Source organism: Hydrogenophaga sp. FW305-3-2-15-A-LB1 (genome assembly GCF_058787875.1).
Genome location: NZ_JBYTAE010000027.1, coordinates 1 through 54337, shown reverse-complemented (window position 1 = coordinate 54337; position 54337 = coordinate 1). Strand labels below are relative to the sequence as shown.

Sequence of the window (54337 nt, the reverse complement as noted above, 5' to 3'; positions counted from 1 at the left end):
GCCGATGCCGAAGGCCATGCACAGGGCATAGGCCCAGAACGGTGGCGACCGGCCCAGCTCGCCATAGCCCTTGAGCTGCAGGGCGAAGGAGGCGGTGCGGTGGTGGTTGGTCTCCTTCAGGTGGAAGGCCACCAGCCACAGGCCCGCGAGCCCGAGCACGGCGAAGGCGACGAAGTTGGCGCGCCAGCCGAAGGCGCTGTCGAGCAGGCCGCCCACGGTGGGCCCGATCATGGGCGCCACGGCCCAGGCCGAGGAGACATAACCGATGCGGCTGGCGGCGCCCCCTTCGTCCGAGGTGTCGCGAATGGCCGCGAGGGACACGGCGTAACCGGCGATGACGGTGGCCTGGAACATGCGGCACACCAGGAAGGTGGTGATGTCGGTCGCCAGGCTGCAGCCGATGGAGGCGAGGGTATAGATCGCCAGCGCGGCCAGCGCCACGGGCTTGCGGCCGAAGCGGTCGGACATCGCGCCCGCGATCAGGTGCGCGACGGCGGTGGCGATCGCATAGCCGGCGACGGCGAGGTTGACGAGCGCGAAGTCGGCGCCGAGGTCGCGCGCGATGTTCGGCAGCGAGGGCACGAACATGTTGAGCGGCAGGATCGCCAGCGCCGAGAGGGCGATAAGGACGGAGAGGCGCGGGGAGGCCGTGGTCTGCATGGGGGTTGAACGCCTGGGCTGAGGGGACACATCGCCGGGGGCCGTGCGGTTGCGCGACCGTGATCTGCTCGTGCCGGGTTCAACAGGAGTCATGCGCCATCGGGCTGGGTGGGGCCCGTGGCGGGAATCGGGCCGGCTGTGCGCGGCCCATGGCGGCATTCTGCCCCAGCACGGCGTGGCGCGAATCTTCAAGACGCGCGGCGCGCCGGCTGAGACAGTGGCGCGCCATCACCCCTCAACGGAGCAGCGCCATGAACATCCTCGTGAACCGACAGCGGTTTCACATCCACCCCGACTGGCAGGACGAGACCCTGCTCGCCGTGCTGCGCGAACACCTGGGCCTGGTGGGCACCAAGTTCGGCTGCGGCATGGGCCAGTGCGGCGCCTGCACGGTGCTGCTCGATGGCCAGGCGCAGCGCAGCTGCCTGCTGCCGGTGAGCGCGGTGCAGAACCAGGCCGTGGAAACCATCGAGGGGCTGGCGGGCCGGGACGGTGGTCTGCACCCGGTGCAGCAGGCCTGGCTGGACGAGCGCGTGCCGCAGTGCGGTTATTGCCAGGCGGGCCAGATCATGGCCACCGTGGCCCTGCTGCGGCAGGACCCGGCCCCCAGCCCGGCGCGCGTGGACGAAGCGCTGGCGGGCAACCTGTGCCGCTGCGGCACGCAGCAGCGCATCCGCGCCGGTGTGCAGCGCGCTGTGGTGCTGCAGCGGGGCCGCCCGTGAAGCGGCGCGCCTTGCTCCAGGCCGGTGGCGCGTTGAGCGTGGCCTTTCTCGCCGGCTGCGCCTTGCCGGTGATTCCCAAGCGGCCCGTGGCGGGCTACGAAGACGCGCTGGGCTGGGTGCGCCACCGCGAGGGCCGCTACGAGCTGCTGCTGCCGCGCGTGGAGATGGGCCAGAACATCGGCACCGCGCTCAAGCAGGTGGCGTGCGAGGAGCTGGGCATCGGCTGGGACCAGCTCACGCTGCGCCTGCCGCACACCGGCGAGATGGCGCGCGTGCGCGCCACGGTGGGCAGCGAATCGGTGAAGGACTTCGCCCTGCCGCTGGCCCAGGCCTGTGCCACGCTGCGCGAGGCGCTGGCGGCGGGCCACACCCAGGGCGAGCGCATGGCCGAGCCCCGGCCCATGGACCAGCTGCGCGCGTTCCAGCCCGGGGGCCGCCACGTGGGCCGCGCCGCGCCGATCGAACAGGGCCCGGCCATCGTGAGCGGCGCCGCGGTCTACGTGGCGGACGTGCGCCTGCCGGGCCTGCTGTTCGGCCGCGTGCTGCGCGCGCCGGTGTCGGCCGAGCGCGTCTCCACACTGGGCGCGATGAACGAGGCCGCCGCGCGCGCGGTGAAGGGCTTCGTGGCCCTGGTGCGCGACGAGCGCCTGCGGCAGGCGTCGAGCGAGGGTGTCGGCATCGTCGCGCGCACGCCGGGGGCGCTGGACCGCATCGAGGCGGCGCTGGAGGCGCGCTGGCTTTCGCAGGGCAGCTTCGGGCAGGCCGAGATCGACCACTTGGTGGACGTGGACCGCCACCTCGCCGACGGGGGATTCAAGTACCGGGTGCACGAGGACGCCATCGATGCGCAGGGACCGTGGGATGTGGACCTGCGCATCGACATCCCGCTGGCGGCGCACGCGCCGATCCAGCCGCGCGCGGCGGTGGCCGCCTTCGATGCCGAGGGCGGGCTGGACCTCTGGGTGGGCTCGCAGGACGTGTACTACCAGCGCGACGTGGTCTGCAAAAGCCTGGGGCTGGACGAAGACCGCGTGCGCGTGCATGGCAGCCGGGTGGGTGGGGCCTTCGGTGGCAAGACGATCTGCACGGTGGAGCTGGAGGCCGCGGTGCTCGCGCAGGCGGTGCGGCAGCCGGTGAAGCTGCAGTGGACGCGCGCGCAGGAGTTCCGCCAGGGCTTCCACCGCCCGCCCTCGAGCCACCGCATCCGCGTGCGCCTGCGCGACGGCCAGCTGGACCAGTGGTGGCACGCGTTCGGCAGCAGCCACATCCTGTTCACCAACGCGGGCCTGCCGGCCTGGATGCAGCGCCTGACCGACTTTGTGACCGACGCGGGTGTGGCGCGCGGGGCGCAGCTGCCCTACCGCTGCGCGCGCAAGCGCGCCGAGTTCGCGCTGAACCGCCTGCCGGTGTTCACCGGGCCCTGGCGCGGCCTGGGCGCGGGGCCCAATGGGCTGGCCATGGAATCGGCCATCGACGAATGCGCGCGGCGCGCGGGCGTGGACCCGTTGGCGTTTCGCCTGCGGCACGCCGAAGACCCCCGGCTGGCGCGTGTGCTGCGCGCGGCGGATGCACGGGCCGGTGCAGGCGCGTCGGCGGTGTCGGGCGTGCAGCGCGGGCGCGGGGTGGCCTGCGGCATCTACAAGCAGGTGAGCTACGTGGCCGTGGTCGCCGAGGTGGAGGTGGACGCGCGCGGCCAGCTGCGCGTGGCGAGGCTGGTCTGCGCGCACGACTGCGGCACGGTGATCAACCCCGACCAGGTGCGCGCGCAGTGCGAGGGGAACCTCGTGTGGGGCCTGGGCATGGCGCTGAGCGACCGGCTGGCGGCGGTCGACTCGCGCATCGGCCCCGGCAGTTTTGCCGAAGCACCGATACCATCGCTGGACCAGATTCCGCCGCTGGAGGTGGTGCTGGTGGAGGCGGGGGGCGCGCCCGGCGGGGCGGGCGAGACCGCCATCGTGGCCACGGCGGCGGCGATCGCCAACGCGGTGCGCGAGGCCACCGGCGTGCGCATCCAGCGGTTCCCGATCGACACCGGCCTGTTGGCCCAGACGACGACCACATGAACGACTTTGCGTCCGAAGCCATGTTGCGCCTGGTGCGTGCCGGCCTGCAGCGGCAGGGCCTGGCGGCCGACGGCCCGCCGGCCGTGCGCAGCGCGCACGTGCCGCTGGCGGACAAGCGCGCCTGGCTCGACCGGCTGTGGCAGGCCCATGGGCCGGACGTGATCGTGCGGCTGGGCGAGGCGGTGCACGGCATGGACGACGAGCCGCTGCTGCTGGCGCTCTCGCTCGCGCGCGATCCGCCCGACCTGCTGCAGCGCTGGCAGCGCCTGGAGCGCTTCGTGCATTCGCGCCACCGCGTGCGGGTGAGCCAGCCCGAGCCCGGTCTGCTGCGCCTGCGGCACGTGTCGCTGGACCCGCTGCGCCCGCCCACGCCGGCCGAAGACCTGCTGGTGTTCGGCTTTCTGGTGGCGCTGTGCGAATACCTGCGCACGCCGGGTGTGCAGGCCCGGCCGGTCGGGCAACCGGTGTGGAGCCGCAGCCAGCGCGCGTGGCGCTCGCCCGTTTGGCCGGACGATGTGTCGAGCTGGGAGTTGCGCTGGCAAGCCCGGCCCGAGAGCCCGCTGACCGAACCCGGACCCGCGACCCCCGAGGGCTGGGTCGCCCACCTCCAGGCCCGGCTCGCCGCCGACCCGGGGCGGGGCTGGACGGTGGACGCGCTGGCGCGGGAAGCGGCCTCGTCGCCGCGCACGCTGCAGCGCCGCCTGGCGGACCAGGGCCTGAGCTTCACGCAGTTGCTGGCCAAGGCCCGGCTCGCCGGGGCGGCCCGGCTGCTGGCCGCGGACAGCATGCCCACGGCCCAGGTGGGTTATGTGTGCGGCTTCGCCGACCAGGCGCATTTCACCCGGCAGTTCAAGCGGCACACGGCGATGACGCCGGGGCTCTACCGCAGCGAGTTCACGCCTAGGCTGGGGTGAACCAGATCGCGGCCGTGCGCATGCCCACCCAGGTCAGCAGCAGCGAGCCCATCAGGTGCAGGCCGGCCGTGCCGACGGCGAGCGCGAGGCGGCCGTGCTGCAGCATGGCGATGACTTCGGCGGAGAAGGTGGAGAAGGTGGTCAGCGCGCCGAGAAAACCGGTGATGACCGCGAGCCGCCAGACCGGGTCGATCTGCGTCTGGCTCTGGAAGAACACCACGGCCACGCCCACGATGTAGGCGCCGATCCAGTTGGCCGCCAGCGTGCCCCAGGGCAGGATGGCGGCGCCCTGGTTGAGCCACAGGCTCAGGCGCCATCGGGCCAGCGCGCCGAGCACGGCACCCAGGGAGATGGCGATGACGCTGTGCATGGACGGCGCGTTTCAGTGAAGGCGGATCAGAACGGCGGGCCGTCGTCGTCCGCGTCGGCGGTGACGGCCTCGCGCGCGGCGGGTGCCGACGCCGAAGGCTCGCTGTCGGCGGCGGCGCCGAAGGCCATCTCGCCGCCCAGGGCCTCGATCAGCTCGGGGATGAGTTTCTGCAGCTCGCCGGTGGACAGGGCCACGTCGGCGTCGAAGCCGTTTTCGCCTTCATCGGGCCGGCCGTCGAACACGCCTTCCAGGAAGTTGATCTTCTTGACCTGCAGCGATTCGGTGAGCGTGAAGCCGATGCGGCCTTCCCAGCTCATGGCCAGGCGGGTGGGCAGCTTGCCTTCGGTGATGTGCTTGCGCACCTCGTCGGTGGCGAGGTTGTGGCGCGTGAATTTCACGGCCGACTTTTCCTCGTCGCCGGACTTGAGCTCGCACTCGCGCTCCACCGCGAAGCCGCCGGGCCATTCGTCGGGCGTGGTGGCCGAGAGCCACTGCGTCATGGCGGTCTGCGGCGTCACGGCGGTCTGCAGCAGGGTGACGGCCAGGCCGTCGAAGGCGCGCACGAGGGCGGTGACGACCTCGTCGAGCTTGCCCTGGCTGCTGGCGTCGGTGACCAGCCAGCCGTTCTTCAGGTCGATCCAGACCCACACCGTCATCTGACGCGCGAAGGCCTGGGGCAGCAGGGCCAGCAGCGCGTCTTCGCGCAGCGCCTTGGTTTCCTTCTTGCCGGGTTTGCGGCCGGTGGTGGCCTCGATGTGGTCGGCTTCTTCCTGGGCCTTTTTCTTGACGACCGAGCCGGGCACGCCCTTGGTCTCGATCTGCAGTTTCAGGATGCGCTGGCCGGCCACCGATTCCACCAGCGGGCCATGGGCCTCGCCGCGCGGCTCGATCCAGCCGACGGCCTTGTCCTGCGTGGCACCGCAAGGCACGAAACGGGCCGCGTCCAGCGCGGCTTCCATGTCTTCCAGCGTCGCTTCCCAGCCGGGCGCGATGCGGTAGATCGTCACATTCTTGAACACGGGAACATCCTCGGGAAAAAAGCAAACCGCCGCACGGTGGCGGCGGGGATGCGTCAGTGTAGAGGATGCGGGTTCCGGCCTCTGTTACAACTCTTTGCCCATGAACAGGTCGGGCAGCACGGTGACGATGGAGGGGAAGACCGTGATGAGCGCGATGGCCAGGATCATGCAGGCGAAGAAGGGCAGGGTGACCCGGGCGATGCGGTTGCTGTCGATGCCGGTCATGTTCTGCAGCACGAAGAGGTTGAAGCCCACCGGCGGTGTGATCTCGGCGATCTCGATCAGCATGATGATGAAGATGCCGAACCACACGAGGTCGAAGCCGGCCTGCTGGACCATGGGCAGCACCACGGCGGCGGTGAGCACGATCATGCTGATGCCGTCGAGCGCCGCGCCGAGCACGAGGTAGACGATCACCAGCACGAAGATGAGGCCGTAGGGCGAGAGCTGCAGCCGCTCGACCAGCTCGGCGAGTTCGCGCGGGATGCCGGTGAAGGCCATGGTCTTGGTGAGGAAGGCCGCGCCCGCGAGGATGAACATGATCATGCAGCTCACCCGCGTGGCGCCGGTGAGGCCCTGCCAGAAGTTGCGCCAGGTCAGTGCCCGGCTGGCGGCGGCGATGGCGAGCGAGCCCACCACGCCGTAGGCCGCGCATTCGGTGGCGGTGGCGATGCCCGAGACCAGCACCCAGACGATGAAGACGATGAGCAGGCCGCAGGGGATGAGGCTGCCCGAGCGCCGCAGCTTCTCGGCGAAGGTGGTGGGGGCTTCGGCCGGCGGCACCTTGTCGGGGTTGCGCAGGCTCCACCAGATGATGTAGCCGGAGAACAGGGCCATCAGCAGAAAGCCTGGCAGGAAACCGGCGAGGAAGAGGCGGATCACGCTGGCGTCGGCCGCCACGGCGTAGACCACCATGGTGATGGACGGTGGGATCAGGATGCCCAGGCCGCCGGCGGCGGCCAGCGAGCCGAGCGCGAGGTTGCGGTCGTAGCCGCGCTTGTCGAGTTCGGGCAGGGCCACCTTGGCGATGGTGGCGCAGGTGGCGGCGGACGACCCGGAGACCGAGCCGAAGATGCCGCAGCCGAGCACGGTGGTGTGCATCAGCCGGCCGGGCACGCGCGAGAGCCATGGTGAGAGGCCGTCGAACATCTGTTCGGACAGGCGGGTGCGGTAGAGGATCTCGCCCATCCAGATGAACAGCGGCAGGGCCGCGAGCTCCCAGCTGGCGGTGGTTTCCCAGAACGCGGTGAAGAGGTTCTTGCCGGGCAGGGTGGTGGTGAAGAAGGCCTGGCCGACCCAGCCCACGATGGCCAGCGTCATGGCGATCCAGACGCCGCCGCTGAGCATCAGCAGCAGGATGAAGAGCAGCAGGGCCCCGATTTCAAGCAGGCCCATTCACAGCTCCTCGGAAAAATCGCCGCGCGCGTGCCGCTCTTCGACACGCACCACATAACTCGGGCGGCCACCGCGCAGCACGGTGACGCATTCGTCCAGTGCGGCGATGATCAGGATGGCCGTGCCCACCACCACGCTCATCTGCGGGATCCAGATCGGGATGGCGACCATGTTGTTCGCGATGTCGTTGAAGACATAGCTTTCGTAGGTGAACAGCGCGGCCCAATACCCGAGGTAGCTCACCATGGCCGTGGCCACCGCGAGGGCGAACACCTCCAGCCAGGGGCGCACGCGCGGGCTGGCCACCTCCAGCAGCAGCGTGACGCGCACGAAGTCGCCGTTGCGAAAGCTGTAGGCCATGCCCAGGAACGCGGCGGCGGCGCAGAGCCAGGAGACCACGTCGTTGACCCAGGACACGCGCCACTCGAGCAGGCGCCCGAGGGACGCCCAGACCATCAGCACGAGGATGCCCAGCACGCAAAGGGCGGCCAGGCCGCCCCCCAGTGCGTACAGGCCGTCCAGCGCGCGCCTCACGGGGCCGCGCGCGGCGGCCGGTGCATCCAGGGTCATGGTGGGATCAGCGCTTGTAGGTGTCGATCAGGGTCTTGCCTTCAGGGCCGGCCTTTTCCTGCCATTCCTTGAGCATGGTCTCGCCCACCTTCTGCAGGTCGGCTTTGAGCTGTGCCGACGGCGGCGCCACGGTCATGCCGCGCGCCTTGAGCGTGGCGAGGGTGTCGGTGTTGACCTTCTGCGATTCGGCCCAGCCGCGCGTTTCGGCGTCGGCGGCGGCCTTGAGCAGCGCGTCCTGCGAGGGCTTGTCGAGCGCGTCGAAGGCCTTCTTGTTGGCGAACACGGCGTTCTTGGGCAGCCAGGCTTGCACGTCGTAGTAGAACTTCAGGTGCTCGTAGAGCTTGCTGTCCACGCCGGTGGCGCCGGAGGTCATGTTGGTCTCGACCACGCCGGTGGCCAGGGCCTGAGAGAGTTCGGCGGCCTGCACGGTGACGGGCTGTGCGCCCACCAGCTCGGCGATGCGCGCGGTGGCCGGGCTGTACGCGCGCCACTTGCTGCCCTTGAGGTCGGCGGCGCTGTTGATCGGCGCCTTGCTGTAGAGGCCCTGCGGTGGCCAGGCCACGGCGTAGAGCAGCACCATGCCCTGCTCGGCGAATTTCTTCTCCAGCAACGGCTTCTGCGCCTTGTAGAGCTTCATGGAGGCGTCGTAGCTGTCGGCCAGGAAGGGCAGGCCATCGGCGCCGAACAGCTGCCATTCGTTCTGGAAGTTGGCCATCAGGATCTCGCCGATCTGTGCCTGGCCGCCCTGCACCGCGCGCTTGATCTCGGGCGCCTTGAACAGCGAGGCGCCCGCGTGCACCGTGATCTTGAGTTTGCCGCCGGTGGCCTTGTCCACGTCGTTGGCGAAGGCCGTGAGGTTGACGGTGTGGAAGTTGGTGGCGGGGTAGGCCGCCGGCAGGTCCCATTTGGTCTGGGCCAGGGCGGGGAGGCTCATGGCCACGGTGGCAGCGGCCACGGAAAGGCTGAACAGGCGACGTTTCATCTTAGGGCTCCAGGTGGGGGTGGGACACGGATCGAGCAGCGGTTGCGGCTCGGAGGACTCTATCGGCGAGTGGATGAAGTGTGATCGGTACTTTCCCTGAATGTCAATAAATCGTTGGCAAATCGTCAACATAAAGCCTAAACTCCGCCGCACCGAAACGACGCAGACTTTCCGCCATGGCCCGTTCCAAAGCAAGTGCCAAGCCAACGCCGCCGGCTTCGCCCATCGTGTCTTCCGCGCACCTGGTGTCGCCGCGCAGCGCGGAGATGAGCGAGTTCGAGTTCGGTCTGATCGTGGCCGGCAATGCCTTCCACCGCTGGGTGGTGCACTGCATGAGCGCCGCCGGCCTGAAGGACCTCACCGCGCTGGACGTGCTGGTGCTGCACCACGTTTCGCACCGCGCGCGCGACAAGCGCCTGGCCGACATCGCCTTCATCATGAACGTGGAGGACACGCACCTCGTCAACTACTCGCTCAAGAAGCTGCAGAGCCTGGGCATGGTGGAGTCGAGCAAGAACGGCAAGGACGTGACCTACGCGCCCACCGAGGCGGGCAAGGGCTACGTGACGCGCTACCGCGAGATCCGCGAAACCTGCCTGATCGATGCGCTCAAGGCGGATGACGCGCTCAACCACGACATCGGCCAGCTCGCGCGCCTGCTGCGCGTGCTCTCCGGCATCTATGACCAGGCCGCACGTTCGGCCGCTTCGCTCTGACATTCCCTATGACACCGACGCACGCACTTCGCTGGCAGTTCTGGATCGACCGGGGCGGCACCTTCACCGACATCGTGGCCAAGCGGCCGGATGGCACCCTGGTCACGCACAAGCTGCTCTCGGAAAACCCCGAGCAGTACCGCGACGCGGCGGTGGCCGGCATCCGCCACCTGCTGGGGCTGAAAGCCGGCGAGCCGGTGACGCCCGAGCAGGTCGAGTGCGTGAAGATGGGCACCACGGTGGCGACGAACGCGCTGCTGGAACGCAAGGGCGAGCCCACGCTGCTGGTGACCACACGCGGTTTCCGCGATGCGCTGCGCATCGCGTACCAGAACCGGCCGCGCCTGTTCGACCGCCGCATCGTGCTGCCCGAGCTGCTGTACACCGAGGTGATCGAGGCGCAGGAGCGCATGGCCGCGCACGGCGAGGTGCTGCAGCCGCTGGACGAGGCGGCGTTGCGCGCCGACCTGCAGGCGGCCTTCGCGCGCGGCCTGCGCAGCGTGGCCATCGTGTTCATGCACGGCTACCGCTTCACCGCGCACGAGGCGGCGGCCGAGCGGCTGGCGCGCGAGGCGGGCTTCACGCAGGTGAGCAGCTCGCACGGCACCAGCCCGATGATGAAGTTCGTGAGCCGGGGCGACACCACGGTGGTCGATGCCTACCTCTCGCCCATCCTGCGCCGCTACGTGGAGCAGGTGGCCGCCGAGATGCCGGGCGTGAAGCTGTTCTTCATGCAGTCCTCGGGTGGCCTGACGGATGCCCACGCCTTCCAGGGCAAGGACGCCATCCTTTCGGGCCCGGCCGGTGGCATCGTGGGCATGGCGCGCACGGCGGGCCTGGCGGGCCACGGCAAGGTGATCGGCTTCGACATGGGCGGCACGTCCACCGACGTGTCGCACTACGCGGGCGAGTTCGAGCGCGAGTTCGAGACCCAGGTGGCGGGCGTGCGCATGCGCGCGCCCATGATGAGCATCCACACGGTGGCGGCGGGGGGGGGCTCCATCCTGGCGTTCGACGGTTCGCGCTTTCGCGTCGGCCCGCAGAGCGCGGGCGCCAACCCCGGCCCGGCGAGCTACCGGCGCGGCGGCCCGCTGGCGGTGACGGACGCCAACGTGATGACGGGCAAGATCCAGCCGGCGCACTTTCCCAAGGTGTTCGGCCCCCGCGCCGACGAGGCCTTGAGCCTGGACGCGGTGCAAACGAAGTTCGCCGAGCTGGCGGCGCGGACCGGGCGGCCCGCCGAGGAGGTGGCCGAGGGCTTCATCCACATCGCGGTGCAGCAGATGGCCAACGCGATCAAGAAGATTTCGGTGGCGCGCGGCTACGACGTGACGCGCTACACCCTGCAGTGCTTCGGTGGCGCGGGCGGGCAGCACGCTTGCCTGGTGGCGGATGCGCTGGGCATGACGCGCGTCTTCGTGCACCCGCTGGCGGGTGTGCTCAGCGCGTACGGCATGGGGCTGGCCGACCAGAACGTGATCCGCGAGCAGGCGGTGGAGCTGCCGCTGGCGGCGGCGTCGCTGCCCACGATCGCGGACACGCTCGAGGCCCTGGCGGCGGCCGCTCGCGCCGAGCTGCAGCGCCAGCAGGTGAACGCGGGCGAATCCACCGTGCACCGCCGCGTGCATGTGCGCTACGAGGGCAGCGACTCGGCCCTGGTCGTTCCCTACGGCGACATGGCCGAGATCGAGGCGGGTTTCGAAGCCGCCTACCGGCAGCGTTTTGCCTTTCTCATGCAGGGCAAGCGCCTCGTGGTGGAGGCGGTGTCGGTGGAGGCCGTGGTCGCGGGCGACGCGCCGCACGAGCCGCGCGTGGAAACGCACGAACCGCGCGAAGTGCCGCGGCGCGAGACGGTGCGCATGTACTCGGGGGGCCAGTGGCTGGACACCGCGCTGGTGGTGCGGGAGGACCTGCGCCCGGGCGACGTGATTCCCGGGCCTGCGATCATCGCGGAGAAGAACGCGACCACGGTGGTCGAACCGGGCTGGGAGGCGGTGCTCACGGCGCTGGACCACCTGGTGCTGGACCGCCGTGTGCCACGCACGGTGAGCTACGCCGTGGGCACCACGGTGGACCCGGTGCTGCTGGAGGTGTTCAACAACCTGTTCATGAACATCGCCGAGCAGATGGGGCTGCAGCTGCAGAACACCGCGTACTCGGTGAACATCAAGGAGCGGCTGGATTTCTCGTGCGCGCTGTTCGACGCGCAGGGCAACCTCATCGCCAACGCGCCGCACATGCCGGTGCACCTGGGTTCCATGGGCGAGAGCATCAAGACGGTGATCCGCGAGAACACCGGCAAGATGCAGCCGGGCGACGTGTACGTGCTCAACGACCCTTACCACGGTGGCACGCACCTGCCCGACGTGACGGTGATCACACCGGTCTACCTCGGCAGCCAGCCCACGTTCTACGTGGGGTCGCGCGGCCACCACGCCGACATCGGTGGCACCACGCCGGGCTCCATGCCGCCGTTCTCCACGCGCATCGAGGAAGAGGGCGTGCAGATCAACAACGTGAAGCTGGTGGACCGGGGGGTGCTGCGCGAGGCCGAGATGGTGGCCCTGCTGCAGAGTGGTGAATACCCTTCGCGCAACCCGCAGCAGAACATGGCCGACCTCAAGGCGCAGATCGCCGCCAACGAAAAAGGCGTGCAGGAGCTGCGCAAGATGGTCGAGCAGTTCGGCCTGGACGTGGTGCAGGCCTACATGCGCCATGTGCAGGACAACGCGGAGGAGTCGGTGCGCCGTGTGATCACGCGCCTGAAGGACGGCCAGTACACCCTGCCGCTGGACAACGGCGCGCAGATCCAGGTGAGCGTGCGGGTGAACGCGGCCGAGCGCAGCGCCGAGATCGACTTCACCGGCACCTCGCCGCAGCAGCTCAACAACTTCAACGCGCCCACGGCGGTGTGCATGGCGGCGGTGCTGTACGTGTTCCGCTCGCTGGTGGACGACGACATCCCGCTCAACGCGGGCTGCCTCAAGCCGCTCAAGGTCGTCATCCCGCCCGGCTCCATGCTCAACCCCAACCCGCCGGCCTCGGTGGTGGCGGGCAATGTGGAGACCTCCAGTTGCATCACCAACGCGCTGTACGGCGCGCTGGGCGTGATGGCGGCCAGCCAGTGCACGATGAACAACTTCACCTTCGGCAACGCGGCGCACCAGTACTACGAGACGATTTCGGGTGGCAGCGGCGCGGGCGACGGCTTTGATGGCACGAGCGTGGTGCAGACCCACATGACCAACTCGCGCCTGACCGACCCCGAGGTGCTGGAGTTCCGTTTCCCGGTGCGGCTGGAGAGTTACGAGATCCGGGCCGGCTCAGGTGGGGCCGGGCGCTGGCACGGCGGCGACGGGGGCGTGCGGCGCGTGCGTTTCCTGGAGCCCATGACGGCGAGCATCCTCTCCAACGGCCGCGTGCACCCGGCCTTCGGCATGGACGGCGGCGAGCCCGGACAACTCGGCATCAACCGCGTGGTCCGGGCTGATGGCCGCACCGAGGACCTGGCCCACATCGGGCAGGCCGAGATGCAGGCGGGCGATGTCTTCGAGATCCACACGCCCGGTGGCGGTGGGTACGGGAAGGCGTAACGAGCGCCAGCCCGCGATCCAGGGACACCGCGGGTCCGGCTTTGCCGGCCCCAGGTGTCGCCCCCTGGGGGGTGACGCGCCGCAGGCGCGGCGCGGGGGAGCGCCGTCTACAACTCTTCGACTCGGCGGGCCGGGTAGCTATCCCAGGCCTGGCAGCCCGGGCACTGCCAGAAATGCTGGCGCGCCTCGAAGCCGCAGGCCGCGCAGCGGTAACGGCGCAGCGGCGCGCTGGCGTGTTCCAGCGCCTTCTGCACGCTGGCCTTCGCGGTGGGGCTGGAGAGCGTCTCGCCCGCCATCCACTGGGTGGTGATGACCAGCGAGGGTTCGCGCTCCAGGTGGCTGAGGTAGTGGCCGCGCACCGCCTCGGTGCCGCTGCTCAGGCTGGCCAGGGCTTCCGTGACGTCGATCGCCGGTGCGCGCTCGTGGCTGGCCTGCAGCAACTTCATGGCCTCGGCCTCGCGGCCGGTTTGCCGGGCCAGATCGGCCAGGGCACGGGCCGCCAGCGGCAGGCTTTGTGGTGCGTGCTGGTTCATGCGCACCAGGGCGTCGAACGCGCCCGAGGCGTCGCCGGTGTGCGCCTTCAGGGCCGACAGCGCCATCCAGCCGCGCGCCAGCTGCGGGGCGCGTTGCACGGCCTCGTTCAGCAGTTGCTGGGCCTTGGCGCCGTCGCCCCCGCGCTGGGCGAGGTCGGCCTCTTCGCACAGGTAGTGCGCCAGCCGCGTGGCGAAACTGCCTTGTTCGGCGTCTTCGAGGCGCTGGGCGATCCGCTTGGCCTGGGGCCAGTCGCGCGAGCGTTCGTAGATGCCCAGCAGCGCCAGCAAGGCCTCGCCTTCGAAGGCCGAGCCTTCGAGCTTGTGCAGGGCCGCTTCGGCGCGGTCCAGCAGGCCGGCCTTGAGGAAGTCGAGCGCCAGCGCGTGCTGGGCGCGGTCGCGGTCCTTGCGGTCGATGTCGGCGCGCGAGAGCAGGTGCTCATGCACGCGCACGGCGCGGTCGTAGTCGCCGCGGCGGCGGAAGAGGTTGCCCAGGGCGAAGTGCAGTTCGGCGGTGTCGGGGTCGCCCTGCACCGCTTCGATGAAGGCGTCGATGGCCTGGTCCTGCTGTTCGTTGAGCAGGTGGTTGAGGCCGCGAAAGTAGGCCTTGGGCGCCTGGCGGCCTTCCATGCGCCACTGGCGCAGGTCGAAGCGCGACGCGGCCCAGCCCAGCGCGAACGCCAGCGGCAGGCCCCAGAGCAGCCAGGTGAAATCAAAGTCCATGCCGGCGGTCGATCGGGTCGGGAGGGAGCAGGGTGGTGTCGCCGTCAAAGGCGGTGCTGTGCAGCGCCGAGGCCGACGCGTGCTGGCGGCGGGTGCGCCGGGCGCGCAGCCACAGCGGCAGCATCACGGCCACGCCGAGGAACACCCCGATCACCAGCGCCACCAGGATCACCAGCACCAGGGGGGCTTGCCAGCTCGCACCGAAGAACAGGTGCAGCGTCACGCTGTCCTGGTTGTTGAGTGCGAAGGCGAACAGCACAAAAAAAATGGCTGCATTGAGCAGCCACATCAGGTATTTCACGTCGTCCCCTTTGTGGTGGGGCGATTGTAGCGAGCAGCCCTGTCTCAGGCCCGCTTCTGGGTTTCGCGGCCCAGAATCTCGGCGGTCTTCTTGTCCACCTCTTCGCGCAGGGCCTTGCCCGGCTTGAAGTGCGGCACCCGTTTCTCGGGAATCATCACGCTCTCACCGGAGCGCGGGTTGCGCCCGATGCGAGGTGAACGCCGGTTGACGGAGAAGCTGCCAAAACCCCGGATCTCGATGCGATGGCCCTTCACCAAGGCTTCGCCCATGGCGTCCAGGATCGCCTTGACGGCGAACTCGGCATCGCGGTGGGTGAGCTGGCCGAAACGGCTGGCCAGAGCTTCAACGAGGTCGCTTCGGGTCATGTCGAATGGAGTGGGGGCGTTGAGGGGACAGCGCCGGGCAAGTGGCCGCCCTTGCGGGCGGGTGGCTCACCCGGCGCCGAACCGGTTTCGCTTCAGTTCTGGTTGTTGTCCAGCTTGGCGCGCAGCAGGGCGCCCAGGCTGGTCGTGCCGGCGTTTTCGCGGGAAGACTGCTGGCTCAGGTTGGCCATGGCTTCCTGCTGGTCGGCGGCGTCCTTGGCCTTGATCGACAGCTGGATGTTGCGGGTCTTGCGATCCACGTTCACCACCACGGCGTTGACTTCGTCGCCTTCCTTGAGCACGTTGCGCGCATCTTCCACGCGGTCACGGCTGATTTCGCTGGCGCGCAGGTAACCCAGCACGTCTTCGCCCAGATCGATCTCGGCACCCTTGGCATCCACGGTCTTGACCTTGCCGGTCACGATGGAGCCCTTGTCGTTCACCGACACGAAGGTGGTGAATGGGTCGCCGTCGAGCTGCTTGATGCCCAGGGAGATGCGCTCGCGCTCCACGTCGATGGCCAGCACGATCGCTTCGACTTCCTGGCCCTTCTTGTAGTTGCGCACGGCGGCTTCGCCGGGCTCGTTCCAGGACAGGTCGGACAGGTGCACCAGGCCGTCGATGCCGGCGGCCAGGCCGACGAACACGCCGAAGTCGGTGATCGACTTGATCGGGCCCTTGACGCGGTCACCGCGCTTGGTCTGCTCGGCGAATTCGTGCCAGGGGTTGGCGCGGCACTGCTTCATGCCCAGCGAGATGCGGCGCTTGTCTTCGTCGATGTCGAGCACCATGACTTCGACTTCGTCGCCCAGCGACACCAGCTTGGACGGGGCCACGTTCTTGTTGGTCCAATCCATTTCGGAGACGTGCACCAGGCCTTCGATGCCAGGCTCGAGTTCCACGAACGCGCCGTAGTCGGCGATGTTGGTGATCTTGCCGAACATGCGGGTGCCTTGCGGGTAGCGGCGCGAAACGCCCATCCACGGGTCGTCGCCCATCTGCTTGAGGCCCAGCGAGACGCGGTGCTTCTCGGTGTCGAACTTGAGGATCTTGGCGGTGATTTCCTGACCGGCCGTGACCACTTCGCTCGGGTGGCGCACGCGGCGCCATGCCATGTCGGTGATGTGCAGCAGGCCGTCGATGCCGCCGAGGTCCACGAACGCACCGTATTCGGTGATGTTCTTGACCACGCCGTGCACGATGGCGCCTTCCTTCAGGGTGTCCATCAGCTTGGCGCGCTCTTCGCCCATGGAGGCTTCCACCACGGCGCGGCGGCTCAGCACCACGTTGTTGCGCTTGCGGTCGAGCTTGATGACCTTGAATTCCAGGGTCTTGTTTTCGTACGGGGTCAGGTCCTTGGTCGGACGGCTGTCGACCAGCGAGCCCGGCAGGAAGGCGCTGATGCCGTTGACCATGACCTTGAGGCCGCCCTTGACCTTGCTGGAGGTCGTGCCGGTGACGAATTCGCCGGATTCGAGCGCTTTTTCCAGCGACATCCAGGAAGCCAGGCGCTTGGCCTTGTCGCGCGAGAGCAGGGTGTCGCCGAAGCCGTTTTCCACGGAGTCGATGGCGACGGAGACGAAGTCACCGACCTGCACTTCGAGTTCGCCCTGGTCGTTCTTGAATTCGGCCAGAGGCACGTAGGCTTCCGACTTCAGGCCAGCGTTGACCACCACGTGGTTGTGCTCGATGCGCACGACCTCGGCGGTGATGACTTCGCCCGAGCGCATTTCAGCGCGTTTCAGGGACTCTTCAAACAGGGCGGCAAAAGATTCAGACATTGAATTTCCTAAACCACTCAGCGTCGGTGCAACAACCACGGGGAATGCGGCTGGAACGGATGCGACGTGTGGGCGGCGTTGACGTTGCGGTGCGTGACACCGCGGGGTTAAGTGAAAAGAACCTTCGGGCCTGCGGGCAGGGAACGCCCGGCTGTGCCGTCAGGGCCATCAAGAAGCGCGCTCAGTTGCCCGAGAACGCCGTTTTGCCTTGCCACCAGTTCAACACCTGCTGCACCGATTGCTCAATGTCCATGCCGGAGTTGTCCAGTTCCAAGGCGTCTTCGGCGGGCTTGAGAGGGGCGTGTGTGCGGGAGGTGTCCCTCAGGTCACGCGCTTTCAGGTCTGCCAAAAGACTGTCGATGTTAGCAGCAATTCCCTTTGAAATCAACTGCTTATGGCGCCGTGCGGCGCGCTGCTCGGCGCTGGCGGTGAGGAACACCTTCAGCGGGGCGTCCGGGAAGATCACCGTGCCCATGTCGCGGCCGTCGGCCACCAGGCCGGGCAGCTGGCGAAAGGCGTGCTGCAGGCCCAGCAGGGCCTCCCGCACGGCGGGCACGGACGAGACCCGGGAAGCCGCCATGCCGGCGGTTTCGCTGCGCAGGTCGTCGGTCACGTCCTGGCCCTCGAACAGGGTGCGCAGGCCTTCGAAGCGCACCTGCAGGCCGGCGGCGAGCTCGCCCAGGCGGCGCGCGTGCCCGGGGTCCTTCAGGTCGGGTTCGGCGGTGGACAGGCCGGCTCTTTCAGCCGCCAGCCCGACCAGGCGGTACAACACCCCCGAATCCAGCAGGTGGTACCCGAGCTGTTCGGCCACCTCGGCCGAGAGGGTGCCTTTGCCGGAGGCGGTGGGGCCATCCACGCAGATCACGGGGATGTGCTCCCTGGGCGTGGTGCAGACCTGGAACAGGGTCTCGAAGTAGTCCGGGAAGGTCTTGGCGACGCACTTGGGGTCTTCGATGCGCACCGGCAGCTTCGCCGGGTTGAACGCGGCGAGCGAAAAACACATGGCGACGCGGTGGTCGTCGTAGGTGTGGATCGACGCCGCACGCCAGTCTTGCGGGCGGGCGGGCGGCGTGATGCGGATGAAATCCTCGCCTTCCTCCACCGTCGCGCCGAGCTTGCGGCATTCCTTGGCCATGGCGGCGATGCGATCGGTTTCCTTGACGCGCCAGCTGGCGATGTTGCGCAGCGTGGTGGTGCCGTCGGCGTACAGGGCCATGGCCGCCAGCGTCATGGCGGCATCGGGGATGTGGTTGCAGTCCAGGTCGACGGCCTTGAGCGGCCAGGCCCCGCGCTGGATGTGCAGGCGGTTGGCTTCGCCCGAGACCTTGGCGCCCATGAGGCGGGCGGCTTCGACGAAGCGGATGTCGCCCTGGATGGACGACAGGCCGACGCCTTCGATGGTGATGCCGTCGGTGCCCGGCGTGGCGGGCGCGAGGGCGCCCAGGGCGATGAAATAGCTGGCGGACGAGGCATCGCCTTCAACCGCGATGCGGCCGGGCGACTGGTAGCGGCTGCCGGCGGGGATGGTGAAGCGCTGCCAGCCGTCGCGCCGCACGGCCACGCCGAAGCGCTCCAGCAGGTTGAGCGTGATCTCGATGTAAGGCCGCGAGATGAGTTCACCCACCACGTCGATGACGATGTCGCGCTCCTGCGCCACCAGGGGCAGGGCGAGCAGCAGGGCGGTGAGGAATTGGCTGGACACGTCGCCACGCACGCGGATGGGCTGGTCCAGCCGCAGGGCGTGGGTCTGACCATCGCCGAGTTTCAATGGGGGATAGCCTTCGTTGGCGAGGCAGGCCACGGGGCAGCCGAGCTGGCGCAGCGCATCGACCAGGTCGCCGATGGGGCGCTCGTGCATGCGCGGGACGCCGCTGAGTTCGAAGGTGCCGCCATGGCGGGTGGCCAGCAGGGCCAGCGAGGCGGTGAGGGGCCGCATCGCGGTGCCGGCGTTGCCCAGGAACAATTTGGCCTGGGGCACCGGCAGGGCGCCGCCCAGGCCATGCACGCGCAGGGCGCCGTCGGGTTGCGGTTCGATGCGGCAGCCCAGTTCGGCCAAGGCCTTGAGCATCACCTGCGTGTCGTCGGAGTCGAGCAGGTCGGCGATGTCGGTGTGGCCCACGCTGAGCGCGGCGAGCAGCAGCACGCGGTTGGAAATGCTCTTGGAGCCGGGCAGGCGCACAGTGCCGCCGGCGCTCGCCAGCGGCGGGATGTCGAGGTGGGAAATGGCAAACATGCGCGAAGGTGAGGAAGCGTCGCCCGGGGCGCCGCTCAGCTGCGGGGCTTGACGGCGGTCATGCGCCAGCGCGCGCGCGCGCTGCTGGCCTGTTCGATCAAGGCTTCGAGGGCGTCGGGGTTGCCGGCATTGATGGCGGTCTCCAGGGCGTGGAGCGCGCGCTGGAAATGGCGCGACTGCGCCAGCAGCTCTTCGCGGTTGGACATGAGCACGTCGCGCCACATCGCCGGGTCGCTGGCCGCGATGCGGCTGAAGTCGCGAAAGCCCGGGCCGGCCAGCGAGAGGAAATCCGGCCCATCGGACTGGCCCTGGATGGCGTTCATCAGGGCGAACGCCACCATGTGCGGGAGGTGGCTGACGGCGGCATAGGCCGCATCGTGCGCTTCCGGCGACATCTGCTTGACGTGGCAACCGAGCGCGGTCCAGAGCTGGCTGGCCTTCTCGAGCTGGGCGGTCAGCGTGCGTTCGATCGGGGTGAGGATGACCTGGCGGCCGTGGTACAGGTCCGCGTCGGCGTGCTCGACGCCGGCGACTTCCTTGCCAGCGATCGGGTGCGCGGGAACGAAGACACCGACCTGGTCCTTCAGCACACGGCGTGCGGCGTCGATCACCTCGCGCTTGGTCGAGCCCACGTCCATGATCAGCACGTTGCCGCGCACCAGGTGGCGGATGGCCTTGAAGGTGGCTTCGGTGGCCGAGACCGGCACCGCGAGCAGCACGAGATCGGCGCCCGAGACCGCCAGCAGCGCCGACGGGGCCTCGACGTCGATCACGCCCAGCTGGCGCGCGCGCTCGGTGGTGGAGGGCGACTTGCTGTAGCCCACGACGCGCTTGACCAGCCCGGCGCGCTTGAGCGCCAGCGCGAAGGAGCCGCCCATCATGCCGCAGCCGATCAGTCCCAGTTGTTCAAACATCATTCGCTCACCGGGTATGCGCCCAGCACCTTGTAGAAGGCGCAGAGACCTTTGAGTTCCTCCAGCGCGGCGGCCACGTGCGGCTGCGACGGGTGGCCCGCGATGTCGATGTAGAAGTAGTACTCCCACTGGCCCGACTTGGCCGGGCGCGACTCGAAGCGCGTCATGGACACGCCGTTGTTCTTCAGCGGCACCAGCAGGTCGTGCACGGCACCGGGGCGGTTGGGTACCGACACCACCAGGCTGGTGCAATCGCGTCCCGAGGCGGGCGGCATGGCCAGGGTCTGCGGCAGCGAGATCACGGCAAAGCGCGTGCGGTTGTAGGCCTCGTCCTGAATGGCGTGCGCCACGATGTGCAGCCCGAACTGGGCGGCGGCGCGTTCGCTGGCCAAGCCGGCCCAGGCCGGGTTCTCGGCCGCCAGCCGCGCGCCTTCGGCGTTGCTGGAGACCGCGCGGCGTTCGGCGTTCGGCAGGTGTTGCGTGAGCCAGTTCTGGCACTGGGCCAGGGCCTGCGGGTGGGCCATGACGACTTCGATGCCATCCAGGTGATTGACCTGGCGCAGCAGGTTGTGGCGGATCAGCAGGCTGACTTCGCCCACCACGTGCACGGGCGAGCGCAGGAACAGGTCCAGCGAACGCGCCACCACCCCTTCGGTGGAGTTCTCCATGCCCACGACGCCGAACTGCGCCGTGCCGGCCGCGGTGGCGTGGAACACCTCGTCGAAGTTGGCGCAGTAGATCAGGTTGGCCGCGCCGCCGAAGAATTCGATCGCCGCCTGTTCGCAGAAGGTGCCTTGCGGACCGAGCACGGCCACGCGCTGCGGCGCCTCCAGCGCCAGGCAGGCGGACATGATCTCGCGCCAGATCGAGGCCACGTGCTGGTTCAGCAACGGCCCCTGGTTGGCGCCCTGGATCTTCTCGATGACTTGCGCGACGCGGTCCGGCCGGAAAAAGGGCGAGCCCTCCGCGCGCTTGATGTCGCCGACCTGTTCGGCCACGCGAGCGCGTTGGTTGAGCAGGGCCAGCAGCTGCTGGTCCAGCGCGTCGATCTGCACGCGCAGGGTGCCCAGGGCTTCGGACTGTGAGGGAAGGGTCATCGGTTCAGGCCTGTGTTTGTTCGAATTGGCGCATGTAGGCCACCAGGGCGCGCACGCCCTCGATCGGCATGGCGTTGTAGATGCTGGCGCGCATGCCGCCCACGGATTTGTGGCCCTTGAGCTGCAGCAGACCGGCCGCCTTGGCGCCTGCGAGGAAGGCCTCGTTGCGCGACTCGTCGCGCAGGAAGAAGGGCACGTTCATGCGGGAACGGCAGTCCTTGGCGACCTTGTTGCTGTAGAAGGTCGACTGATCGATGAAGCCGTACAGCAACTCGGCCTTGGCGATGTTGCGCGCCTCCATGGCCGCCACGCCGCTCAGGTTGCCTTCGGTCTGGCGCTTGAGCCATTGGAAGGTGAGGCCGGCCATGTAGATGGCGAAGGTCGGCGGCGTGTTGTACATGGAGTGGTTGTCGGCCACGGTCTTGTAGTCGAACGCGCTGGGGCAGGTTTTCAGGGCGTGGCCCAGCAGGTCTTCGCGGACCACCACGAGCGTGAGGCCGGCCGGTCCCAGGTTCTTCTGGGCGCCGCCGAAGGCCAGGCCCACGCGCGACCAGTCCACCGGCCGCGAGGCCACGTGGGAAGAGAAATCGATGGCCAGCGGCACATCGGATCCGAGTGCCTTCAGGTCGGGCAACTCGTGCACTTCCACGCCGTTGATGGTCTCGTTGCTGCACAGGTGCACGTAGCGCGCGCTGCGGTCGAGTTGCCAGGTCGCCGGCGCGGGCAGGGTGGTGTGGTGGTCGGCTTCGTTGCTGGCGGCCACGCGCGCGTCGCAGTAGCGGCGCGCTTCCTTCAGCGACTTCTGGCTCCAGCTGCCGGTGACCACGAAGTTCACCGTTTGCCCGCGCGACAGGTTCAGCGGCACGATGGCGTTTTCGGCCAGACCACCGCCCTGCATGAAGAGGATGCGGAAGTGCTCCGGCACGGCGAGCAGCTCGCGCAGGTCGGCTTCGGCGGCCTTGAGGATGGCGCCGAACTCCTGCCCGCGGTGGCTCATTTCCATCACGCTCATGCCGCTGCCGTGCCAGTCGAGCATTTCGGCCGCGGCCTGCTGCAGCACCTCGGCGGGCATGGCCGCCGGGCCGGCGGAGAAGTTGTAGGGCCGCGCCATCACGGCTCGGTGCCCGCGTCGTCGGCTGCGCCCGCTCCGTTCGTGTCGTCGCCCAGCTCCGGCACGTTGGCGTCGTTCTCCACGATGCGCTGCAGGCCCGAGAGTTCGGAGCCCTCGTCCAGCGCAATCAGCGTCACCCCTTGCGTGGCGCGACCCATTTCGCGGATCTCGGACACGCGGGTGCGCACCAGCACGCCCTTGTCGGTGATGAGCATGATCTCGTCGTCGTTGTGCACCAGCGTGGCCGCCACGACCTTGCCGTTGCGCTCGCTCTGTTGAATCGCGATCATGCCTTTGGTGCCACGGCCATGGCGGGTGTACTCGGCGATCGGCGTGCGCTTGCCATAGCCGTTGATGGTGGCAGTCAGCACGCTCTGCTCTTCGTCCTCGGCCACCAGCATGGCGATCACGCTCTGCGTGTCTTCGATCAGCATGCCGCGCACGCCGCGCGCGTTGCGGCCCATCGGGCGCACGTCGTTCTCGTCGAAACGCACGGCCTTGCCGCCGTCGCTGAACAGCATCACGTCGTGCTGCCCGTCGGTCAGGGCCGCGCCGATGAGGAAGTCGCCCTCGTCGAGGTCCACGGCGATGATGCCGGCCTTGCGCGGGTTGCTGAACTCATCGAGCGCCGTCTTCTTGACCGTGCCCATGGAGGTGGCCATGAACACATAGCGGTCGGACGGGAAGCTGCGCATCTCGCCGGTCAGCGGCAGCACCACGTTGATCTTCTCGCCTTCCTGCAGCGGGAACATGTTGACGATCGGGCGGCCGCGCGAACCGCGCGAACCGGCCGGCACTTCCCACACCTTGAGCCAGTACAGCCGGCCACGGTTGGAGAAGCACAGGATGTAGTCGTGCGTGTTGGCGATGAAGAGCTGGTCGATCCAGTCGTCTTCCTTGGTGGCGGTGGCCTGCTTGCCGCGGCCGCCGCGCTTTTGCGAGCGGTATTCCGACAGCGGCTGGCTCTTGATGTAGCCGCTGTGGCTGAGCGTGACCACCATGTCGGTTGGCGTGATCAGGTCTTCGGTGGCGAGGTCTTGCGCGTTGTGCTCGATCTCGCTGCGGCGCGCCCCCAGCTTGGTCTGGCCGAACTCCTGCTTCACGATGATCAGCTCTTCGCCGATGATGGTCGAGACCCGCTCGGGCTTGGCCAGGATGTCCAGCAGGTCGTCGATCTCGCCCATGACCTCCTTGTACTCGGCCACGATCTTGTCCTGCTCCAGGCCGGTCAGGCGCTGCAGGCGCATCTGCAGGATTTCCTGGGTCTGGGTCTCGGACAGCCGGTACAGGCCGTCTCCACCCATGCCGAACTCACGTTCCAGGCCGTCGGGCCGGTAGTCGTCGGCGTTGATCACGCCGCCATCGGCGCGCGTGCGGGTGAGCATCTCGCGCACCAGCTGGCTGTCCCAGGGGCGCGCCATGAGTTCGGCCTTGGCCACGGGCGGCGTGGGCGACTCGCGGATGATGCGGATGAACTCGTCGATGTTGGCCAGGGCCACGGCGAGGCCTTCGAGCACATGGCCGCGCTCGCGCGCCTTGCGCAGGTTGAACACCGTGCGGCGGGTCACGACCTCGCGGCGGTGCTCCAGGAAGACCTGGACCAGGTCCTTCAGGTTGCACAGGCGTGGCTGGCCATCGACCAGGGCCACCATGTTGATGCCGAAGGTGTCCTGCAGTTGCGTCTGCTTGTACAGGTTGTTGAGCACCACTTCCGGCACTTCGCCGCGCTTGAGTTCGATCACCAGGCGCATGCCCGATTTGTCCGACTCGTCCTGGATGTGGCTGATCCCCTCGATCTTCTTTTCGTGCACCAGTTCGGCAATGCGCTCCTGCAGCGTCTTCTTGTTGACCTGGTAGGGCAGCTCGTCCACGATGATGGCCTGGCGCTGACCACGGTCGATGTCCTCGAAATGGCACTTGGCGCGCATCACCACGCGGCCCCGGCCCGTGCGATAGCCGTCCTTGACCCCGTTGATGCCGTAAATGATGCCGGCCGTGGGGAAATCGGGCGCGGGAATGATCTCCATCAATTCGTCGATGGAGGCCTCGGGGCTCTTGAGCAGGTGCAGGCAGGCGTCCACCACCTCGTTGAGGTTGTGCGGCGGGATGTTGGTGGCCATGCCGACCGCGATGCCGGCCGAGCCGTTGACGAGCAGGTTGGGCAGGCGCGACGGGAGCACCAGCGGCTCTTTTTCCGAACCGTCGTAGTTGGGACCGAAGTTGACGGTCTCCTTGTCGATGTCCGCCAGCATTTCATGGGCGATTTTCGACAGGCGGATTTCCGTGTAGCGCATGGCAGCCGCGTTGTCGCCGTCGACGGAGCCGAAGTTGCCCTGGCCGTCCACGAGCATGTGCCGCAGCGAGAAGTCCTGCGCCATGCGCACGATGGTGTCGTACACCGCGCTGTCGCCGTGCGGGTGGTACTTACCGATCACGTCGCCCACGATACGGGCCGATTTCTTGTAAGGGCGGTTCCAGTCGTTGTTGAGCTCGTGCATCGCGAAAAGCACGCGCCGGTGCACCGGTTTGAGACCATCCCGCGCGTCGGGCAGGGCACGCCCCACGATCACGCTCATGGCGTAATCGAGGTAGCTGCGCCTCATTTCCTCTTCAAGACTGATGGGCAGGGTCTCTTTGGCGAACTGTGTCATGAGCGAGGGAATAGGTGCGTAGATGGACCGGAGGGCAACCTGTGATTTTAGACGGCGCGTTCTCCTACAACTTCTTGGGTCGTTTGTTGTACATCCACAACGAATGACGTGACCTGCTGTATCCGGCGACAACGCCGCATTGGCCGGCGGGCCGGGCATTCCGTGCTTGTGGCACAATAAATTCCAGCGTTTTTAGTGGTGGTCACTTGAAGCGTCGTTCTTGTCACGCAGTCTGTCTGCGGCTTATATAGAGGAAAACCATGAAAAAACTTAACAAAGTGGCAATGCTGTTGGCAACCGCCGCCATGGCAACGGCCGCCGGCGCCCAAACCATCGACAACTGGCGCAATGGCACCAGCGAACTGGTTTGGAAAAACGGCACCAATGAACTCTGCTGGCGCGATGCCAACTGGACGCCCGCCACCGCCGCACAAGGTTGCGACGGCGCGATCGTTCCTGCCGCTGCTCCGGCTCCCGCACCGGCTCCCGCTCCGGCTCCTGCCGCAGCCCCTGCACCCGCACCGGCTCCCGCACCCGCACCGGCTCCCGTGGCGTCCAAGGTGACCTACGCTGCTGACGCCTTCTTCGACTTCGACAAGGCTGTGCTCAAGCCCGAAGGCAAGGCCAAGCTGGACGATCTGGCTGGCAAGGTGTCCGGCATTGCTCTGGAAGTCGTGATCGCTGTGGGTCACACCGACTCCACCGGCGCTGCTGGCTACAACCAGAAGCTGTCCAACCGCCGCGCTGAAGCCGTCAAGGCCTATCTGGTGAGCAAGGGCATCGAAAGCAACCGCATCTACACCGAAGGCAAGGGCCTGACCCAGCCGGTGGCCGACAACGCCACCCGCGAAGGCCGCGCCAAGAACCGCCGCGTGGAAGTCGAAGTGGTCGGCACCCGCAAGAACTGATTCCCTTCAGTTCCGGTCCAAAAACCGCGCTTCGGCGCGGTTTTTTTATTGTGCTGGCGATAATCAACGCATGAATCCGAACGTCAATGCCGATCCGGCCGAGCTGGCCAAATTCTCCGATCTCGCCCATCGCTGGTGGGATCCCGACAGCGAGTTCCGTCCCCTGCATCAGATCAATCCGCTTCGCCTGGGGTGGATCGATGGATTGGCGGGATTGGCGGGCAAACGGGTGCTGGACATTGGCTGCGGCGGAGGCATCCTGTCCGATTCCATGGCGCGCAAAGGTGCCGACGTGACGGGCATCGACCTGTCCGTCAAGGCGCTGCGGGTGGCGCAGTTGCACGCGCTGGAGGCGGGCACCGCCAACGTCAGCTACAAGGAGATCAGCGCGGAGGCCATGGCGCTGGAGCAACCTGGCGAGTTCGATGTGGTGACCTGCATGGAGATGCTGGAGCACGTGCCCGACCCCGCGTCGGTGGTGCGCGCCTGCTCCACCCTGGTGAAACCCGGAGGCTGGGTGTTTTTCTCGACCCTCAACCGCAACGCCAAGGCCTTCCTGTTCGCGGTGCTCGGGGCGGAGTACCTGCTGCAGCTGTTGCCCAAGGGAACGCACGAGTACGCGAAATTCATCCGCCCCAGCGAGCTGGCGAGCTATTGCCGGGCCGTGGGTCTGGAACTCGATCAGACCCGGGGCATGGAATACAACCCCTTGACGCAACGCTATTGGCTCAGCGCCGACACCAGCGTCAACTACCTGTTCGCCACACGCAAACCATGACTGTTTTTCGAGGGGTGCACGCCGTCCTGTTCGACCTGGACGGCACGTTGATCGACAGCGCATCGGATCTTGGGTCGTCTGCCGATGGCATGCGGGTGAGCCGGGGCATGGCCTCGCTGCCGCTGGAGCAATACCGGCCTCATGCGGGCTCCGGGGCACGGGGCATGCTGCATGTGGCGTTCGGCATCACGCCCGAGCACGCGGACTACCCTGCGTTGAAGGAAGAGTTCTTTGGTGCGTACGAAGTCTGCATGACCCAACGCACGGCGCCGTTCGACGGCGTGGCCGATCTGCTGGCCCGCCTCGTGGACGGTGGGCTTCGTTGGGGCGTGGTCACCAACAAGTCGCAGCGGTTCACGAATCCTCTTTCGCGGGCCATGGCGCTCTTCGAGACCGCTTCTGTCGTGATCAGCGGCGATACCACGCCCCATGCCAAACCGCATCCCGAGCCCTTGCTGGAGGCGGCGCGCCGGTTGCAGCTGCTGCCGAGCCAGTGCATCTACGTGGGCGATGACGAGCGCGACATCCGGGCGGGCAAGGCGGCGGGCATGCCGACGGTGGCTGCTCGGTACGGTTACCTCGGCTATGGTGCCGACGTGGCCAGCTGGGGTGCGGACGCGGAGGTTTCTTCGCCCCTGCAGCTCTTGAAATTGCTGGAACTGCCTTAAACTCTGTCTTCCTGGGGCTGCACTGGTTTCGACGTGGGTTCGGACGCGCAGCAGGGCATGTCGAGGTTCTGTCACCTCGTTAATCCGCAGAAAAAAACCAACTGCAAACGACGAACGTTTCGCACTCGCCGCTTAAACACCGGTGAGCCTCGCAACAGCAGGCCGATGGGCTGGGCAAGGGGGTCGCAAGACCTCCCGGCTGCGAGGTAATTCACATTGGCTGGCTCTGCGTCGGGCACCTTGGCGCAGGGTGAGATTCAAGGATGCTGGCTTCCCGTTTAGCGTGCCACTGCGCGACTCGGGCGGCGAGACCCAAAACAGACGGCTACACATGTAGAACTGCTCGAAGAAGGCTTGCGGACGGGGGTTCGAATCCCCCCAGCTCCACCACCTATTGAAAAGCCCGCCCGGCGCCGTGCCGGGCGGGCTTTTTTTCGGCCCTGCGAAGCGAGCGGCCTTCAGGCGTCCGGCGAAGAGCGCTCGCGCAGCCGTCGCTTGCGTTCCCAGCGTGTCTTGAGAATCCACAGCCCGCTGATGAGGACGTAGACCGTGAGCCCGCTCAAGGTGGCAATGATGGCCAGACCCACGGCCAGCGGCTTGCCGGCTGTCCTCAGGTGCTCGACACCTCGGGCGAGGCGCTGCGACCAGGTTGGCCGCGCTCCCTCGGCCTTCTCCTCTTCAGCCCGCACCCTCTCAAGCGCGGCCATCGCCTCGCTCTCCGTCACGCGAGGTTCGCCCAACACCACCTTGCCGAGGCGGTAGGCGCCGTAGTAGACCGGCCCGAAGGTCACCGGATTCGTCACGAAGGTGCTGGCCACCGCCATCGGCAGGTTCGCCCTGAGGAGCACGGCCGCGGCGGCCGACAGGGGCATTTGCGCGATCGGGACGAGCAGGCCGAAGAAGATGCCCACGGCCACGCCCATGGCGATGCCTTTGCGACTGAAGTGCCACAACCTGGGCTGGTGCAACACCGGCCCCATCCAGCGCAGCCAGCGGTGGTGGCGCAGTCCGTCCTGTGTGCTGAGCCAGGTCTTGATCCGTTGCTTCATGGGCAAAAGTGAGGGTGCCCACGGAGGGCGGCCTGCCATTCTGGTGTGTCGTGGTCTGAGTCGGGCGAGCGGCGACAATTCCCGCACCATGATGCAATTGCAGGACATTCTTTTTTCCCAGGGCTTCGGCACCCGCCGCATCTGCAGCGGCCTGGTGCAGCAAGGGCTGGTGTCGGTGGGTGAAGACAGCTCTCCGTGTACCGATCCCTCAGCTCTCTTCGAGGAGGAGGGGCTGGTGTTTCGCGTGCAGGGTGAGGTCTGGCACTACCACGCACGCGCCTACCTGCTGCTGCACAAGCCCGCGGGCTACGAGTGTTCGCAGAAGCCCAGCACCTACCCCAGCGTCTACACCCTGTTGCCTGGGCCCTTGCGCCAGCGCGGGGGCGGGGCTGCCGCGGGCGTGCAGGCGGTCGGTCGGCTGGACCAGGACACCACGGGCTTGCTGCTGCTGTCCGACGATGGCAAGTTCATCCACCGGCTGACGTCGCCGCGCCACCACGTGCCCAAGGTGTACGAGGCCCAGGTCAAGCATCCACTGGATGCGCGGCAGATCGGCCGCTTGCTGGCAGGGGTGGTGCTGGACGACGATCCCCAGCCGGTGAAGGCCGAGGCGTGTGAAGCCGTCAGCGAGCTTCACCTGCGGCTGACCTTGACGGAGGGCAAATACCACCAGGTCAAGCGCATGGTGGCGGCCGTCGGCAACCGGGTGGAAGGCCTGCACCGGTCATCCATCGGCGCTCTGGTGCTGTCGCCCGAGCTCAAGGCGGGTCAGTGGCGGTGGCTCACCGCGGCGGAGGTGCTGGCGCTCACGCAGAAGGCCCCCGGTGCGGCGAGCGCCTAGCAGGCGGCGCGCCAGGCTTAGAGCAGATCGCCCTTGCGGCTGTCCAGCGGCATGAGGAAGGAGTTTTCCTGCCACTGCGAGTTGAAGTCGCTGCGCGGGTCGCCGGTGGTGCTGTTGGGCCAGTTCGACAGCGGGCTGAAATCGCTGTTGCGGTTGCTTCGCTGGCGCGTGAGCGCGGTGCGCAGGTTGGCCTGCGCGGCGATGATGGCGCGCTCTTCCATTTCGCGCTCGCGCATGGAGTGGTTGAGCGAGGACTCGCCCAGGAACTCGGCCCGGATTTCGGCAACCGTGGGCAGGCTGTTGGAGCGCACGACCCAATAAGGCAGGCCGCACTGGGTCAGCAGGGAGTGTTTGAGCGTGCGGGTGCTGCGCGGCAAGCCAGCGCTGCCCGGTACGTCCAGGCAACCCAGCACGCGCCCATCCGAGCGGCAGACGGTGAAGGTGCAATACACGCCGCCGAGCAGCTTGTACCAGTCCATGCCTTGCTCCTTGTCGCGCGGCAAGGTGAAGCGCGTGACCGGCAGCTTGATCATGACGTGGTGGTCGTAGAAGGCGCGCGCCAGCCAGTGCCAGACGCGGGCTTCTTCACTGTTGGCCAGCGCGCGGGTGCTCAGCGGCCAATGCTTGGGAATGCGCCGCCGTTCCCGCGCCTGCTTGTCGACCCAGACGCGGTGCAGGAATGCCCCCAGGGCCAGCAGAGCGGGCGCGAGCACGGCAAGCAGCCATGGGTTGTTCCAAGTATTCATGTGTGGCGGAGGGGTGGCGTCTATTTGTATCAAAGTGTAGAGGTTTGCCGGACCTTCGGCGGGGCTTTGTGGCCTTGTGTGTACGCGTTTCGTGTGAATTTCTTGGGGTTTTGAGGTCGTTTGATGCAAATGGCGGTATGGCGCGCCAGGCCGGCGGCGCCCGCGTCCGGCCAACGTTCCATTGTGCCCAACTGCGCGTCGGGCGTGCATCCCCCAGGCGGGGAAATCAGCCCAAGCGGGCCAGAAAATCCGCCACGGCGCGGGTCAAGGCCTCAGGCTGATCGCGGTGGGGGCTGTGGCCGCAATCGGGCAGCTCGATGCGTTGCGCATGCGGCGCCGCCAGCGCGATCTCGTCCAGCTGGGCCAGGGTGCCGTACTCATCGCCCAGGCCTTGCGCCAGCAGCAAGGGGGCGGTGATGGCCTGGCATTCGGCGCGGATGTCGAACTGGCGGAAGGCCGGACTGAGCCAGACGTCGTTCCACTGCCAGAAGGCGTTGTCCACGTCGGCGTGGTAGCGCGAGAGGCGCTGGCGAAGCCCGTCGGGATCGCCTTCGTACAAGGTCTTGGCTTGGGCGATGGCGTTCAGCGCGATGTCTTCGATAAACACGTGGGGCGCCATGGCCACGCAGGCCGCGACCGGGTGCCGGCTGGCGTGCAGCAGGGCGATGGTGGCGCCATCCGAATGGCCTACGAGCACGGGCTCGGGCACGCCCAGGGCTTGCAGCAGCGCAGGCAGAACCTGCCAGGCTTCGTGGTGCATGTAGTCGGGCTCGTGGCGGCCGATGTGCCAGGACCCCTGCCACCGGGGTTGGCCGCGCACGTCGGCCACGGGGTCGGACTGGCCATAGCCTCGGCGCGAGTACAGCCAGCCCGCGCGGCCTGTGGCGGCGCAAAGCTCGGCGGGCCAGTGCCGGCCGCGCTGCTGCCACATGGCCACGCTGCCCAGGCCTTCATGCAGGAAGACCAGGGGGGCACGTTCCGCCGGCCCCGGAATGTGAGCCACTTCCAGGCCAATGCCCGCGATGTCGATGTGTTTCATGGGGCTCGATCCTAGCGTCGCAGTGATCGGCGCGAGGGCCGCCCGCGGGGTGGCCTGACATGGATTGGATGTATTCTTGCCGGCATGTCCTTGCTGTTCGATTCCTTCTGGCGCGCCATCGCCTATTGCATGCATCCGCGGGTGATCGCACTGTCGTTTCTCCCGCTGATCCTGATGGTGGTGCTGTCGTTCGGCCTGGGTTACTTCTTCTGGGAAAACGCCGTGGCCTCGGTGGCGGCGTGGCTGGAGGCGTTTGACCTCATCCAGATGTTCCTCGGTTGGCTGGAGCGCCTGGGCCTGGGCTCGCTGCGCACCGTGTTCGCGCCGCTGCTGGTGCTGGTGCTGGCCACCCCCGTCATCGTGCTGTTGTGCCTGTTGCTGGTGGCGATGTTCATGACGCCCGCCATGGTGGAGCTGGTTGGCCAGCGCCGCTTTCCCAGCCTGGAGCGCAAGCACGGTGGGTCTCTGCTGGTGAGCGTGTTGTGGTCGCTCGGCTCCACGCTGCTCGCGGTGCTGGCCTTGATCGTGTCCATGCCGCTGTGGCTGGTGCCACCCCTGGTGCTCATTCTTCCGCCGCTGATCTGGGGCTGGCTCACCTACCGGGTGTTCGCGTTCGACGCGCTGGCCACGCACGCCAGCGGCGACGAGCGCAAGGCCATCCTGCGCGAGCACCGCGGCAGCCTGCTCGTCATGGGCGTGCTCAGCGGCTACCTGGGCGCCGCGCCCAGCCTGCTGTGGGCTTCGGGTGCGATGTTCATTGCACTGGCCCCCTTGCTGGTGCCTGTGGCGATCTGGATCTACACCCTGGTGTTCGCATTCGCCTCGCTCTGGTTCGCCCATTTCTGCCTGACCGTGCTGCAGCGCCAGCGCGCGCAGGCCACGGTGGAGGTGCGGGACGCCGAACCCAGCCCACCGGCCCCATTGACCTTGCCTGCCCAGGAACCAGGGTCCTCATTCAACCAGCCACCCACCCTTTCATGACACCCACCTTCGGCCTGATCATCGTTGGTGACGAGATCCTTTCCGGCAAGCGCAGCGACAAACACCTTCCCAAGATCATCGAGTTGCTGGCGCAGCGCGGCCTGACCCTGTCCTGGGCCAAGCTGGTCGGCGACGATCGCGACCGCATCACCGCCACGCTGAGCGACGCGTTCGCGGGCAGCGACGCCGTGTTCTGCTGCGGCGGCATTGGCGCCACGCCCGACGACCACACGCGCCAGTGCGCCGCCGCCGCGCTGGGCGTGGACCTGGCCCTGCACCCGCAGGCCAAGGAACTGATCGAGTCCCGCATGCGAGACACGGCCGCCGAGCGTGGCGAGGTCTTCGATCCCGAGCGGCCGGACAACGTGCACCGCTACAACATGGGCGTGTTTCCCGTGGGCGCTCGCCTCATCCTCAACCCGTACAACAAGATCCCCGGTTTCAGCTGCGACGGGGCGGGGGGCGGCAGCGTGCATTTCGTGCCCGGCTTCCCCGTCATGGCCTGGCCCATGATCGAAGGCGTGCTCGATACCGAGTACGCGCAATGGCATCGCCAGGGCGCCTGGCAGGAGCGTTCGGTGATCGTGTTCGGCGCCATGGAGGCCACCCTGACCCCGCTCATGGAGCAGATCGAGCAGGCCCATGCCGTGAAGGTCTTCAGCCTGCCCAGCGTGGACCACCCTGAGTACGGCCGGCACATCGAACTGGGGGTGAAGGGCGCCCCCGAGGCGGTGGCGCCGGCCTACGCCCAGCTGCTCGCGGGCCTGCATCGGCACGACGCGAAGCTGGGCCCTGAAATGGTGCGAAATTGAGTTGCACCAAATCGGTGCAATTGACGGTTGCACCCAATGGGTGCGACCGGGGGCGATAACGCCCGACAAGGTGCAACGCACGGTCTTCCTAGGGCTTCGATGCCTGCCGGCCGACCCTTTGTGGCGCATGGCTGGGCCATAATTCCCGCTGTCCCGTGAAGCCGGGGGAGCCAGCGCCCGCGCATGACCCACTTTGTGGCACACATTCTGCTTATCAGCAGCGTCGTTTTCAATTTTTCCACTCACCCAGCTACAGGAGTATTTGATGGCCAAGACCGTCGCAGACGTGATGCAAATGGTGAAAGACAACGAAGTGAAGTTCGTTGACTTCCGCTTCACCGACACCCGGGGCAAAGAACAGCACGTCACCGTGCCCGTGTCTCACTTCGACGAAGACAAGTTCAGCTCGGGCCACGCGTTCGACGGTTCTTCGGTGGCTGGCTGGAAGGGCATCGAAGCCTCGGACATGCAGCTCATGCCCGACCCCAATACCGCCAACATCGACCCCTTCTTCGAAGAAACCACGCTGTTCCTGCAATGCGACGTGATCGAGCCGGGCGACGGCAAGGCCTACGACCGCGATCCGCGTTCCATCGCCAAGCGCGCCGAGGCCTACCTCAAGGCCTCCGGCCTGGGCGACACCGCCTTCTTCGGACCGGAACCTGAATTCTTCATCTTCGACGGCGTGCGCTGGAGCAACGAACCCGGCCGCGTGATGTGCGAGATCGAGGAGTACGAAGCTCCCTGGAACAGCGGCGCCAAGCTCGAAGGCGGCAACCGCGGCCACCGTCCCACCGTCAAAGGCGGCTACTTCCCCGTGCCCCCGGTCGACAGCACGCAGGACATGCGCGCCGAGATGTCCCTGATCCTCGAATCGCTGGGCATCCCGGTTGAAGTGTTCCACCACGAAGTGGCGGGCGCTGGCCAGAACGAAATCGGCACCAAGTTCAGCACGCTGGTCGAGCGCGCCGACTGGACGCAGGTGCTCAAGTACGTGGTGTGGAACGTCGCCAACGCCTACGGCAAGACCGCGACCTTCATGCCCAAGCCCTACGCCGGCGACAACGGCAGCGGCATGCACGTGCACCAGTCGATCTGGAAGGACGGCAAGAACCTGTTCGCCGGTGACGGCTACGCCGGCCTGAGCGATTTCGCCCTGTACTACGTGGGCGGCATCATCAAGCACGCCCGTGCGCTCAACGCCATCACCAACCCTGGCACCAACTCCTACAAGCGCCTGGTGCCTGGCTTCGAAGCCCCCGTGAAGCTGGCCTACTCGGCCCGCAACCGTTCTGCCTCGATCCGCATCCCGTACGTGGCGAACCCCAAGGGCCGCCGCATCGAAGCGCGTTTCCCAGATCCTTCGGCCAACCCCTACCTGGCCTTCTCGGCCCTGATGATGGCGGGTCTGGACGGCGTGGAAAACAAGATCCACCCGGGCGAAGCCGCCACCAAGGACCTGTACCACCTGCCGCCCGAAGAGGACAAGCTGGTGCCCACCGTGTGCCACAGCCTCGACCAGGCGCTGGAGTACCTCGACAAGGACCGCAGCTTCCTGACCAAGGGCGGTGTGTTCACCGACTCCATGCTCGACGCCTACATCGAACTCAAGATGGGCGAAGTCACGCGTTTCCGCATGGCGCCGCACCCGGTCGAGTTCGACATGTACTACAGCCTGTGATGGCTTGCCCGGCTCTGCCGGGCTGCCAGGGCCATCCCGAAAGGGGCCATGCAAGTGGCCCCTTTTTTGTTGCTCGGGCGGTCAATCGCCACCGTTCACACGCTGGCACGGCACTTTTGAAACAGTTTTCGGTCATACTGAAAAACGCATATCGGTGCGCCCGCCCATACCCCAAACCGCTTCCTGGAGTTGATGTCACCTTGAATCCGATGCCTTCACTCACGATCCGGTCGCTGGCCGTGGCCACGCTCGCGCTGTGCGTCCTGGAAGCCCATGCCCAGGCGCGCATCTACCGTTGCGGCAACGAATACACGAACGACGCGCAGGTGGCCAAGTCCAAGGGTTGCAGCCCCATGGAGGGCGGCAACATCACCATCATCGAAGGCACCCGGCCCACGCCGCCGCGCGCCACGCCCGCAGCGGCCGCCCCTCGCAACGGCAGCGCCAACGAACGCGTCGACTCGGCCGCGCAGCGCGCGCGCGACAGCGATGCGCGCGCCATCCTCGAGGCCGAACTGCGCAAGGCGCAAGAGCGCCTGGCGCTCGCGCGCAAGGAGTACGCCAACGGCGAGCCCGAGAAGCAGGGCATCGAGTCGCGCAACTACCAGCGCTACCTCGACCGCGTGGCCGAACTCAAGGCCGCCGTGGCGCGCGCCGAGAGCGACGTCGCCGGCCTGCAGCGCGAATTGAATCGACTGCCGGGGTCCGCCAACGCCGTCGGTTCTGCCGCAAAATGACCGGCTTGAAAAAGCCCAACTTCCCCTCCCTTCTTCCCACTTTCCCGCGCCGGGCCCCGGCCGACCCGGACGGGTCGGCTGCCGGACGCAAGTCCCCCTCGGTGTCTTCCCATTTCCAGTCCCTCGACCTGCTGGCCACCCTGGTGGCCGTGGTGGATCAGCACGGTGGCGTGCTCTACGCCAACGCGGCGCTGGAGGATGCGCTGGGGATGTCCCGACGCAGCATCACGGGCGCGCTGCTGCAGGACTGCTTCACCGAACCCCCGCTGCTGGAAAACGCCTTGCAGGGCGCGAGCGGCAACCAGTTCGCCGCGCTGCGCTACGACGCCTGGCTCAAGCGCCTCAACCACGAAGCCCTGCCGGTGCACGTGGTGGTGGCGCAGACCGACAACCCGGGTGAGGTGATCGTCGAGCTGCTGCCGCTGGAGCAGCAGGCGCGCCAGGAGCGCGAAGAGCGGCTGATCGATCAGGCGCAGGCGAACAAGGAACTCATCCGCAACCTCGCGCACGAGATCAAGAACCCGCTCGGCGGCATTCGCGGTGCGGCCCAGTTGCTGCAGATGGAGCTGGAGTCCCGCGAGTTGATCGAGTACACCCAGGTCATCATCCACGAGGCGGATCGGCTGCAGTCGCTGGTGGACCGCCTGCTCGCGCCGCACCGCCGGCCTCACGTGGTGGGCGACGTGAACATCCACGAGGTGTGCGAGCGCGTGCGCTCGCTCATCCTGGCCGAGTTTCCCAAGGGCTTGAAGGTCGTGCGCGACTACGACACCTCCATCCCCGAGTTCCGCGGCGATCGCGAGCAGCTCATCCAGGCCGTGCTCAACATCGCGCACAACGCCGCGCAGGCGCTGAGCGAACGCATCGCGGCGGGCGATGCGCGCATCGTGTTCCGCACGCGCGTGGGCCGACAGGTGACGTTTGGTAAACAGCGCTATCGGCTGGCACTGGAATTGCATGTGATCGACAACGGGCCTGGCGTTCCAGACTCGATCAAGGACCGCATCTTTTTCCCGCTCGTGTCGGGGCGGGATGGCGGCTCCGGCCTGGGGCTCACGCTGGCGCAGACCTTTGTCCAGCAGCACCATGGATTGATCGAGTGTGAGAGCGTGCCGAACGAGACGGATTTCAAGATTCTGATTCCGTTGCCCTAGCCGTCACCGACCGTCGAACGCCGCGCCACAAGAAGGGAAGACAACTCAATGAAGCCGATCTGGATAGTGGACGACGACCAATCGATTCGCTTCGTGCTCGAAAAGGCGCTGCTGCGCGAGAACCTGCCCACGCGCAGTTTCACCAACCCGCAGGACGTGCTCAAGGCCCTGATCGACACGCCCGAACACGAGGGCCCCCAGATCCTGGTGAGCGACATCCGCATGCCCGGCGGTTCGGGGCTGGAGCTGCTGGAGAAGGTCAAGGAAAAGCTGCCCGGCCTGCCGGTCATCATCATGACCGCGTTCTCCGACCTGGACAGTGCGGTCTCGGCCTTCCAGGGCGGTGCCTTCGAATACCTGCCCAAGCCCTTCGATCTGCCCAAGGCGGTCGAGCTGATCCGCCGCGCGGTGGACGAAAGCCTGCGCGAGGAAGTGGCCGAGGAGCGCATGAGCGCCGCGCCCGAAATGCTCGGCCAGGCGCCCGCGATGCAGGACGTGTTCCGCGCCATCGGGCGCCTGAGCCAGAGCCAGGTCACGGTGCTGATCACCGGCGAGTCGGGTTCGGGCAAGGAGCTGGTGGCGCGCGCGCTGCACAAGCATTCGCCGCGCGCGGCCGGGCCCTTCGTGGCCATCAACACCGCAGCCATCCCCAAGGACCTGCTGGAGTCGGAACTGTTCGGCCACGAGCGTGGGGCCTTCACCGGCGCGCAGACCATGCGCCGGGGCCGCTTCGAGCAGGCCGATGGCGGTACGCTGTTCCTCGACGAAATCGGCGACATGCCGTTCGACCTGCAGACGCGCCTGCTGCGCGTGCTGTCCGACGGCCACTTCTACCGCGTGGGCGGCCACAGCGCCGTGCGCGCCAACGTGCGCGTGATCGCCGCCACCCACCAGAACCTGGAGCAGCGCGTCAAGGAAGGCGTGTTCCGCGAAGACTTGTTCCACCGCCTCAACGTGATCCGCCTGCGCCTGCCCGCGCTGCGCGAGCGGCGCGAAGACGTGCCCATGCTCACGCGCTTCTTCCTGCAGCAAAGCGCCAAACAGCTGGGCGTGGAGCCCAAGCGCATTTCCGAGGCGGCCTTGAAGCTGCTCGGCGCCTTCGACTTCCCCGGCAATGTGCGCCAGCTGGAAAACGTCTGCCACTGGCTCACGGTGATGGCCCCGGCCCAGGTGATCGAACTCAAGGACCTGCCGCCCGAGGTGCTGTCCATGAGCGGCACCGCTCCCGCCGTGGCCCACCCGGCCGCCTCGGAGGCCCCGTTGGTGTCTTCCCTGCCGACCGGCCTCATGGCGCCTGCCGTGCCCGAGCCCGTCTACGCAGGCAGTTCGGCGGCCATCGCCCACGCCGAATCGGCCGTCGCCTCACCCGAGGCGGAGACCGCGCGGGTGGCGCCTCTGGCCTGGGAGAGTGGCCTGCAGGCCGAGGCCCAGGCCTTGCTCGAAGACGGCCGCACCGATGTGTGGGACGTGCTCACGCGCCGTTTCGAAACGCGCCTGATCCAGACCGCGCTGGCCAACACGCGTGGGCGCCGCATCGAGGCCGCGCACAAGCTCGGCATCGGCCGCAACACCATCACCCGCAAGATCCAGGAACTGAACCTCGAGTGAACGGGCTCAGCCCAGCGTGACCACCACCGGTGCGTGGTCGCTGGGCTGCGGGTTCTTGCGCGGCAGGCGGTCGATGTGGCAGGCCGTCACGCGGCCGCGCAGCGCCTCGCTCACCAGAATGTGGTCGATGCGCAGCCCCCGGTTCTTCTGGAAGCCCAGCATGCGGTAGTCCCACCACGAGTAGCTTTTCTCCGGTTGCTCGAACAGGCGGTAGGCGTCCGTCAATCCCAGGTCGAGCAAGGCCTGGAAATGCGTGCGCTCTTCGACCGTGTGGTGGATGGTGTCTTTCAGGCCGGCGGGGTCGAACGAGTCGCGGTCTTCGGGCGCCACGTTGAAATCACCCAGCAGCACGAGGCGCTGGTGCACCTTCAGTTCTTCCTGCAGCCAGCGGTGCAGCGCCTCCAGCCAGAGCATCTTGTAGGCGAACTTGTCGGTGCCCGGTGCCTGGCCGTTGACGAAATAGCAGTTGACCAGGCGCAGCGGGCCTTCGGGCGTGTCCAGCGTCGCGGCGATCACACGCGACTGGTCGTCGGTGTGCCGGGGGATGTTGCGCACGATGTCGGTGACGGGGTTGCGGCTCAGGATGGCCACGCCGTTGTAGGTCTTCTGGCCGAAGACAGCGGCGTGGTAGCCGGCTTCCTTGAGCGCGTCGTGCGGGAACTTCTCGTCCACGAGTTTGAGTTCCTGCAGGCCCAGCGCGTCGACGGGATTGGCGGCCAGCCAGTCGAGCACCTGAGGCAGGCGCACGGAGAGGGAGTTGATGTTCCAGGTGGCGAGTTTCATGGTGGACCCATCGTGGTGGTTGATCAGCGTGTTGGTGCATGCCAGCCATGCGGCCGGAAGTGCCAAGTATGCGATGAACCGCGGCCCGACCGGGCGAGCCCGTCACCCCGGTGTGGGCCGCCGCAGGCGCTTGAGGAAGACCGTCATTTCCTTGACCGACTGGTGGTCGCCTTGCTGTTCGGCCACCACCAGGCCCTGGGTCCAGGCCGCTTCGGCCGCGTCCAGGCGGTCGAGCCGGCGGAGCGCCACACCGAGCAGTTTCCAGGCGGCCGAGTGGCGCGGGTTCTGCGCCGTCGCCTGCGTCAGATGCAGCGCCGCGGCTTCGGCGTCCTCGTCCTTGAGGCAGGCCTGGCCCAAGCCGAAGCGCAGCAGGGCGTTGTCACGGCCCTCGGCCAGCATTTTCTCGAGCCGTTCGCGCATGGCGTCTCCTCATGGGTGGCTGCCCGGTGCGCGCGTGATGCGGCGGGCCAGCAGCGTCGCCAGGGCCGGCGCCAGGGCGAAGCTCGCGAACAGCCAGACCGCGGCGGCGCGCGCACCGGCCGGGCCGCCCGGGTCGCTGAGGCCCGCGGCGTTCGCCACCAGACCGGCCACCGCCGCGCCCACGGCCATGCCGTAGAGCTGGATGGTGGTGATGGCGGCCGACGCCATGCCGCCTTCCCCGGGGGGCGCGAGGTTCAGCACGCGGTTGAGCAGATGGGGCCAGCCGATGCCCACGCCAGCCCCGGCACCGGCCAGCGGCAGGCCGCAAAGCAGCAGGCGCGCGCCGGGGCTCAGGTCCGCGCCGACCGGTATCACCACCGCCAGGGCCAGCAGGCTGAGGGTGGTCAACAGCGGACCGACGCGCAGCAGCCGGGCGGCAGCGGCACCGCCGCGCCCCGACGACAGCAAGGAGCCCGCGCTCCAGCCGGCCGCCATGGCCGCGGTGAGGTAACCCGCCGCCAGCGGCGTGTAGCCGTGCAGCACCTGCAGGAAGTAGGGCACGTAGATCTCGGTCGTCATGCCCACCAGCAGCAGCGCCACGATGGCGTACACCGAGCCCAGCGGCGAGCCCAGTGCCGTCGCCCCCGAAGGCAGCAGGCGCACCGCCGCCCGGCGGTCCACCGCGACGGCGGCGGCGCCCAGGGCCAGGCCACCGGCCACACCCAGGCCTCGCCACAGCAACTGCGGCGACAGGCTTCCCGCCGCGATCAGCAGCACCGAGCCGGCGAGAAGCCCCACCTGCACCAACGGCACCTCTGGTTTTTGCCCACGGCTCGGTGCGGCGCCGGGCGCGGGGCGCAGCTGCACCATCACCACCAGCGCCTGCAGCAGCGAGATCGGCAGCAGGATCCAGAAAGCCCAGCGCCAGTGGCCGGCCTCGGCGAACAGCCCGCCCGCCGCCGGGCCGCACAGCGTGGCGATGCCCCACATGCCGGAGACCAGGGCCACCGCGCGCAACCACAAGGCCGGCTCGAACACCACGCGGATGAGGGCGTAGCTCAGGGCCGCCAGGGTGCCGCCGCCCAGGCCCTGCACGCTGCGGCCGATCAGCATCTCGCCCATGGAGCCGGCGCTGGCGCACACGGCCGAGCCGAGGGCGAACAGGCCCAGCGCCGCGAGGCAGGCGCCGCGGGGTCCGAGCGAGGACAGCACGCGCACCGAGAGTGCGGCGCCGATGATGGAGGCCACCACGAACAAGGTGGTGTTCCAGGCGTACCAGTCCAGTCCGCCGATGTCCTGCACCACGGAAGGCAGCACAGTGGTGACGATGTGCACGTTGATGGCGTGCAGGGCCACGCCACCGGTCAGGGCCAGTGCGAGCCAGCCGTTCTTGCCCTTGAGCAGATCGCCCCAGGAAGCCGTTGCAGGTAAAGGGGCGGTCAGGGAAGACATGCGTGATTCTCGACAGTGCGCGGTGGCGCGGTTATTATCCAAGTGATTGTTTGCATATTAGGATTGCGCCATGGTTTATGCAAGTAAAGACCTGGATATTCCGGGTGCATCGCCGACGGCGGATCGCCTTCTGTTCCTCATCAAGTCCAGGGGGCCGACCTCCACCGCCCGGCTGGCGCAGGCGCTGGGCCTGACGCCCGAAGCGGCGCGCCAGCAGGTGCAGAAACTGGTCGCGGCGGGCGTGCTCGAGGGCGTGCAGGAAGCTGCGGTCGGCGTGGGTCGGCCCCGGCAGAACTGGGCGCTGACCGAGGCCGGTCACCGCCGTTTTCCCGACACCCATGCGCAGCTGACGGTGCAGTTGATCGGCTCGGTGCGGCAGCTGTTTGGCGAGCAGGGCCTGGAGCGGTTGATCTCGCAGCGCGAAGCCGATGCCCGCACGCTGTACCGGCAGCGCTGCACCGGCAAGACCATGGCGAAGCGCCTGGAGCAGCTCGCGGTGGTGCGCAGCGAAGAGGGCTACATGGCGCGCGTCGAGCGCGACGGCAAGGACTGGCTGCTGATCGAGGACCACTGTCCGATCTGCGCCGCGGCGCGCAGTTGCCAGGGCTTCTGCCGCTCGGAGCTGCTGCTGTTCCAGGACATCATCGGCGGCGACGGCCGCGTCACGCGCGAGCAGCACGTGCTCGCGGGGGCATCGCGCTGCGTCTACCGCGTCGTGGCCCGGGTGTAGCTGACGAACGCGAAGGGCAGGCCGTTGGCGGCCGTGTGGGTTTCGCGCGCGGTTTCCTGCCATTCGGGGCCGAACACGGGGGCGTGCGCATCGCCCTCGAAATCGCGTGCGATCTCGGTGACCACGGCGGTGTCGGCCAGCGGCAGGGCGGCGGCGTAGATCTGCGCGCCGCCGATCACCCAGGCGTCCGAGCCCGCGGGGCACAGCGACACGGCTTCGGGCAGCGAGTTCGCCCGGGCAGCGCCTTCGGCCTGCCAGGCGGTGTCGCGCGTGACTACGATGTTGAGCCGGCCCGGCAGTGGGCGGAATTTGGGTGGCAGCGAATCCCAGGTCTTGCGGCCCATGATCACGGGGTGGCCGAGCGTGGTGCGCTTGAAGTGCGCCATGTCCTCCGGCAGGTGCCAGGGCAAGGCGTTGTCCTTGCCGATCACGCCATTGGCGGCGCGCGCGAAGATGAGGTGCAATCGGGTGGTGGGCTGGGGCATGCGCCTATTGTGCCGCCGGCAGAGCAGGCCGGGCTGGCCAGAGCACACTGGCAATGGCCATCATCACGAAGCCGATGGCGACCCAGTCCTGCCAGTGCGGCACCTCGCCCACGATGAAGGTCGCGCTCAGCGTGCCCACCAGCGGGATCGCCATCACGCTCATGGCGCTGGTGGCCGGCGGCAGGTTGCGCGCCATGCCGAACCAGATCAACTGCGCCACACCGTAGTTGATGCACACGCCATACAGCAGGCTGATCCACATCGGCACCGAAAAGCCCGCCAGCCGGGGCACCGGTTCCAGCGCGAGGGCCAGCGCCCCCACCACACCGCTGCCCAGCAGCAGCATCCAGACCGTGACCACCATGGGCGAGAGCGTGAGGTGGGCGCGGCGGAACTGCAGCGTGCCCACGCCCCAGCAGAAGGCGGCGCCCAGCATCCACGCGATGCCGGTGGGCCGGCCGCTCAGGCTTTGCAGCTCGTGCCACAGCAGCAGCGCGATGGCGATGCCCGCGCACACCACGGCCGTGCGCACGCGCGGCGTGATGCGCTCGCCGAAGAAGGCCGCGCCGATCAGCACCGTGAAGATCGGCATGGTGAAGCCCAGGATGGCCGCGCGGCCGGAGGCGAGTTCCTGCACGCCGAAGATCGAGAGCGTGTGCCAGCCCAGCACGTTGGGCAGGCCGAGCCAGGCGATGGCGGCCCATTCGGCGCGCGTGGGGCGCATGCGCTCGCCCAGGCGGGCGACGTAGATGAACAGGCCGAGCGCGCCCAGCATCATGGTGCTGGCGCGGAAATACAGCGGCGTGAGCTCCTGCAGCGAGAGCTTCATCATGGGCCAGTTCACGCCCCACATGAGCGTGAGGGCGAGCAGCGCCCAGAGCTGGCGGCGGGTGATCACGTGGTCCGCGGCGGGCGCGGGCTCAGACCGCCACCGGCGCCTTGATGGCGGGATGGTGCTGGTAGTCGAGGATCTCGAAGTCGTCGAGCTCGTAGTCGAAGATCGATGCGGGGCGGCGCTTGATGCGCAGCGTGGGGTAGGGGTGCGGGGCGCGCGCGAGCTGCGTCTGCACCTGCTCGTGGTGGTTGCTGTAGATGTGGCAGTCGCCGCCGGTCCAGATGAATTCGCCCACTTCCAGGTCGCACTGCTGCGCCAGCATGTGGGTGAGCAGCGCGTAGCTGGCGATGTTGAACGGCACGCCCAGGAAAATGTCGGCGCTGCGCTGGTAGAGCTGGCAGCTCAGCTTGCCGTCGGCCACGTAGAACTGGAAGAACGCGTGGCAGGGCATCAGGGCCATCTTGTCGAGGTCGGCCACGTTCCAGGCGCTCACGATGATGCGGCGCGAGTCGGGGTTGGTCTTGAGCTGTTTGACCACCTCGCTGATCTGGTCGATGTGGCGCCCGTCCGGCGCCGGCCAGTTGCGCCACTGCACGCCGTACACCGGTCCGAGGTCGCCGTCTTCGCGCGCCCACTCGTCCCAGATCGTGCAGCCGCGCTCCTGCAGCCACTTCACGTTGCTGTCGCCGCGCAGGAACCACAGCAGCTCGACGATGATGGCCTTGGTGAACACCTTCTTGGTGGTCACGAGGGGAAAACCTTCGTTGAGATCGAAGCGCATCTGGTGGCCGAACACGCTGGTGGTGCCGGTGCCGGTGCGATCGGTTTTCTGCACGCCCGTGGTGAACACGTGGCGCATGAAATCTTCGTACTGTGAGCGGATGGGGCGGTCGGTCATGGACGGAATTGTGCCTGTTTCGGCCCGGCCCCGAGGCGGCGGCGCGCCGAACCCCTGCGCCATAATGGCCCATCACCCCGACGCCCGATGACGCCCAAGACCCTGTCTGAATCCATCGCCGAGCCCGAAATGATTTTCGAGCTCGCGCCGGTCGGTCTGATGGTGACCCGCCAGCGCATCATCGAGCGCTGCAACCGGGCCATGTCGGAGATGTTCGGTTACCCGGTGAGCGCCCTGGTCGGGCAATCCACCGAGATGCTGTATCCCTCGCACGAGGAGTTCGAGCACATCGGCGAGACCTGGGTGGTCAGCATGCGGCAGAACGGCAACCACCGGGATCAGCGCATCATGCGGCACGCCAACGGGCGCATGTTCTGGTGCGCGGTGTCGGGGCGGTCCTTCACGCCGGAGTCGCCCTTCGCGTCGGTGATCTGGGTGTTCGACGACATCAGCGAAGCCCGCCCGGTGAACGCGCCGCTCACCGCGCGCGAACGCGAGATCGCGGCCCGGGTCATCACCGGCCTGACCAGCAAGCAGATCGCCAAGGACCTCAACGTCAGCCACCGCACGGTGGAGGCGCACCGCATGCGCCTGATGCGCAAGCTGGACGTGAACTCCACCGGCGAGCTGATCGCGCGCATCCTGGGCATGCCGCCCTCGCCCTGAGCGGGCGGGAGGCGGGCGTTGCTCAGGCGTGCGGCGTGGCGCCGATCAGGATGGCCGCCACGATGCAGGGCTCGGTGCCGCGCACGCTCCACGAATGCATGGTCCCGCGCTGGACCAGGATGTCCCCGGCCTTGAGCAGCGTTTCGCCCGTGTCCAGGATGGCGTAGATCTCGCCCTTGAGCACCACGATGTAGTCGATGGTGCTGGTCTTGTGGCGCATCGGGTCGTCCGAATGGGCATCGGGCGCGTGCCCCGCACCGATGGACTCGAAGGCCTTGGCCGCGTCGGCGCCCTGCCACATGGTGTCGGGCGGGAATTCCACGATGCGCAGGATGCTGCCCACCTGCGGCGGCTCCAGCTTGACCGGGCGCGCAGCGGCGTCCGCCGTGCCGGTGTTGTCGGCCGGAGCGGTGGTGGTCTCCCACAGGTCGGTCAAGGCCACGCCCGGCATGGACGCCATTTCCTTGATGTTGGGCGCGAGGCCATCCATGATGAAGGTCGAGCGACCCTGGGCGTCGTGCCCGGTCACGACGCGGCGGATTCTCCAGGCCATGTGTGTGTCTCCTTGAGGTGGTCTGAGGGGTGTTCAGTGGTTGGCGTGGTTGCAGTTGGGGCCGCAGCCGATCACGTTGCCGTGCAGCCTGCGCTGGCGCTCTTCGTAGTGCGCCATCAGGCCGAACAGCTTCACGGTGTCCGGCGGCGAGGTGTCGCCGCTGAACTCCTGGTACAGGTTGTTGACGGTGACGTAGATGCGTTCGGCGTCGGTCCACGAGTTGAACTCGCGCAGCGAGATGTCGTCCACCGCCTGTTCGAGCGTCATGCCCTGGTCGTAGCGCTTGCGCGCCTCGGCCTTGACGTACTCCAGGTAATGCTTGAGCGCGCGCACGCCCGTCTTGTCGGTGATCGGGCCATGGCCGGGCACCACCACGTCCACGTCCCAGCCGAGCATGAGGTCGCAGGCGCGGATCCAGTTGTCCACCGGGCCCGCCCAGACGATGGGGTGGCCGCCGTTGAACAGGATGTCGCCGGTGTAGACGATCTTGTCTTCGGGGATGTAGGCGAGCACGTCGCCCTTGGTGTGGGCCGGTCCGACTTCGACCAGCTTCACGGTCTTGTTGCCCACCTTGAGGTCGATCTCGCCGCTGAAGGTCTTGGTGGGCGGGGTGTAGACGATGCCGCGGAAATCGAACACGCGGCCCATGGCCTTCATGAGGAATTCGCCGCCGTCGCCCAGTTCCTTGTAGTTGCGGAAGCGGTCGATCAGGGCCTGGGGCGGGTGCGCGAGCATCTCGTCGGCGCAGGCCTGCGAGACGATGATCTCCGAGTCGGCCACCAGCTGGTTGCCGAAGTAGTGGTCGCCGTTGGCGTGGGTGTTGACCACCTGCGCGATCTCCTTGGCCTCGGGCACCGCGTTGCGCATGGCGTGCAGCATCTCGCGCGTGAGCTTGAGGTCGAACAGGGTGTCCACCAGCAGCGACTCGCCGCTGTCGGTCACCAGGCCGGCGTTGCTCCAGCCCCAGGTGCCGTCGGGCAGCAGCCACGCGTAGTTGCCATTGCCGATGTCGTGCAGTCCCTTGGTGTATTGCCATTTCATGGGTTGTCTCCTGTGGTTGAGGTGGGGGATGCCGGGTTCAGGGCGTGCGCCAGCGCAGCAGGTGCTGTTCGGCGCGTTGAAGCAGGATGTTGGACACGTAGCCGACCGCGCCGAGCACGATGATCCCGGCGTACAGGTCGGCGCTGCGGAAGGAGCGCGCGGCCAGCGTGATGTTCTGGCCCAGGCCGATGGTGCCGGCCAGCATCTCGGCCACCACCGCGAGGATGAGCGAGACCGTCAGCGCCAGCCGCAGGCCGGCGAAGATGTCGGGCAGCGCGTTGGGCAGGGCGATCTTCCAGACCATCTCCAACCGCGAGAGGTGCAGGATGCGCGCCACCTCCAGCAGCCGGGGCTCGATGGTCTTGAAGCCGTGCACCGTGTTGAGCAGCACCGGCCAGAGCGAGGAGAACGCGATCGCCGTCACGATCATGCGGTCGTTCAGGCCGATCAGCAGCACGAAGACCGGGATCATGGCCGAGGCGGGCAGCGGGCGGATCAGCTCCAGCGTGGGCTCCACATAGGCGCGCAGCCGGGGCGAGAGGCCGATCGCCGCGCCCAGCGCGACGCCCGCGACCGAGGCGGTCACGAAGCCCAGCACCATGCGCCGCAGGGTTTCGCGAAACGCGAGCCAGAAGTCCGCCGTGCCCATCTGGTCCCAGAGCGACTCGAAGCTGCGCAGCGGGGCCGGGAAGAACACCGGCGACACCAGTTCCAGGTGCGCGGCGAGCTGCCACAGGCCGACCAGCGCGGCGAGCACGCCCAGGCTGGCGAACCACATCAGGACACCGTGTTGTTTTTTCATGCCGATTGCTCCGCCCAGTTGCCCATGCGCCCGAACCAGCGCTGCTGCGCGCGCAACAGCGAAGCGTTGAGCGCCCAGCCGATCAGGCCGATCCAGCCGATGAAGGCGAACACGCGATCGGGCCGCATGCTCTCCTGCGCGACGATGAGCGCATAGCCCAGGCCCATCGGGTTGGCCGTGATCTCCACCGTGACCGCCACCACCAGCGACACCGCGGCCGCCAGCCGCAGGCCGACGAAGATGCGCGGCAGCGCCGCCGGCAGCACGATCTTGGTCACGCGCTCGCGCAGGCTGAAGTTGAGCATGTACGCCACCTCCAGCAGGCGCGGCTCGATGCCGCGCACCGCGCTTTCGGTGATGATCAGCAACGGCCAGAAACACGAGAAGGCCACGATGCTGCTCTCCATCTGGAAGCCGTAGCCGTGGATCAGCAGCGCCAGGGGAATCAGCGCCACCGAGGGAATGGGCCGCAGCGCCTCGGTGGACACCCGCATCAGCTGCGACAGGTGGCGCGAGAGGCCGAAGGCGACGCCGACCAGAATGCCCGCCGTGGCCCCCACGACCAGCCCGCCGACCGCGCCGCCGAAGGTCTCCAGCGCGGCCTTGAACAGGCTGCCGTCGGCGACCACGCCCACCGCCGCGCGGAAGATCGCGATCGGGGACGACAGGCTCTCGGCCTTGAGCAGCCCGGAGCGGGCCGCGAACTCCCAGAAGATCAGGACCGCCGCCGGGAACAGCACCCCCTTGAACACGCGCGCCATGGATGCATTCATCTCAGTGCCCCGGTGGCAGGAGGTTGAACAGGCGGTGGCGGTAGGCCAGGAAGCGCGCGTCCTCCCGCGTGGTGAGCTGGTTGCGCGGCCGCTCCAGCTCGATCGTCAGCGTCTCCGACAGCCGCCCCGGGTGCTTGTCCATGGAGATCACCCGGTCGCCCAGGTAGATCGCCTCCTCCAGGTCGTGGGTGATGAACACCACCGTCACGCCGGCATCGGCGCACAGGCGGGCCACCTCGTCCTGCAGGGTCTGGCGCGTCATCGCGTCGAGCGCGCCGAAGGGCTCGTCCATCAGCAGCACCTGCGGCGCCTGCGCCATGCAGCGCGCGATCTGCAGGCGCTGCTGCATGCCGCCGGAGAGCTGGATCGGGTAGGCGTCGGCCCGCTCGGCCAGGCCCACCCGTTCCAGCATGTCGCGGATGATGGGCGCGCGCTCGTCCTTGGGCACGCGGCGCGCCTCCAGCGCCAGCTCCACGTTGCCGGCCACGGTGCGCCAGGGCAGCAGGGCGCGCCCGTAGTCCTGGAACACCACCGCGAGCTCGGGGTCGGGCCCGTCGATCGCGCGGCCCCGGTACAGCACGCGGCCCCGGGTGGGGCTCAGCAGGCCGCCCATCAGGCGCAGCAGCGTGGTCTTGCCGCAGCCCGAGGCACCGACGATGCAGACGAACTCCTTCTCATGCACCGTGAGCGAGATGTCGTTCAGGATGTTGAGGGAACCCACGGTGAAGTCCAGCCCGGTGATGGACAGGACGGGATCGTTGGCTTGGCTCATGCGGCTCACTTGTAGATCAGCTTCGCCGGGTCGATCGGCTTCTTGAGCATGTCCTGGTCCATCATGATCTTGTTCCAGTTCTGCACCACCTCGGGCGTGATGACCGGGCGGAACTTGGGGTCGGGGAACTTGGCCTGCACTTCGGGCGGGAAGGGGATGTAGACCAGGTTGGCCTTGCGCACCACGCCCGGGTCTTTCAGGGCCATGGCCGAGGCTTCCTCGATGGCGGCACGGAAGGCGGCGACCTGCTTGGGGTTGGCATCGGCCCACTTGCGGCTGGCGACGTGCCAGCCCGACTGCACCTCGCCATCCAGCGCGGCGATGTAGTAGGCGACCACGCGGCCGGCCTTGGTTTCCTCGGCGCGCGAGAGGAAGGGCTGCACCGCGAGGATGCCGTCGACCTGGCCGTTGCGCAGCACGTCCACCGATTGCGCGAACGCGTTCTCGGTGAACGTCACCTTCTTGTAGTCACCGCCGTTCTCGGCCATCCATTTGCGGAACAGCACGTGCAGGAAGGCGTTGAGGCCCGGGGTGGACACGCGCTTGCCCTCGAAGTCCTTGGCGGTCTTGATGGGGCTGTCGGGGCGGACCATGATGGCCACGTCTTCCATGCCCTTGGTGTAGTAGCCGCCGCCGGCCAGCACCACCAGGTCCAGGCCTTGCTCGACCGCCTGCATGGTGTTGGGCGCGGTCGGCGTGGCGATCTGCAGGCTGCCGGCCATCAGGGCCGCCGGCGTGGTGGCCGAGTTGGGCACCAGCTTCATCTCCACGTCCAGGCCATGTTTCTTGAAGAGGCCTTCGTTGGCCGCGACAAAGGCGTTGGCGAACGCTGTGGATGCCGAGAAACCGAACACGATCTTCTGGGCCCAGACGGGGGCCGCCGCCGCACTCAGCAGCGTGGCCACCGCCAGGGGGCGCACAAGGGAACGCAGGGTCGCGATAAAGGTGTGCATGGCTTGTCTCCAGATGGTTTTAGGGAAGAACGCGGTCACTGGCTTGCGTGACGGAACACCACACGGTTCTTCAGCACGCCGAGCTTCTGAATCTCCAGCTCGACGACGTCGCCGTGTTTCAGGAACCGGCCCAGTTCCAGTCCGCATCCGCTGCCGACCGTTCCCGAGCCGAAGAACTCGCCTGCGTGCAGCGTCTCGTCGCGCGAGGCGTGGACCAGCACGTCCTCGAAACGGTGGTGCATCTCGCCGCTGTTGCCACGCGACCATTCCTCGCCGTTGACGCGAGCGACCATGGTCAGGTCGTAGGGGTTGCCGACCTCGTCGGCCGTGACCAGCCAGGGGCCGAGCACGTTGCCGGTGTCGAAGTCCTTGCCCTTGGTGGGCCCGAGCGTGCCGCCCATCTCGCGCATCTGCTGGTCGCGCGCGCTCACGTCGTTGAAGATCAGGTAGCCGAAGATGTGCGAGCGCGCATCTTCCTTGCGGATGTTCTTGCCGCTCTTGCCCAGGATGGCGGCGAACTCGAGTTCGTAGTCCAGCATCTGGCAGTACGCGGGGTTGACGATGTCCGCGCCCGTGCCCACCACCGAGAAGCGGTTGCACTTGTAGTAGATCGGTTCCTCGTACCAGATGGGCGGAATCTCCACCTTGGCCGGGTCGCGCTCGCCGTCGGTGGCGCCGAACAGGTGGCGGTTCGCGCGCGCCTGGCGGAAGTGTTTCTCGAAGCACAGGAAGTCGCGCATCTGGCGCGGCTCGGGCAGTGGCGCGGCCAGCTTCACATCGGCCAGCGCGTGGGTGACGGCGGCTTTGTCCAGCAGTTGCCGGGCTTCCTTGAGCGCGGCCTCGCCGCCGTCGATCAGCGCGAGCATGTCGCGCATGGCGGGCGAGGTGGACGACGCGGTGAAGTCCACCAGGCGCTGCTCGCCCGCGAGCATGGCGCCGATGTGGCGTTGGCCGCCGGGCAGATCGAATGTGACCAGTTTCATGGGATGTGTCTCCTGTCGTTGGGGGAATCGCCCAGGTCCCGCAGAGCGGTCTTGAGCACCTTGCCGTAGCTGTTCTTGGGCAATTCGTCGAGCAGCAGGTACTGGCGCGGGCGCTTGAAGCGCGCGATGCTGGCGAGGCAGAGCGCATCGAGCTCGCCGGTGTCCAGCGTGTGGCCGGGGCGTGGCACCACGTAGGCCAGCACCTCCTCGCCCCACTCGCCATGCGGGCGGCCGACCACGGCCACCTCGCGGATGCCGGGATGGCGCAGCAGCACCTCCTCGACCTCGCGCGGGTAGATGTTGGAGCCGCCGCTGATGATCAGGTCCTTGGATCGGTCCTTGAGCGAGAGGAAGCCATCGGCATCGAGTTCGCCGATGTCGCCGGTGTGCAGCCAGCCGTCGCGCAAGGTCTGGGCCGTGGCTGCCGTGTTGCCCCAGTAGCCTGGCATCACCGGGTCGCCGCGCACCAGGATCTCCCCGGTCTCGCCGCAGGGCAGCGCGGTGCCGTCCGGTTGCGCGATGCGGATCTCCACGCTGCTCTGCGCCACGCCCACCGAAGCCATGCGCTGCGCATGGCGCGGATGGCCGAGATTGGCCAGGTGTTCGCGCGACAGCGCGGTGATCGCCATCGGGCACTCACCCTGGCCGTAGATCTGCACGAAGCGCGGCCCCATCACGGCGATGGCCTGCTGGATGTCGGCCGCGTACATGGGCCCGCCGCCATAGACGATGGTCTTGATGCCGTCGCCGTCCAGGCCGCGCGCGAGCGCGCTGTCGACCAGGCGCTTGACCATGGTGGGCGCCGCGAACATCGACACATCGCGCAGCTCGCGGGCCAGCGCGAGGATCTCGTCGGGGTCGAAACCGCCGGACTCGGGGATCACATGGCGCGCGCCGGCCAGCACGTGCGGGATGTTGTAAAGGCCGGCACCGTGCGACATGGGCGCCGCATAGAGGCTCGCGTCGCCCGGCCGCACGGTGTCCACGTCGGCGAAATAGCAGAGCGTCATCGAGAGCAGGTTGCGGTGCGTCTGCATCACCCCCTTGGGGCGCCCGGTCGTGCCCGAGGTGTAGAACAGCCATGCGATGTCGTCGGGCGCGCGGTGCACCGGTGCCATCGCATCGCTGGCGAGCAGGGACAGGTACTCGGCGCCGTTCACGTCGATGGCGGCGGCCGGGCCGGGCTGCAGGTCCGCGCCCAGATCGGCCGAGGTGAACACGACCCGAGCGCCGCTGTCGGCCAGGATGTACTCGACTTCGCGCGCATGCAGCTTGTGGTTGATGGGCACCACCACCAGCCCGGCGGACCAGGCACCGTACAGCACCTCCAGGTACTGCGGGCAGTTGTGCAGCAGCAGGGCGACGCGCTCGCCGGGCCGCAGGCCCAGGTGCTGCGACAGGCCGGTGCCGAGCGCCCCGGCCCGGCGGGCCAGTTCGCGGTAGTCGCAGCACACGCGCGCACCCAGCAGCACGGCATCCCGGTCGGGGAAGGTTCGGGCCGAACGCACGAGCAGCTGCGCGATGTTCATGAAACTTCGTCTCCTGTGACCATGCCCGGGTGCCGTGGCGCATGGCTTGTGATTCGAAAATTCTAGGAACGCGCCTCTGCGCCTGATAGTCGTAGGACTACCTCATGGGGTTACTACTGATTCGAGCGCGCGCCGCGCGCGCGTGGCCTGCCGGGCCGCCGCTCAGGGGCGCACGGAGGCGATGCCGGGCAAGGCCGGCGACGGCGCCGTGATGCGCTCGTCGAAGGGATGCTGCTGCAGGGCGAAGATCTGCTGGATGCGCTTGATGTAGCCCTGCGTTTCGGGGAACGGCGGCACGCCGCGGTAGCGCTCCACCGTGCCTTCGCCCGCGTTGTAGGCGGCCAGCACCAGGGGCACGTTGCCCTTGAAGTAGGCCAGCAGCCACTGCAGGTAGGACAGGCCGCCGCGGATGTTCTGCTCGGCGTCGAAGGGCTTGTTCACGCGGAAGCGCGCGGCGGTCTCGGGAATGAGTTGCATCAGGCCCTGGGCGTTCTTGTCCGACAGGGCGTGCACGTTGAAATTGGACTCGGCCTTGATCACGGCGAAGGCCAGGCCGGGCTCGATGCCGAACTGCGGCGCGAGCTTGTAGACGATCTTCATGATGCGCTGCTGCTCGGGCGTGTTGACCCAGTCGCGGTAGCGCGTGACCACCGCATCGGCTTCGGCGGTCAGCCGCTCCTGCTCGGCGCGCTGCTGTTCGGCCCGTTCGGCCTGCAGCACGCACTCGGGTTTGTCGGCCGGTGTGTCCAGTCGCTTGAACATCGCCTCGGCCTGGGCGTCGCCCAGCAGGGCCGCGCGCGCGAACCAGTGAGCGGCGTAGCCGTCGTGGCGCGGCGTGCCCCGGCCGTTGGCGTAGAGCCAGCCCAGGTTGTAGGCCGAGACCGCGTCCCCCGCGAGTGCGGCGCGGCAGTAGAGCGCGATCGCCGCATTGGTGTCGCGCGCCACGCCTTCCCCGTGTTCGTACGCCAGCGCCTGCTCGCGCCAGGCCTGGCGCTGGTTCGCCTCGACCGCGTGCGCCCAACCCGTGGCGGCGAGCGCGCACACGAGCAAGAGGCGGGCGGGACGGCGGAGATTCATGGGTGGGTGAGCACGCGGCCAGGGTTCATGAGGTGGTGAGGATCGAGCGCCTGCTTGATGGCGCGCATCAGGCCCAGGGCAACCGGGTCCTTGTAGTGGGGCAGGTGGGCGGCCTTGAGGCTGCCCACGCCGTGTTCGGCGCTGATCGATCCATCGTAGCGCGCCACCGCATCGAAAACCAGGGTGTTCACGCGCGTTTCCTGCTCATTCAGGAACTTTTTGGCATCTCCGTCGGCCGGCGCCTGCACGTTGTAGTGCAGGTTGCCGTCGCCCAGGTGGCCAAAATTCACCAGCCGCACGCCGGGGATCTCGCGCTGCAGCAAGGCGTCGGTCTCGGCGCAGAAGGCGGGGATGCGCGAGACCGGGATGCTGATGTCGTGTTTGATGTTCAGGCCCTCTTCGGCCTGGGCCAGTGGAATGCTCTCGCGGATGTGCCACAGGCCACGCGCCTGCGAGAGGCTTTCGGCCACCACCGCGTCGCTCACCAGGCCTTGCTCGAAGGCGGTTTCGAGCAGGCGCTCGAACTGCCCGCGCGCATGCTCTTCCGATTCGCTGTCGCTGTTCTCCAGCAGCACGCAGTAGGGGCTGTCCGCCCACAGCGGCACCCGCAGGGCGGGAAAGTGCTTGTCCACCAGGCCCAGGGCGAACTGGCCCATCACCTCGAAGCCGGTCAGGCCTGCGCCCAGGTGCTGGTGCGCCAGGCCCAGCAGCGCCACGGCGGCGTCCAGCGTGGGCACGGCGGCCCAGGCGGTGAGTTGCGCGGCGGGCAGCGGGTAGAGCTTGAGCGTGGCGGCGGTGATCACGCCCAGCGTGCCCTCGCTGCCGATGAAGAGGTCGCGCAGGTCGTAGCCGGTGTTGTCCTTGCGCAGGCCGGTGAGGCCGTGCCACACCTCGCCCTGCGCCGTCACCACCTCCAGGCCCAGGCAGAGTTCGCGCGCGTTGCCGTAGCGCACCACCTGTGTGCCGCCCGCGTTGGTGGCCAGGTTGCCGCCGATCGTGCAGCTGCCCTCGGCCGCCAGGCTCAGGGGAAACAGGAAGCCGGCGTTCTCGGCCGCGTCCTGCAGCGACTGCAGCACGCAGCCGGCTTCCACCGTCATCGTGAGGTTGGCGCCGTCGATGGCGCGCACGGCGTTCATGCGCGTGAGGCTCAGCACCACCTGGGTGCCGGAATCGTCGGGCACCGAGCCCACCACCAGGCCGGTGTTGCCGCCCTGGGGCACGATGGCCGCCCCGGCCTGGGCGCAGGCGCGCACCACGGCGGCCACCTCGGCGGTGCTTCCCGGGCGCACCACGGCCAGCGCGCGGCCCTGCGCGCGCTTGCGCCAGTCGTTTTCCCAGGCGGAGAGGTCGGCGGCGGGGTCTTCGTGGGTCAGCACCTGGGCCGGCCCCACGGCCGCGCGCAGCGCTTGCAGCAGATCGGCGCTCATGGTTTGGCCACGCGGGATTCGGCCGCGGCGGTGGAGCTGGCCACGTCGGCGGCCACGGCTTCCTTGCCGGCGGCGCGCAGGCGCATGCGCACGTGCAGCGCGCAGGCCGCGAAGAGGGCGATGCACAGCAGCACCTGCAGCCAGGCCAGCCACATCGAGGTGCCCGACTCGCTGGTGGCGCGCACCGCGCCTTCGGTGAAATACAGCCACACCAGCAGGCTGACCCAGCGGTAGGTGTACATGCGGTTTTTCAGCAGACCGGCCAGCGGCACGGTCAGCGGCAGCACCTTGATGGCCCACCAGGAGCCGCCTTCGCGCAGCGGCGCGAGCCACAGTTCCCAGGCCAGGCCGAGCACGATCAGGCCCAGCAGGCTGCCCACGGCGAGCCAGCGGGTGCCGCGCACGGCGGAAGGGGTGTCCAGGGCGCTGGAGGGCGAGGGGGATGAGGG

Annotated in this window: 53 protein-coding genes and 1 other RNA gene (1 of these 54 cut by a window edge); 18 read left to right on the top strand and 36 right to left on the bottom strand. The window is 68.0% G+C overall.

The genetic code is table 11. From position 1 onward, the window contains the following. Nucleotides 1-660, bottom strand: partial view of a multidrug effflux MFS transporter gene (locus AC3WPZ_RS10630; RefSeq protein ID WP_492439469.1) — the 5' portion only. 528 nt of this gene lie to the left of the window's left edge; 660 of the gene's 1188 nt are visible here — the first part of the coding sequence; it begins with the start codon at nucleotides 658-660; the stop codon falls past the left edge of the window. A gap of 251 nt (nucleotides 661-911) precedes the next feature. Between AC3WPZ_RS10630 and AC3WPZ_RS10625 the strand changes: the two genes are divergently transcribed. Genes AC3WPZ_RS10625 through AC3WPZ_RS10615 form a run of 3 tightly spaced genes read left to right on the top strand, consistent with a single transcriptional unit; the run spans nucleotide 912 to nucleotide 4359 of the window. After that, nucleotides 912-1382, top strand: a complete 471-nt coding sequence (locus AC3WPZ_RS10625; RefSeq protein ID WP_382323912.1) for a (2Fe-2S)-binding protein — start codon at nucleotides 912-914, stop codon at nucleotides 1380-1382. Then, nucleotides 1379-3445 (top strand): xanthine dehydrogenase family protein molybdopterin-binding subunit, encoded by a 2067-nt coding sequence (locus AC3WPZ_RS10620; protein ID WP_492439466.1) that lies wholly within the window; start codon nucleotides 1379-1381, stop codon nucleotides 3443-3445. Before AC3WPZ_RS10625 ends, AC3WPZ_RS10620 begins: the two co-directional genes overlap by 4 nt. Then, nucleotides 3442-4359 (top strand): helix-turn-helix transcriptional regulator, encoded by a 918-nt coding sequence (locus AC3WPZ_RS10615; protein ID WP_492439464.1) that lies wholly within the window; start codon nucleotides 3442-3444, stop codon nucleotides 4357-4359. The genes AC3WPZ_RS10620 and AC3WPZ_RS10615 overlap by 4 nt, the downstream gene beginning before the upstream one ends. Here AC3WPZ_RS10615 and crcB read toward each other — a convergent pair. From crcB to AC3WPZ_RS10585, 6 genes are all read right to left on the bottom strand, one after another. Next, nucleotides 4346-4729 carry a fluoride efflux transporter CrcB gene (gene crcB / locus AC3WPZ_RS10610; protein WP_492439462.1) on the bottom strand — a complete coding sequence of 128 codons (384 nt, stop codon included), beginning with the start codon at nucleotides 4727-4729 and terminating at the stop codon, nucleotides 4346-4348. The two genes, AC3WPZ_RS10615 and crcB, sit on opposite strands and share 14 nt — an antisense overlap. 26 nt (nucleotides 4730-4755) lie before the next feature. Further along, a complete protein-coding gene (locus AC3WPZ_RS10605) occupies nucleotides 4756-5748 on the bottom strand; it encodes a recombination-associated protein RdgC (protein WP_444688690.1) in 993 nt (330 codons plus the stop codon). An 84-nt stretch (nucleotides 5749-5832) separates the two neighbouring features. Then, a complete protein-coding gene (locus tag AC3WPZ_RS10600; RefSeq protein WP_444688691.1) occupies nucleotides 5833-7143 on the bottom strand; it encodes a TRAP transporter large permease in 1311 nt (436 codons plus the stop codon). Next, nucleotides 7144-7713 (bottom strand): TRAP transporter small permease, encoded by a 570-nt coding sequence (locus tag AC3WPZ_RS10595; RefSeq protein ID WP_444688692.1) that lies wholly within the window; start codon nucleotides 7711-7713, stop codon nucleotides 7144-7146. 7 nt (nucleotides 7714-7720) lie between these two features. Continuing rightward, nucleotides 7721-8695 carry a TRAP transporter substrate-binding protein gene (locus AC3WPZ_RS10590; protein ID WP_444688693.1) on the bottom strand — a complete coding sequence of 325 codons (975 nt, stop codon included), beginning with the start codon at nucleotides 8693-8695 and terminating at the stop codon, nucleotides 7721-7723. 103 nt (nucleotides 8696-8798) lie between these two features. After that, a complete protein-coding gene (locus AC3WPZ_RS10585) occupies nucleotides 8799-8921 on the bottom strand; it encodes a hypothetical protein (protein ID WP_382325929.1) in 123 nt (40 codons plus the stop codon). On the opposite strand from AC3WPZ_RS10585, the gene AC3WPZ_RS10580 reads away from it, so the two are divergent. Both AC3WPZ_RS10580 and AC3WPZ_RS10575 read left to right on the top strand, forming a co-directional pair. Next, complete coding sequence (locus tag AC3WPZ_RS10580) at nucleotides 8872-9411, top strand: winged helix DNA-binding protein (RefSeq protein WP_291117711.1); 540 nt, start codon at nucleotides 8872-8874, stop codon at nucleotides 9409-9411. The genes AC3WPZ_RS10585 and AC3WPZ_RS10580 overlap by 50 nt on opposite strands. An 8-nt stretch (nucleotides 9412-9419) precedes the next feature. Then, the gene (locus tag AC3WPZ_RS10575) at nucleotides 9420-13004 is read left to right on the top strand and encodes a hydantoinase B/oxoprolinase family protein (protein ID WP_492439459.1); all 3585 of its coding nucleotides are present in this window, start codon (nucleotides 9420-9422) and stop codon (nucleotides 13002-13004) included. A gap of 107 nt (nucleotides 13005-13111) precedes the next feature. On the opposite strand, the gene lapB is transcribed toward AC3WPZ_RS10575, so the two are convergent. From lapB to gyrA, 9 genes are all read right to left on the bottom strand, one after another. Next, a complete protein-coding gene (gene lapB / locus AC3WPZ_RS10570; protein ID WP_382323921.1) occupies nucleotides 13112-14257 on the bottom strand; it encodes a lipopolysaccharide assembly protein LapB in 1146 nt (381 codons plus the stop codon). After that, nucleotides 14247-14558: a LapA family protein gene (locus tag AC3WPZ_RS10565; protein ID WP_291114841.1), complete on the bottom strand. Its 312-nt coding sequence runs from the start codon at nucleotides 14556-14558 to the stop codon at nucleotides 14247-14249. The genes lapB and AC3WPZ_RS10565 overlap by 11 nt, the downstream gene beginning before the upstream one ends. A gap of 44 nt (nucleotides 14559-14602) precedes the next feature. Continuing rightward, a complete protein-coding gene (locus AC3WPZ_RS10560) occupies nucleotides 14603-14923 on the bottom strand; it encodes an integration host factor subunit beta (RefSeq protein WP_291114839.1) in 321 nt (106 codons plus the stop codon). A gap of 92 nt (nucleotides 14924-15015) precedes the next feature. Then, entirely contained in the window at nucleotides 15016-16701 is a 1686-nt protein-coding gene (gene rpsA / locus AC3WPZ_RS10555; RefSeq protein WP_291114836.1) for a 30S ribosomal protein S1, read from the bottom strand. Nucleotides 16702-16882: 181 nt separating this feature from the next. Continuing rightward, nucleotides 16883-18934 (bottom strand): bifunctional 3-phosphoshikimate 1-carboxyvinyltransferase/cytidylate kinase, encoded by a 2052-nt coding sequence (locus AC3WPZ_RS10550; protein ID WP_492439457.1) that lies wholly within the window; start codon nucleotides 18932-18934, stop codon nucleotides 16883-16885. A gap of 35 nt (nucleotides 18935-18969) precedes the next feature. Beyond that, nucleotides 18970-19848, bottom strand: a complete 879-nt coding sequence (locus tag AC3WPZ_RS10545) for a prephenate dehydrogenase (protein WP_291114849.1) — start codon at nucleotides 19846-19848, stop codon at nucleotides 18970-18972. Continuing rightward, nucleotides 19848-20945: a prephenate dehydratase gene (gene pheA, locus AC3WPZ_RS10540; RefSeq protein WP_291114832.1), complete on the bottom strand. Its 1098-nt coding sequence runs from the start codon at nucleotides 20943-20945 to the stop codon at nucleotides 19848-19850. The genes AC3WPZ_RS10545 and pheA overlap by 1 nt, the downstream gene beginning before the upstream one ends. Before the next feature lie 4 nt (nucleotides 20946-20949). Next, entirely contained in the window at nucleotides 20950-22056 is a 1107-nt protein-coding gene (gene serC, locus AC3WPZ_RS10535) for a 3-phosphoserine/phosphohydroxythreonine transaminase (RefSeq protein WP_444688697.1), read from the bottom strand. After that, nucleotides 22056-24707 carry a DNA gyrase subunit A gene (gene gyrA, locus AC3WPZ_RS10530; RefSeq protein ID WP_382159099.1) on the bottom strand — a complete coding sequence of 884 codons (2652 nt, stop codon included), beginning with the start codon at nucleotides 24705-24707 and terminating at the stop codon, nucleotides 22056-22058. Before gyrA ends, serC begins: the two co-directional genes overlap by 1 nt. A 260-nt stretch (nucleotides 24708-24967) precedes the next feature. Here gyrA and ompA point away from each other — a divergent pair, with 260 nt between their 5' ends. From ompA to ssrA, 4 genes are all read left to right on the top strand, one after another. Next, nucleotides 24968-25615, top strand: a complete 648-nt coding sequence (ompA, locus tag AC3WPZ_RS10525; protein WP_291114826.1) for an outer membrane protein OmpA — start codon at nucleotides 24968-24970, stop codon at nucleotides 25613-25615. A 70-nt stretch (nucleotides 25616-25685) separates the two neighbouring features. Further along, on the top strand, nucleotides 25686-26393 hold the full coding sequence (ubiG, locus tag AC3WPZ_RS10520) for a bifunctional 2-polyprenyl-6-hydroxyphenol methylase/3-demethylubiquinol 3-O-methyltransferase UbiG (RefSeq protein WP_382323924.1): 708 nt from the start codon (nucleotides 25686-25688) through the stop codon (nucleotides 26391-26393). Beyond that, complete coding sequence (locus AC3WPZ_RS10515; RefSeq protein ID WP_382323925.1) at nucleotides 26390-27061, top strand: HAD-IA family hydrolase; 672 nt, start codon at nucleotides 26390-26392, stop codon at nucleotides 27059-27061. Before ubiG ends, AC3WPZ_RS10515 begins: the two co-directional genes overlap by 4 nt. A gap of 13 nt (nucleotides 27062-27074) precedes the next feature. Further along, nucleotides 27075-27451: a transfer-messenger RNA gene (gene ssrA / locus AC3WPZ_RS10510) on the top strand. Between the two features lie 68 nt (nucleotides 27452-27519). Here ssrA and AC3WPZ_RS10505 read toward each other — a convergent pair. Then, the gene (locus tag AC3WPZ_RS10505; protein ID WP_492439455.1) at nucleotides 27520-28110 is read right to left on the bottom strand and encodes a DUF2062 domain-containing protein; all 591 of its coding nucleotides are present in this window, start codon (nucleotides 28108-28110) and stop codon (nucleotides 27520-27522) included. A gap of 91 nt (nucleotides 28111-28201) precedes the next feature. On the opposite strand from AC3WPZ_RS10505, the gene AC3WPZ_RS10500 reads away from it, so the two are divergent. Further along, nucleotides 28202-28951 (top strand): pseudouridine synthase, encoded by a 750-nt coding sequence (locus tag AC3WPZ_RS10500; protein WP_382325555.1) that lies wholly within the window; start codon nucleotides 28202-28204, stop codon nucleotides 28949-28951. Between the two features lie 17 nt (nucleotides 28952-28968). Here the strand turns inward: AC3WPZ_RS10500 and AC3WPZ_RS10495 are convergent, their stop codons facing one another. Both AC3WPZ_RS10495 and AC3WPZ_RS10490 read right to left on the bottom strand, forming a co-directional pair. Next, the gene (locus AC3WPZ_RS10495; RefSeq protein WP_291114818.1) at nucleotides 28969-29697 is read right to left on the bottom strand and encodes a hypothetical protein; all 729 of its coding nucleotides are present in this window, start codon (nucleotides 29695-29697) and stop codon (nucleotides 28969-28971) included. A 226-nt stretch (nucleotides 29698-29923) separates the two neighbouring features. Next, nucleotides 29924-30736 carry an alpha/beta fold hydrolase gene (locus AC3WPZ_RS10490; RefSeq protein WP_492439453.1) on the bottom strand — a complete coding sequence of 271 codons (813 nt, stop codon included), beginning with the start codon at nucleotides 30734-30736 and terminating at the stop codon, nucleotides 29924-29926. Nucleotides 30737-30820: 84 nt separating this feature from the next. On the opposite strand from AC3WPZ_RS10490, the gene AC3WPZ_RS10485 reads away from it, so the two are divergent. The 6 genes from AC3WPZ_RS10485 to ntrC all read left to right on the top strand — a co-directional run bounded on the left by AC3WPZ_RS10485 (nucleotide 30821) and on the right by ntrC (nucleotide 37709). Further along, complete coding sequence (locus AC3WPZ_RS10485; RefSeq protein ID WP_492439451.1) at nucleotides 30821-31717, top strand: EI24 domain-containing protein; 897 nt, start codon at nucleotides 30821-30823, stop codon at nucleotides 31715-31717. Beyond that, nucleotides 31714-32529: a competence/damage-inducible protein A gene (locus AC3WPZ_RS10480; protein ID WP_492439449.1), complete on the top strand. Its 816-nt coding sequence runs from the start codon at nucleotides 31714-31716 to the stop codon at nucleotides 32527-32529. The genes AC3WPZ_RS10485 and AC3WPZ_RS10480 overlap by 4 nt, the downstream gene beginning before the upstream one ends. A 265-nt stretch (nucleotides 32530-32794) precedes the next feature. Continuing rightward, a complete protein-coding gene (gene glnA / locus AC3WPZ_RS10475; RefSeq protein ID WP_291114810.1) occupies nucleotides 32795-34210 on the top strand; it encodes a type I glutamate--ammonia ligase in 1416 nt (471 codons plus the stop codon). A gap of 209 nt (nucleotides 34211-34419) precedes the next feature. Beyond that, nucleotides 34420-34947 carry an efflux RND transporter periplasmic adaptor subunit gene (locus AC3WPZ_RS10470; RefSeq protein ID WP_382159084.1) on the top strand — a complete coding sequence of 176 codons (528 nt, stop codon included), beginning with the start codon at nucleotides 34420-34422 and terminating at the stop codon, nucleotides 34945-34947. Next, nucleotides 34944-36101 (top strand): nitrogen regulation protein NR(II), encoded by a 1158-nt coding sequence (glnL, locus tag AC3WPZ_RS10465; RefSeq protein ID WP_492439446.1) that lies wholly within the window; start codon nucleotides 34944-34946, stop codon nucleotides 36099-36101. The genes AC3WPZ_RS10470 and glnL overlap by 4 nt, the downstream gene beginning before the upstream one ends. Before the next feature lie 48 nt (nucleotides 36102-36149). Beyond that, entirely contained in the window at nucleotides 36150-37709 is a 1560-nt protein-coding gene (ntrC, locus tag AC3WPZ_RS10460) for a nitrogen regulation protein NR(I) (protein ID WP_492439444.1), read from the top strand. Nucleotides 37710-37715: 6 nt separating this feature from the next. On the opposite strand, the gene xth is transcribed toward ntrC, so the two are convergent. From xth to AC3WPZ_RS10445, 3 genes are all read right to left on the bottom strand, one after another. Beyond that, complete coding sequence (gene xth, locus AC3WPZ_RS10455) at nucleotides 37716-38492, bottom strand: exodeoxyribonuclease III (RefSeq protein WP_492439442.1); 777 nt, start codon at nucleotides 38490-38492, stop codon at nucleotides 37716-37718. Nucleotides 38493-38594: 102 nt separating this feature from the next. Beyond that, on the bottom strand, nucleotides 38595-38912 hold the full coding sequence (locus AC3WPZ_RS10450; RefSeq protein ID WP_382323932.1) for a tetratricopeptide repeat protein: 318 nt from the start codon (nucleotides 38910-38912) through the stop codon (nucleotides 38595-38597). 9 nt (nucleotides 38913-38921) lie between these two features. After that, complete coding sequence (locus AC3WPZ_RS10445) at nucleotides 38922-40364, bottom strand: MFS transporter (protein WP_492439440.1); 1443 nt, start codon at nucleotides 40362-40364, stop codon at nucleotides 38922-38924. A gap of 70 nt (nucleotides 40365-40434) precedes the next feature. Here AC3WPZ_RS10445 and AC3WPZ_RS10440 point away from each other — a divergent pair, with 70 nt between their 5' ends. Then, complete coding sequence (locus tag AC3WPZ_RS10440) at nucleotides 40435-41094, top strand: helix-turn-helix transcriptional regulator (protein ID WP_492439438.1); 660 nt, start codon at nucleotides 40435-40437, stop codon at nucleotides 41092-41094. Here the strand turns inward: AC3WPZ_RS10440 and AC3WPZ_RS10435 are convergent. From AC3WPZ_RS10435 to AC3WPZ_RS10425, 3 genes are read right to left on the bottom strand one after another with little or no spacing between them, the layout of a single operon-like run. Then, nucleotides 41070-41579, bottom strand: a complete 510-nt coding sequence (locus tag AC3WPZ_RS10435; RefSeq protein ID WP_492439436.1) for a dihydrofolate reductase — start codon at nucleotides 41577-41579, stop codon at nucleotides 41070-41072. The two genes, AC3WPZ_RS10440 and AC3WPZ_RS10435, sit on opposite strands and share 25 nt — an antisense overlap. Nucleotides 41580-41583: 4 nt before the next feature. Further along, nucleotides 41584-42477 carry a DMT family transporter gene (locus AC3WPZ_RS10430; protein ID WP_382159067.1) on the bottom strand — a complete coding sequence of 298 codons (894 nt, stop codon included), beginning with the start codon at nucleotides 42475-42477 and terminating at the stop codon, nucleotides 41584-41586. 22 nt (nucleotides 42478-42499) lie between these two features. After that, nucleotides 42500-43312 carry a thymidylate synthase gene (locus AC3WPZ_RS10425; protein WP_382159065.1) on the bottom strand — a complete coding sequence of 271 codons (813 nt, stop codon included), beginning with the start codon at nucleotides 43310-43312 and terminating at the stop codon, nucleotides 42500-42502. 87 nt (nucleotides 43313-43399) lie between these two features. Between AC3WPZ_RS10425 and AC3WPZ_RS10420 the strand changes: the two genes are divergently transcribed. Then, complete coding sequence (locus AC3WPZ_RS10420) at nucleotides 43400-43978, top strand: LuxR C-terminal-related transcriptional regulator (protein WP_382323937.1); 579 nt, start codon at nucleotides 43400-43402, stop codon at nucleotides 43976-43978. Between the two features lie 22 nt (nucleotides 43979-44000). Here AC3WPZ_RS10420 and AC3WPZ_RS10415 read toward each other — a convergent pair whose 3' ends face one another. The 11 genes from AC3WPZ_RS10415 to AC3WPZ_RS10365 form a co-directional block, all read right to left on the bottom strand. Continuing rightward, nucleotides 44001-44531 (bottom strand): cupin domain-containing protein, encoded by a 531-nt coding sequence (locus AC3WPZ_RS10415; protein ID WP_382159062.1) that lies wholly within the window; start codon nucleotides 44529-44531, stop codon nucleotides 44001-44003. 33 nt (nucleotides 44532-44564) lie between these two features. Continuing rightward, the gene (locus tag AC3WPZ_RS10410; RefSeq protein WP_444688750.1) at nucleotides 44565-45572 is read right to left on the bottom strand and encodes an MBL fold metallo-hydrolase; all 1008 of its coding nucleotides are present in this window, start codon (nucleotides 45570-45572) and stop codon (nucleotides 44565-44567) included. 37 nt (nucleotides 45573-45609) lie between these two features. After that, nucleotides 45610-46374 (bottom strand): ABC transporter permease, encoded by a 765-nt coding sequence (locus AC3WPZ_RS10405; RefSeq protein WP_382323938.1) that lies wholly within the window; start codon nucleotides 46372-46374, stop codon nucleotides 45610-45612. Then, entirely contained in the window at nucleotides 46371-47147 is a 777-nt protein-coding gene (locus tag AC3WPZ_RS10400) for an ABC transporter permease (protein ID WP_492439433.1), read from the bottom strand. Before AC3WPZ_RS10400 ends, AC3WPZ_RS10405 begins: the two co-directional genes overlap by 4 nt. Nucleotide 47148: 1 nt before the next feature. Next, the gene (locus tag AC3WPZ_RS10395) at nucleotides 47149-47919 is read right to left on the bottom strand and encodes an ABC transporter ATP-binding protein (RefSeq protein WP_444688751.1); all 771 of its coding nucleotides are present in this window, start codon (nucleotides 47917-47919) and stop codon (nucleotides 47149-47151) included. A 5-nt stretch (nucleotides 47920-47924) separates the two neighbouring features. Beyond that, nucleotides 47925-48872, bottom strand: a complete 948-nt coding sequence (locus AC3WPZ_RS10390) for an ABC transporter substrate-binding protein (protein WP_444688752.1) — start codon at nucleotides 48870-48872, stop codon at nucleotides 47925-47927. A 35-nt stretch (nucleotides 48873-48907) separates the two neighbouring features. Further along, on the bottom strand, nucleotides 48908-49855 hold the full coding sequence (locus AC3WPZ_RS10385) for a fumarylacetoacetate hydrolase family protein (protein WP_492439430.1): 948 nt from the start codon (nucleotides 49853-49855) through the stop codon (nucleotides 48908-48910). Next, nucleotides 49852-51384, bottom strand: a complete 1533-nt coding sequence (locus tag AC3WPZ_RS10380) for a class I adenylate-forming enzyme family protein (protein WP_492439428.1) — start codon at nucleotides 51382-51384, stop codon at nucleotides 49852-49854. Before AC3WPZ_RS10380 ends, AC3WPZ_RS10385 begins: the two co-directional genes overlap by 4 nt. Before the next feature lie 162 nt (nucleotides 51385-51546). Further along, nucleotides 51547-52461 (bottom strand): lytic transglycosylase domain-containing protein, encoded by a 915-nt coding sequence (locus AC3WPZ_RS10375; protein ID WP_382159049.1) that lies wholly within the window; start codon nucleotides 52459-52461, stop codon nucleotides 51547-51549. Continuing rightward, nucleotides 52458-53888 carry an FAD-binding oxidoreductase gene (locus AC3WPZ_RS10370; RefSeq protein WP_444688755.1) on the bottom strand — a complete coding sequence of 477 codons (1431 nt, stop codon included), beginning with the start codon at nucleotides 53886-53888 and terminating at the stop codon, nucleotides 52458-52460. The genes AC3WPZ_RS10375 and AC3WPZ_RS10370 overlap by 4 nt, the downstream gene beginning before the upstream one ends. Then, entirely contained in the window at nucleotides 53885-54310 is a 426-nt protein-coding gene (locus AC3WPZ_RS10365) for a DUF2069 domain-containing protein (protein WP_492439479.1), read from the bottom strand. Before AC3WPZ_RS10365 ends, AC3WPZ_RS10370 begins: the two co-directional genes overlap by 4 nt. Nucleotides 54311-54337 lie beyond the last annotated feature (27 nt).

Bases quoted from the DNA above. Each gene is read 5' to 3' on its own strand.
- AC3WPZ_RS10625 (WP_382323912.1), top strand. From the start codon at position 912: ATGAACATCCTCGTGAACCGACAGCGGTTTCACATCCACCCCGACTGG.
- AC3WPZ_RS10615 (WP_492439464.1), top strand. From the start codon at position 3,442: ATGAACGACTTTGCGTCCGAAGCCATGTTGCGCCTGGTGCGTGCCGGC.
- crcB (WP_492439462.1), bottom strand. From the start codon at position 4,729: ATGCACAGCGTCATCGCCATCTCCCTGGGTGCCGTGCTCGGCGCGCTG.
- AC3WPZ_RS10600 (WP_444688691.1), bottom strand. From the start codon at position 7,143: ATGGGCCTGCTTGAAATCGGGGCCCTGCTGCTCTTCATCCTGCTGCTG.
- AC3WPZ_RS10595 (WP_444688692.1), bottom strand. From the start codon at position 7,713: ATGACCCTGGATGCACCGGCCGCCGCGCGCGGCCCCGTGAGGCGCGCG.
- AC3WPZ_RS10590 (WP_444688693.1), bottom strand. From the start codon at position 8,695: ATGAAACGTCGCCTGTTCAGCCTTTCCGTGGCCGCTGCCACCGTGGCC.
- AC3WPZ_RS10580 (WP_291117711.1), top strand. From the start codon at position 8,872: ATGGCCCGTTCCAAAGCAAGTGCCAAGCCAACGCCGCCGGCTTCGCCC.
- AC3WPZ_RS10585 (WP_382325929.1), bottom strand. From the start codon at position 8,921: ATGGGCGAAGCCGGCGGCGTTGGCTTGGCACTTGCTTTGGAACGGGCC.
- AC3WPZ_RS10575 (WP_492439459.1), top strand. From the start codon at position 9,420: ATGACACCGACGCACGCACTTCGCTGGCAGTTCTGGATCGACCGGGGC.
- lapB (WP_382323921.1), bottom strand. From the start codon at position 14,257: ATGGACTTTGATTTCACCTGGCTGCTCTGGGGCCTGCCGCTGGCGTTC.
- AC3WPZ_RS10560 (WP_291114839.1), bottom strand. From the start codon at position 14,923: ATGACCCGAAGCGACCTCGTTGAAGCTCTGGCCAGCCGTTTCGGCCAG.
- rpsA (WP_291114836.1), bottom strand. From the start codon at position 16,701: ATGTCTGAATCTTTTGCCGCCCTGTTTGAAGAGTCCCTGAAACGCGCT.
- AC3WPZ_RS10550 (WP_492439457.1), bottom strand. From the start codon at position 18,934: ATGTTTGCCATTTCCCACCTCGACATCCCGCCGCTGGCGAGCGCCGGC.
- AC3WPZ_RS10545 (WP_291114849.1), bottom strand. From the start codon at position 19,848: ATGTTTGAACAACTGGGACTGATCGGCTGCGGCATGATGGGCGGCTCC.
- pheA (WP_291114832.1), bottom strand. From the start codon at position 20,945: ATGACCCTTCCCTCACAGTCCGAAGCCCTGGGCACCCTGCGCGTGCAG.
- serC (WP_444688697.1), bottom strand. From the start codon at position 22,056: ATGGCGCGGCCCTACAACTTCTCCGCCGGCCCGGCGGCCATGCCCGCC.
- gyrA (WP_382159099.1), bottom strand. From the start codon at position 24,707: ATGACACAGTTCGCCAAAGAGACCCTGCCCATCAGTCTTGAAGAGGAA.
- ompA (WP_291114826.1), top strand. From the start codon at position 24,968: ATGAAAAAACTTAACAAAGTGGCAATGCTGTTGGCAACCGCCGCCATG.
- ubiG (WP_382323924.1), top strand. From the start codon at position 25,686: ATGAATCCGAACGTCAATGCCGATCCGGCCGAGCTGGCCAAATTCTCC.
- AC3WPZ_RS10515 (WP_382323925.1), top strand. From the start codon at position 26,390: ATGACTGTTTTTCGAGGGGTGCACGCCGTCCTGTTCGACCTGGACGGC.
- AC3WPZ_RS10505 (WP_492439455.1), bottom strand. From the start codon at position 28,110: ATGAAGCAACGGATCAAGACCTGGCTCAGCACACAGGACGGACTGCGC.
- AC3WPZ_RS10500 (WP_382325555.1), top strand. From the start codon at position 28,202: ATGCAATTGCAGGACATTCTTTTTTCCCAGGGCTTCGGCACCCGCCGC.
- AC3WPZ_RS10495 (WP_291114818.1), bottom strand. From the start codon at position 29,697: ATGAATACTTGGAACAACCCATGGCTGCTTGCCGTGCTCGCGCCCGCT.
- AC3WPZ_RS10490 (WP_492439453.1), bottom strand. From the start codon at position 30,736: ATGAAACACATCGACATCGCGGGCATTGGCCTGGAAGTGGCTCACATT.
- AC3WPZ_RS10485 (WP_492439451.1), top strand. From the start codon at position 30,821: ATGTCCTTGCTGTTCGATTCCTTCTGGCGCGCCATCGCCTATTGCATG.
- AC3WPZ_RS10480 (WP_492439449.1), top strand. From the start codon at position 31,714: ATGACACCCACCTTCGGCCTGATCATCGTTGGTGACGAGATCCTTTCC.
- glnA (WP_291114810.1), top strand. From the start codon at position 32,795: ATGGCCAAGACCGTCGCAGACGTGATGCAAATGGTGAAAGACAACGAA.
- AC3WPZ_RS10470 (WP_382159084.1), top strand. From the start codon at position 34,420: ATGCCTTCACTCACGATCCGGTCGCTGGCCGTGGCCACGCTCGCGCTG.
- glnL (WP_492439446.1), top strand. From the start codon at position 34,944: ATGACCGGCTTGAAAAAGCCCAACTTCCCCTCCCTTCTTCCCACTTTC.
- ntrC (WP_492439444.1), top strand. From the start codon at position 36,150: ATGAAGCCGATCTGGATAGTGGACGACGACCAATCGATTCGCTTCGTG.
- xth (WP_492439442.1), bottom strand. From the start codon at position 38,492: ATGAAACTCGCCACCTGGAACATCAACTCCCTCTCCGTGCGCCTGCCT.
- AC3WPZ_RS10450 (WP_382323932.1), bottom strand. From the start codon at position 38,912: ATGCGCGAACGGCTCGAGAAAATGCTGGCCGAGGGCCGTGACAACGCC.
- AC3WPZ_RS10445 (WP_492439440.1), bottom strand. From the start codon at position 40,364: ATGTCTTCCCTGACCGCCCCTTTACCTGCAACGGCTTCCTGGGGCGAT.
- AC3WPZ_RS10440 (WP_492439438.1), top strand. From the start codon at position 40,435: ATGGTTTATGCAAGTAAAGACCTGGATATTCCGGGTGCATCGCCGACG.
- AC3WPZ_RS10435 (WP_492439436.1), bottom strand. From the start codon at position 41,579: ATGCCCCAGCCCACCACCCGATTGCACCTCATCTTCGCGCGCGCCGCC.
- AC3WPZ_RS10425 (WP_382159065.1), bottom strand. From the start codon at position 43,312: ATGACCGACCGCCCCATCCGCTCACAGTACGAAGATTTCATGCGCCAC.
- AC3WPZ_RS10420 (WP_382323937.1), top strand. From the start codon at position 43,400: ATGACGCCCAAGACCCTGTCTGAATCCATCGCCGAGCCCGAAATGATT.
- AC3WPZ_RS10415 (WP_382159062.1), bottom strand. From the start codon at position 44,531: ATGGCCTGGAGAATCCGCCGCGTCGTGACCGGGCACGACGCCCAGGGT.
- AC3WPZ_RS10410 (WP_444688750.1), bottom strand. From the start codon at position 45,572: ATGAAATGGCAATACACCAAGGGACTGCACGACATCGGCAATGGCAAC.
- AC3WPZ_RS10405 (WP_382323938.1), bottom strand. From the start codon at position 46,374: ATGAAAAAACAACACGGTGTCCTGATGTGGTTCGCCAGCCTGGGCGTG.
- AC3WPZ_RS10400 (WP_492439433.1), bottom strand. From the start codon at position 47,147: ATGAATGCATCCATGGCGCGCGTGTTCAAGGGGGTGCTGTTCCCGGCG.
- AC3WPZ_RS10395 (WP_444688751.1), bottom strand. From the start codon at position 47,919: ATGAGCCAAGCCAACGATCCCGTCCTGTCCATCACCGGGCTGGACTTC.
- AC3WPZ_RS10390 (WP_444688752.1), bottom strand. From the start codon at position 48,872: ATGCACACCTTTATCGCGACCCTGCGTTCCCTTGTGCGCCCCCTGGCG.
- AC3WPZ_RS10385 (WP_492439430.1), bottom strand. From the start codon at position 49,855: ATGAAACTGGTCACATTCGATCTGCCCGGCGGCCAACGCCACATCGGC.
- AC3WPZ_RS10380 (WP_492439428.1), bottom strand. From the start codon at position 51,384: ATGAACATCGCGCAGCTGCTCGTGCGTTCGGCCCGAACCTTCCCCGAC.
- AC3WPZ_RS10375 (WP_382159049.1), bottom strand. From the start codon at position 52,461: ATGAATCTCCGCCGTCCCGCCCGCCTCTTGCTCGTGTGCGCGCTCGCC.
- AC3WPZ_RS10370 (WP_444688755.1), bottom strand. From the start codon at position 53,888: ATGAGCGCCGATCTGCTGCAAGCGCTGCGCGCGGCCGTGGGGCCGGCC.